The 56,296-nt window shown below is 70.2% G+C and carries 54 protein-coding genes (1 of these 54 cut by a window edge); 23 read left to right on the top strand and 31 right to left on the bottom strand.

Annotated features, from left to right (window positions below):
- Positions 1 to 664, bottom strand: the 5' portion of a protein-coding gene (locus ACN28F_RS07910; protein WP_289207399.1) for a lactonase family protein. 401 nt of this gene lie to the left of the window's left edge; only the first 664 of its 1,065 coding nucleotides appear in the window; the start codon lies at positions 662 to 664; its stop codon lies off the left edge, out of view.
- 109 nt (positions 665 to 773) lie between these two features.
- Here ACN28F_RS07910 and ACN28F_RS07915 point away from each other — a divergent pair, with 109 nt between their 5' ends.
- The gene (locus ACN28F_RS07915) at positions 774 to 1,487 is read left to right on the top strand and encodes a GntR family transcriptional regulator (RefSeq protein WP_421357351.1); all 714 of its coding nucleotides are present in this window, start codon (positions 774 to 776) and stop codon (positions 1,485 to 1,487) included.
- A 61-nt stretch (positions 1,488 to 1,548) separates the two neighbouring features.
- On the opposite strand, the gene ACN28F_RS07920 is transcribed toward ACN28F_RS07915, so the two are convergent.
- From ACN28F_RS07920 to ACN28F_RS07935, 4 genes are read right to left on the bottom strand one after another with little or no spacing between them, the layout of a single operon-like run.
- Positions 1,549 to 2,151 (bottom strand): GTP-binding protein, encoded by a 603-nt coding sequence (locus tag ACN28F_RS07920; protein ID WP_282225998.1) that lies wholly within the window; start codon positions 2,149 to 2,151, stop codon positions 1,549 to 1,551.
- Positions 2,132 to 2,518, bottom strand: a complete 387-nt coding sequence (locus tag ACN28F_RS07925; RefSeq protein ID WP_421357352.1) for a DUF742 domain-containing protein — start codon at positions 2,516 to 2,518, stop codon at positions 2,132 to 2,134. Before ACN28F_RS07925 ends, ACN28F_RS07920 begins: the two co-directional genes overlap by 20 nt.
- A complete protein-coding gene (locus ACN28F_RS07930) occupies positions 2,508 to 2,927 on the bottom strand; it encodes a roadblock/LC7 domain-containing protein (protein ID WP_421357353.1) in 420 nt (139 codons plus the stop codon). The genes ACN28F_RS07925 and ACN28F_RS07930 overlap by 11 nt, the downstream gene beginning before the upstream one ends.
- Positions 2,928 to 2,929: 2 nt before the next feature.
- Positions 2,930 to 5,572, bottom strand: a complete 2,643-nt coding sequence (locus ACN28F_RS07935) for a nitrate- and nitrite sensing domain-containing protein (protein WP_421357354.1) — start codon at positions 5,570 to 5,572, stop codon at positions 2,930 to 2,932.
- 323 nt (positions 5,573 to 5,895) lie between these two features.
- Here ACN28F_RS07935 and ACN28F_RS07940 point away from each other — a divergent pair, with 323 nt between their 5' ends.
- The 3 genes from ACN28F_RS07940 to ACN28F_RS07950 all read left to right on the top strand — a co-directional run bounded on the left by ACN28F_RS07940 (position 5,896) and on the right by ACN28F_RS07950 (position 7,635).
- Positions 5,896 to 6,465: a hypothetical protein gene (locus ACN28F_RS07940; protein WP_289207404.1), complete on the top strand. Its 570-nt coding sequence runs from the start codon at positions 5,896 to 5,898 to the stop codon at positions 6,463 to 6,465.
- An 11-nt stretch (positions 6,466 to 6,476) separates the two neighbouring features.
- Positions 6,477 to 7,184, top strand: a complete 708-nt coding sequence (locus ACN28F_RS07945; RefSeq protein ID WP_421357355.1) for a hypothetical protein — start codon at positions 6,477 to 6,479, stop codon at positions 7,182 to 7,184.
- Positions 7,185 to 7,323: 139 nt separating this feature from the next.
- Entirely contained in the window at positions 7,324 to 7,635 is a 312-nt protein-coding gene (locus tag ACN28F_RS07950; protein ID WP_289207406.1) for a hypothetical protein, read from the top strand.
- 82 nt (positions 7,636 to 7,717) lie between these two features.
- Here the strand turns inward: ACN28F_RS07950 and ACN28F_RS07955 are convergent, their stop codons facing one another.
- Complete coding sequence (locus ACN28F_RS07955) at positions 7,718 to 9,550, bottom strand: glycoside hydrolase family 6 protein (protein WP_289207407.1); 1,833 nt, start codon at positions 9,548 to 9,550, stop codon at positions 7,718 to 7,720.
- A 682-nt stretch (positions 9,551 to 10,232) separates the two neighbouring features.
- Here ACN28F_RS07955 and ACN28F_RS07960 point away from each other — a divergent pair.
- Genes ACN28F_RS07960 through ACN28F_RS07980 form a run of 5 tightly spaced genes read left to right on the top strand, consistent with a single transcriptional unit; the run spans position 10,233 to position 17,165 of the window.
- On the top strand, positions 10,233 to 11,084 hold the full coding sequence (locus ACN28F_RS07960) for a glycosyltransferase family 2 protein (RefSeq protein ID WP_289207408.1): 852 nt from the start codon (positions 10,233 to 10,235) through the stop codon (positions 11,082 to 11,084).
- A 3-nt stretch (positions 11,085 to 11,087) separates the two neighbouring features.
- Positions 11,088 to 12,050, top strand: a complete 963-nt coding sequence (locus ACN28F_RS07965) for a glycosyltransferase family 2 protein (RefSeq protein WP_289207409.1) — start codon at positions 11,088 to 11,090, stop codon at positions 12,048 to 12,050.
- Entirely contained in the window at positions 12,047 to 13,345 is a 1,299-nt protein-coding gene (locus ACN28F_RS07970) for a glycosyltransferase (RefSeq protein WP_289207410.1), read from the top strand. Before ACN28F_RS07965 ends, ACN28F_RS07970 begins: the two co-directional genes overlap by 4 nt.
- Positions 13,342 to 14,727, top strand: a complete 1,386-nt coding sequence (locus ACN28F_RS07975; protein ID WP_421357356.1) for a hypothetical protein — start codon at positions 13,342 to 13,344, stop codon at positions 14,725 to 14,727. Before ACN28F_RS07970 ends, ACN28F_RS07975 begins: the two co-directional genes overlap by 4 nt.
- Positions 14,724 to 17,165 (top strand): hypothetical protein, encoded by a 2,442-nt coding sequence (locus ACN28F_RS07980; RefSeq protein ID WP_289207412.1) that lies wholly within the window; start codon positions 14,724 to 14,726, stop codon positions 17,163 to 17,165. Before ACN28F_RS07975 ends, ACN28F_RS07980 begins: the two co-directional genes overlap by 4 nt.
- A 112-nt stretch (positions 17,166 to 17,277) precedes the next feature.
- Here ACN28F_RS07980 and ACN28F_RS07985 read toward each other — a convergent pair whose 3' ends face one another.
- From ACN28F_RS07985 to ACN28F_RS08015, 7 genes are all read right to left on the bottom strand, one after another.
- Positions 17,278 to 18,204, bottom strand: a complete 927-nt coding sequence (locus ACN28F_RS07985; RefSeq protein WP_289207413.1) for a glycoside hydrolase family 16 protein — start codon at positions 18,202 to 18,204, stop codon at positions 17,278 to 17,280.
- The gene (locus ACN28F_RS07990; protein ID WP_289207414.1) at positions 18,201 to 19,052 is read right to left on the bottom strand and encodes a polysaccharide deacetylase family protein; all 852 of its coding nucleotides are present in this window, start codon (positions 19,050 to 19,052) and stop codon (positions 18,201 to 18,203) included. The genes ACN28F_RS07985 and ACN28F_RS07990 overlap by 4 nt, the downstream gene beginning before the upstream one ends.
- A 233-nt stretch (positions 19,053 to 19,285) precedes the next feature.
- Positions 19,286 to 20,410 (bottom strand): endo-1,4-beta-xylanase, encoded by a 1,125-nt coding sequence (locus tag ACN28F_RS07995; RefSeq protein WP_421357357.1) that lies wholly within the window; start codon positions 20,408 to 20,410, stop codon positions 19,286 to 19,288.
- 192 nt (positions 20,411 to 20,602) lie between these two features.
- Positions 20,603 to 21,019 (bottom strand): cold-shock protein, encoded by a 417-nt coding sequence (locus ACN28F_RS08000; RefSeq protein ID WP_289207416.1) that lies wholly within the window; start codon positions 21,017 to 21,019, stop codon positions 20,603 to 20,605.
- Positions 21,020 to 21,133: 114 nt separating this feature from the next.
- On the bottom strand, positions 21,134 to 23,050 hold the full coding sequence (locus ACN28F_RS08005; RefSeq protein WP_421357358.1) for a CotH kinase family protein: 1,917 nt from the start codon (positions 23,048 to 23,050) through the stop codon (positions 21,134 to 21,136).
- Between the two features lie 247 nt (positions 23,051 to 23,297).
- Positions 23,298 to 24,146: a polyphosphate polymerase domain-containing protein gene (locus ACN28F_RS08010; protein WP_421357359.1), complete on the bottom strand. Its 849-nt coding sequence runs from the start codon at positions 24,144 to 24,146 to the stop codon at positions 23,298 to 23,300.
- Positions 24,143 to 24,748 (bottom strand): DUF4956 domain-containing protein, encoded by a 606-nt coding sequence (locus ACN28F_RS08015; protein WP_289207419.1) that lies wholly within the window; start codon positions 24,746 to 24,748, stop codon positions 24,143 to 24,145. The genes ACN28F_RS08010 and ACN28F_RS08015 overlap by 4 nt, the downstream gene beginning before the upstream one ends.
- A 224-nt stretch (positions 24,749 to 24,972) precedes the next feature.
- On the opposite strand from ACN28F_RS08015, the gene ACN28F_RS08020 reads away from it, so the two are divergent.
- The 3 genes from ACN28F_RS08020 to ACN28F_RS08030 are packed head-to-tail and all read left to right on the top strand — an operon-like array spanning position 24,973 to position 25,765.
- Positions 24,973 to 25,158, top strand: coding sequence for a hypothetical protein (locus tag ACN28F_RS08020; protein ID WP_421357360.1), 186 nt, complete (start codon positions 24,973 to 24,975; stop codon positions 25,156 to 25,158).
- Positions 25,155 to 25,655: a hypothetical protein gene (locus ACN28F_RS08025; protein WP_289207422.1), complete on the top strand. Its 501-nt coding sequence runs from the start codon at positions 25,155 to 25,157 to the stop codon at positions 25,653 to 25,655. Before ACN28F_RS08020 ends, ACN28F_RS08025 begins: the two co-directional genes overlap by 4 nt.
- On the top strand, positions 25,637 to 25,765 hold the full coding sequence (locus ACN28F_RS08030) for a hypothetical protein (RefSeq protein WP_289207423.1): 129 nt from the start codon (positions 25,637 to 25,639) through the stop codon (positions 25,763 to 25,765). Before ACN28F_RS08025 ends, ACN28F_RS08030 begins: the two co-directional genes overlap by 19 nt.
- 53 nt (positions 25,766 to 25,818) lie before the next feature.
- Here the strand turns inward: ACN28F_RS08030 and ACN28F_RS08035 are convergent, their stop codons facing one another.
- From ACN28F_RS08035 to ACN28F_RS08045, 3 genes are all read right to left on the bottom strand, one after another.
- Positions 25,819 to 26,844 (bottom strand): ParA family protein, encoded by a 1,026-nt coding sequence (locus tag ACN28F_RS08035; RefSeq protein ID WP_278117885.1) that lies wholly within the window; start codon positions 26,842 to 26,844, stop codon positions 25,819 to 25,821.
- A complete protein-coding gene (locus ACN28F_RS08040) occupies positions 26,841 to 28,043 on the bottom strand; it encodes an RNA-binding domain-containing protein (protein ID WP_278117887.1) in 1,203 nt (400 codons plus the stop codon). The genes ACN28F_RS08035 and ACN28F_RS08040 overlap by 4 nt, the downstream gene beginning before the upstream one ends.
- A 275-nt stretch (positions 28,044 to 28,318) precedes the next feature.
- Entirely contained in the window at positions 28,319 to 28,516 is a 198-nt protein-coding gene (locus ACN28F_RS08045) for a helix-turn-helix transcriptional regulator (protein ID WP_278117888.1), read from the bottom strand.
- A gap of 169 nt (positions 28,517 to 28,685) precedes the next feature.
- Here ACN28F_RS08045 and ACN28F_RS08050 point away from each other — a divergent pair, with 169 nt between their 5' ends.
- The 3 genes from ACN28F_RS08050 to ACN28F_RS08060 are packed head-to-tail and all read left to right on the top strand — an operon-like array spanning position 28,686 to position 30,752.
- Positions 28,686 to 29,918, top strand: a complete 1,233-nt coding sequence (locus ACN28F_RS08050) for a DivIVA domain-containing protein (protein ID WP_421361308.1) — start codon at positions 28,686 to 28,688, stop codon at positions 29,916 to 29,918.
- A 10-nt stretch (positions 29,919 to 29,928) separates the two neighbouring features.
- Positions 29,929 to 30,402, top strand: coding sequence for a hypothetical protein (locus tag ACN28F_RS08055; RefSeq protein WP_289207425.1), 474 nt, complete (start codon positions 29,929 to 29,931; stop codon positions 30,400 to 30,402).
- Positions 30,399 to 30,752, top strand: coding sequence for a hypothetical protein (locus ACN28F_RS08060; protein ID WP_289207426.1), 354 nt, complete (start codon positions 30,399 to 30,401; stop codon positions 30,750 to 30,752). The genes ACN28F_RS08055 and ACN28F_RS08060 overlap by 4 nt, the downstream gene beginning before the upstream one ends.
- Here ACN28F_RS08060 and ACN28F_RS08065 read toward each other — a convergent pair.
- Positions 30,716 to 31,411, bottom strand: a complete 696-nt coding sequence (locus tag ACN28F_RS08065; RefSeq protein ID WP_421357361.1) for an AAA family ATPase — start codon at positions 31,409 to 31,411, stop codon at positions 30,716 to 30,718. The two genes, ACN28F_RS08060 and ACN28F_RS08065, sit on opposite strands and share 37 nt — an antisense overlap.
- Positions 31,412 to 31,530: 119 nt before the next feature.
- On the opposite strand from ACN28F_RS08065, the gene ACN28F_RS08070 reads away from it, so the two are divergent.
- Entirely contained in the window at positions 31,531 to 32,292 is a 762-nt protein-coding gene (locus tag ACN28F_RS08070) for a transposase family protein (RefSeq protein WP_289205445.1), read from the top strand.
- Between the two features lie 3 nt (positions 32,293 to 32,295).
- On the opposite strand, the gene ACN28F_RS08075 is transcribed toward ACN28F_RS08070, so the two are convergent.
- Complete coding sequence (locus tag ACN28F_RS08075) at positions 32,296 to 32,808, bottom strand: AAA family ATPase (RefSeq protein ID WP_421357362.1); 513 nt, start codon at positions 32,806 to 32,808, stop codon at positions 32,296 to 32,298.
- Positions 32,809 to 33,033: 225 nt separating this feature from the next.
- Between ACN28F_RS08075 and ACN28F_RS08080 the strand changes: the two genes are divergently transcribed.
- Together ACN28F_RS08080 and ACN28F_RS08085 are read left to right on the top strand one after the other, a co-directional pair.
- Positions 33,034 to 35,583 carry a GmrSD restriction endonuclease domain-containing protein gene (locus ACN28F_RS08080; protein WP_421357363.1) on the top strand — a complete coding sequence of 850 codons (2,550 nt, stop codon included), beginning with the start codon at positions 33,034 to 33,036 and terminating at the stop codon, positions 35,581 to 35,583.
- 10 nt (positions 35,584 to 35,593) lie between these two features.
- Positions 35,594 to 36,412, top strand: coding sequence for a UvrD-helicase domain-containing protein (locus ACN28F_RS08085; protein WP_421357364.1), 819 nt, complete (start codon positions 35,594 to 35,596; stop codon positions 36,410 to 36,412).
- Here ACN28F_RS08085 and ACN28F_RS08090 read toward each other — a convergent pair.
- Genes ACN28F_RS08090 through ACN28F_RS08100 form a run of 3 tightly spaced genes read right to left on the bottom strand, consistent with a single transcriptional unit; the run spans position 36,307 to position 38,676 of the window.
- Positions 36,307 to 37,569 carry a glycosyltransferase gene (locus tag ACN28F_RS08090; protein ID WP_421357365.1) on the bottom strand — a complete coding sequence of 421 codons (1,263 nt, stop codon included), beginning with the start codon at positions 37,567 to 37,569 and terminating at the stop codon, positions 36,307 to 36,309. The two genes, ACN28F_RS08085 and ACN28F_RS08090, sit on opposite strands and share 106 nt — an antisense overlap.
- Before the next feature lie 12 nt (positions 37,570 to 37,581).
- Positions 37,582 to 38,172, bottom strand: coding sequence for a tetratricopeptide repeat protein (locus ACN28F_RS08095; RefSeq protein WP_421357366.1), 591 nt, complete (start codon positions 38,170 to 38,172; stop codon positions 37,582 to 37,584).
- A 12-nt stretch (positions 38,173 to 38,184) separates the two neighbouring features.
- Complete coding sequence (locus ACN28F_RS08100) at positions 38,185 to 38,676, bottom strand: hypothetical protein (RefSeq protein WP_421357367.1); 492 nt, start codon at positions 38,674 to 38,676, stop codon at positions 38,185 to 38,187.
- On the opposite strand from ACN28F_RS08100, the gene ACN28F_RS08105 reads away from it, so the two are divergent.
- A complete protein-coding gene (locus ACN28F_RS08105; RefSeq protein WP_421357368.1) occupies positions 38,660 to 39,775 on the top strand; it encodes a hypothetical protein in 1,116 nt (371 codons plus the stop codon). The two genes, ACN28F_RS08100 and ACN28F_RS08105, sit on opposite strands and share 17 nt — an antisense overlap.
- Before the next feature lie 502 nt (positions 39,776 to 40,277).
- Here the strand turns inward: ACN28F_RS08105 and ACN28F_RS08110 are convergent.
- The 3 genes from ACN28F_RS08110 to ACN28F_RS08120 all read right to left on the bottom strand — a co-directional run bounded on the left by ACN28F_RS08110 (position 40,278) and on the right by ACN28F_RS08120 (position 43,938).
- The gene (locus ACN28F_RS08110; protein ID WP_421357369.1) at positions 40,278 to 41,366 is read right to left on the bottom strand and encodes a Gfo/Idh/MocA family protein; all 1,089 of its coding nucleotides are present in this window, start codon (positions 41,364 to 41,366) and stop codon (positions 40,278 to 40,280) included.
- A gap of 12 nt (positions 41,367 to 41,378) precedes the next feature.
- Complete coding sequence (locus ACN28F_RS08115; protein WP_421357370.1) at positions 41,379 to 42,545, bottom strand: Gfo/Idh/MocA family protein; 1,167 nt, start codon at positions 42,543 to 42,545, stop codon at positions 41,379 to 41,381.
- Positions 42,546 to 42,615: 70 nt separating this feature from the next.
- Positions 42,616 to 43,938 (bottom strand): PHB depolymerase family esterase, encoded by a 1,323-nt coding sequence (locus tag ACN28F_RS08120; protein ID WP_421357371.1) that lies wholly within the window; start codon positions 43,936 to 43,938, stop codon positions 42,616 to 42,618.
- A gap of 217 nt (positions 43,939 to 44,155) precedes the next feature.
- On the opposite strand from ACN28F_RS08120, the gene ACN28F_RS08125 reads away from it, so the two are divergent.
- Both ACN28F_RS08125 and ACN28F_RS08130 read left to right on the top strand, forming a co-directional pair.
- Complete coding sequence (locus ACN28F_RS08125) at positions 44,156 to 45,238, top strand: LacI family DNA-binding transcriptional regulator (RefSeq protein WP_289207440.1); 1,083 nt, start codon at positions 44,156 to 44,158, stop codon at positions 45,236 to 45,238.
- A gap of 3 nt (positions 45,239 to 45,241) precedes the next feature.
- Positions 45,242 to 45,649, top strand: a complete 408-nt coding sequence (locus ACN28F_RS08130) for a VOC family protein (protein WP_289207441.1) — start codon at positions 45,242 to 45,244, stop codon at positions 45,647 to 45,649.
- A gap of 32 nt (positions 45,650 to 45,681) precedes the next feature.
- On the opposite strand, the gene ACN28F_RS08135 is transcribed toward ACN28F_RS08130, so the two are convergent.
- Positions 45,682 to 46,302 carry a hypothetical protein gene (locus tag ACN28F_RS08135; RefSeq protein ID WP_289207442.1) on the bottom strand — a complete coding sequence of 207 codons (621 nt, stop codon included), beginning with the start codon at positions 46,300 to 46,302 and terminating at the stop codon, positions 45,682 to 45,684.
- A 142-nt stretch (positions 46,303 to 46,444) separates the two neighbouring features.
- Between ACN28F_RS08135 and ACN28F_RS08140 the strand changes: the two genes are divergently transcribed.
- A complete protein-coding gene (locus ACN28F_RS08140; RefSeq protein WP_421357372.1) occupies positions 46,445 to 48,466 on the top strand; it encodes an ABC transporter ATP-binding protein in 2,022 nt (673 codons plus the stop codon).
- A 27-nt stretch (positions 48,467 to 48,493) separates the two neighbouring features.
- On the opposite strand, the gene ACN28F_RS08145 is transcribed toward ACN28F_RS08140, so the two are convergent.
- The 5 genes from ACN28F_RS08145 to ACN28F_RS08165 form a co-directional block, all read right to left on the bottom strand.
- Positions 48,494 to 49,369: a sugar phosphate isomerase/epimerase family protein gene (locus tag ACN28F_RS08145; RefSeq protein ID WP_421357373.1), complete on the bottom strand. Its 876-nt coding sequence runs from the start codon at positions 49,367 to 49,369 to the stop codon at positions 48,494 to 48,496.
- A gap of 20 nt (positions 49,370 to 49,389) precedes the next feature.
- The gene (locus ACN28F_RS08150) at positions 49,390 to 50,571 is read right to left on the bottom strand and encodes a substrate-binding domain-containing protein (RefSeq protein WP_421357374.1); all 1,182 of its coding nucleotides are present in this window, start codon (positions 50,569 to 50,571) and stop codon (positions 49,390 to 49,392) included.
- A gap of 10 nt (positions 50,572 to 50,581) precedes the next feature.
- Positions 50,582 to 51,565, bottom strand: coding sequence for an ABC transporter permease (locus ACN28F_RS08155; protein WP_421361309.1), 984 nt, complete (start codon positions 51,563 to 51,565; stop codon positions 50,582 to 50,584).
- A gap of 73 nt (positions 51,566 to 51,638) precedes the next feature.
- Positions 51,639 to 52,526 (bottom strand): ABC transporter permease, encoded by an 888-nt coding sequence (locus tag ACN28F_RS08160; protein WP_421357375.1) that lies wholly within the window; start codon positions 52,524 to 52,526, stop codon positions 51,639 to 51,641.
- A complete protein-coding gene (locus tag ACN28F_RS08165) occupies positions 52,523 to 53,218 on the bottom strand; it encodes an ATP-binding cassette domain-containing protein (RefSeq protein ID WP_421361311.1) in 696 nt (231 codons plus the stop codon). Before ACN28F_RS08165 ends, ACN28F_RS08160 begins: the two co-directional genes overlap by 4 nt.
- On the opposite strand from ACN28F_RS08165, the gene ACN28F_RS08170 reads away from it, so the two are divergent.
- Positions 53,210 to 55,753: an RICIN domain-containing protein gene (locus ACN28F_RS08170; RefSeq protein WP_421361313.1), complete on the top strand. Its 2,544-nt coding sequence runs from the start codon at positions 53,210 to 53,212 to the stop codon at positions 55,751 to 55,753. The two genes, ACN28F_RS08165 and ACN28F_RS08170, sit on opposite strands and share 9 nt — an antisense overlap.
- A gap of 140 nt (positions 55,754 to 55,893) precedes the next feature.
- Here the strand turns inward: ACN28F_RS08170 and ACN28F_RS08175 are convergent, their stop codons facing one another.
- Positions 55,894 to 56,223, bottom strand: a complete 330-nt coding sequence (locus ACN28F_RS08175) for a carboxypeptidase-like regulatory domain-containing protein (RefSeq protein WP_421357376.1) — start codon at positions 56,221 to 56,223, stop codon at positions 55,894 to 55,896.
- Positions 56,224 to 56,296 lie beyond the last annotated feature (73 nt).

Here is a 56,296-nt window from a genome sequence, read left to right on the forward strand (position 1 = left end):
CGACCAGGTAGAGGTGACCGGTGCCGGGGTGCCGGGCCAGGTGCCGGGGGCCGCTGCCCGGCGTCGCCGCCAGCGCCGGGTCCGGTTCGTCGAGCCGACCGGTCGCCGGGTCGAGCAGGTAGCGGTGCACCGCGTCGGTGCCCAGGTCGACGACGAACATCCCGGTGCCGGCCGGATCCGGACTGACCATGTGCGCGTGCGGGCCGTCCTGGCGGTCGGTGCGCGGGCCGGCCCCGACATGGGTCTGCAGATCGGTACGGGCCAGCAGCTCGCCCTTGTCGGTCACCGGGTGCGCCGCCACGCTGCCGCTGACGTAGTTGACGCTGACCAGGTGCGTCCCGGTGGCGACGAACGCCAGGTGGCACGGGCTCGCCCCGCCAGTGGACTCGCTGCCCAACGCCCGCAGCCCGCCGTCATCGTCGGCCGCCCAGGCCGACACCGTGCCGTCGTCGACCTCGCTGACCGCGTAGAGCACCGGCAGCTGCGGGTGCCGGGTCAGGAAGGACGGCGACGGACACTCGGCGACCAGCACCGGTTCGTCGAGCCGACCGGAGGCCGGGTCGCGGCGCGCCAGCATCACCCCGGCCCCGTTGCCGCCGCCGTCGGCCGTGTAACAGCCGAGATAGATCTTGTCCGCCGCCGGATTCGACTGCGCTGCGCTCACCGGGCACCCTCTCCGATCTGTCAAATGTCCCGAAAATCCTATAGGATCTTTGATCAATTCTGCTGGTGCGGTCCCACCGTCCAGCGGCCCCACGACCAAGGGAGCGCCCGTGCGGCCGGCCCGCCGTCTCACTCTCACCGACGACGTGTACGGCACGATCCGGGCCCAGGTGATGGACCACGTCGTCGCCCCGGGCGCCCGGATCAACATCGACGCCCTCGCCCGCGAGCTGCAGGTCTCCCCCACTCCGGTCCGCGAGGCACTGGCCCGGCTGGAAGCCGACGGGCTGGTGCGCAAGCGACCCCTGGTCGGTTACACCGCCGCTCCCCTGCTTACCCGCGACGAGTTCGACGAACTCGTCGACATGCGGCTGATCCTGGAAACCGCCGCCGCGCGGCGGGCCGCCACCCGCGCCACCCGCACCGAGGAGTCCGCCGTGCCTGCGGGCGACCCGGCCGTACCCGCAGGCGACCCGGCCGCGACCGACCAGCTCCGCGCGGCCGCGACCCTGCCCGGACCGGTGCCCGACGCCCAGGGGTACGCGAGCATCGCAGCCTTCACCACCGCCGACGCCCGCTTCCATCAGCTGCTCGCCGAGCGCTCCGGCAACCGGATGCTGCACGACGCGATCGTGCGCCTGCGCCCCCACCTGCACCTGTTCCGTCTGCACTTCCCGCCGACGCACTACCGCACCAGCGGCGCCGAGCACCACCGCATCGTCGACGCGATCGACGCCGGCGACCCCGACCGGGCCGAGGCCGCCGTCCGCGACCACCTACTGGCCGCCCGCGAACGCCACCTGCCCTACTTCGGGCAGGGCTGACCGGTGCCGGCGCAGGGTCCGCGCCGGCTCACCCTCGTGCTGGTCCAGCCCTCGGGTGAGGTCAGCCGGTCGGGACCGGCTGGCCGCGCCGGTACGCCACGTGTTCGACCAACGCGATCAGCACCGTCTTGCCGGAGCTGCGGTTGCGCGCGTCGCAGAGCACGATCGGCACGTCCGGGTCGAGGTCCAGGGCGCGGCGCACCGAGTCGGGGCTGAACTGCTGCGCCCCTTCGAAGCAGTTGACCCCGACGACGAACGGGGTACCCCGCTGCTCGAAGTAGTCGACCGACGGGAAGCAGTCGGCCAACCGGCGGGTGTCGGCCAGCACCACGGCACCGAGCGCACCGAACGCCAACTCGTCCCAGAGGAACCAGAACCGGTCCTGGCCGGGCGTTCCGAACAGGTAGACCTGCAGGTCGTCGTTGATGGTGATCCGGCCGAAGTCCATCGCGACGGTGGTGGTGCGTTTGGCCTCGACCCCGGAGGTGTCGTCGGTGCCCACGCTGGCGCTGGTCAGCACCTCCTCGGTCTGCAACGGCCGGATCTCGCTGACCGCGCCGACCAGGGTCGTCTTGCCGACGCCGAAGCCCCCCGCGATGAGGATCTTCAGCGCGAGCGGGATGCGCCGAGCGGGCTGTTTCCGGTCAGAGCGCACGGAGTCCATTGACCACCGCCTTGAGGATGTCGTCGTGGGGGTGAGTGGCCGAAGCCGGGGGTTCGTAGAGCGCGATCAGTCGGGCGGAGTGCAGGTCGTCGAGAAGGATGCGGACCACCCCGAGCGCGAGGTCGAGGTCGGCGGCCAGGTCGGCCACGGACACCGGCTGCTGGGCGAGCCCGAGGATGCGCCGGTGCTCCGGCTGCAGCACACCGAACGTCTCCGTGCCCTCCGGCGCCGCCGCGACGACGAAGGCCAGCAGGTCGAAGGCCGGGCCGATGGGCCGCGCCCGGCCGCCGGTCACCGTGTACGGGCGGACCACCGGGCCGGCGTCGGCGTCCAGCCAGTCGTGCGGTCCCCTCGCCTCACCCCGCATCGGATTGCGCCGCAGGGGGACGCGCCGAAGCGCTGAGGTTCTGCCCGACCCGGGCGACGAGCATCGCCATCTCGTACGCGATGAGGCCGATGTCCGCGTCGGAGGCGCAGAGAACCGCCAGGCAGGCACCGTGCCCGGCGGCCGTGACGAACAGGTACGCCGACTCCATCTCGATCACCGTCTGGCGGACCGGGCCGGCGGCGAAGTGCCGGCTGGCGCCCTTGGCGAGGCTCTGGAAGCCGGCGGCCATCGCGGCCATGTGCTCGGCGTCCTCGCGGGTCAGCCCGCGCGACGCGCCCATCAGCAGCCCGTCGGCGGACAGCACCACCGCCTGCTGGGCGCTGGGCACCCGCGCCACGAGATCGTCGAGTAACCAGTCGAGGTTCAGCGCATGCCGCGTGGTGTGCACTCCTACAGCTCCCTCTCGGACGTGTCCGCCACGGCCGATGGCGGCTGCAGCACCGCTCCGGGAGGTGGCGTCGCGGTGCCCCGCGCCGGGCCGGCCGTCGCGGTCGGGGACGGGTCACCGGCCACGCTGCCGGTCACGTCGGTGTCGGCCACCAGGCCGGCGGCGCGGCGGCCCCGGGCGGTTCCGGCCTGCAGCGCCGACATCAGCGCCCGGACCTCGCCCGGCGACCGTTGCGGCGCGTCCCGGTGCGGCGGGCCGTCGGCGTCGGGCGCCTGACGGAGCTGGGGGGCGAGGCTGGACTGGCGGACCCGACGGGGCAGCCCGTCCTCGGTGGTCGACGCGGCCCCCTCGCCACGACGGGTGGGCAGGCTGACGGGCCGCCGCCGGGGGGTCAGCTCGGGTTGCGCCGTCGGCATCCCGGGCACTGCCGGGACCGTCGGTGGCGCTGCCGGCGTGGCCGGGGAGTCCGAGCTCGTCGACGGGTCCGACCCGGTCGGGGAGTCCGGCCCGGCCGGAAGGTCGGACCGGGCCGGGGCGTCGGGCAGCGCCGACAGCAGCGCGCCGAGGGTGGCCGGCGGCGCGGGTTGGTCCGCCCCGTCCGGGCCGGGCCGGACGGTGGTCAGCGCGGTCGGCGGCCGGCCGGAGGGCAGCGCCAGGACCTCCGTCTCCGGCACCACCAGCTCGGCCGGGATCAACGCCACGGCGGTGATCCCGCCGAACGGTGACGGCCGCAGCCGCACCCCGACGCCGTGCTTGGCGGCGAGCTGCGCCACGACGAACAGGCCGAGCCTGGCGCTGTTGTGCGGGTCGAAGTCCGGCGGTTGGGCCAGCCGCTGGTTCGCCTCGGTGATCGCGTCGGGTGTCATGCCCAGCCCGCGGTCCTCGACCTCGACGGCGTAGCCGTTGGGCAGGTTCTGCCCGACCACCGTCACCAGGGTCTGCGGCGGTGAGAAGGAGGTCGCGTTCTCGATCAGCTCGGCCAGCAGGTGGATGACGTCACCGACGGCCCGGCCGACCACCGCGGCCGGCTCGACGGTGGTGACGTGCACCCGGGCGTACTCCTCGACCTCGGAGACCGCACCACGGATCACGTCGATCATCGGAACCGGATTGCGCCAGCCCCGGCCGGGCGTGGCACCGGCGAGGATCACCAGATCCTCCGCGTGCCGGCGCATCCGGGTGGCCATGTGGTCGACCCGGAACAGGTCCTCGAGCTCCTCCGGGTCGGTGCTGCGCCGCTCCATCCGGTCCAGCAGGGCCAACTGCCGGTGCAGCAGCGTCTGGCTGCGGCGGGCGATGTTGAGGAACGTCTCGTTGAGACCCCGGCGCAGCGCCGCTTCCTCGACGGCGGACCGTACGGCGGTCCGCTGCACCTCGCTGAAGGCGTGACCGACCTGGCCGATCTCGTCGGTGCCGTACTCCAACGGTGGCGCCTCGGCGGCCACGTCGACGTCCTCCCCGCGACGCAGCCGGGCCACCACCGCGGGCAGCCGGTCGCCGGCCAGCTCCAGCGCGGTGGCCCGCAGCCCGGTGAGCCGGTGGATCAGGGAGCGGCCGACCCGCAGCGAGATGACCACTGCCGCGATCACCGCCGCGAGGCCGACCAGGCCGGCGGCGGCCAGCCGGGCCAGGATGGTGATGGCGGTGGGCATACTGCGTTCGGCGAGCGCATCGGCTGCCAGCAGCTCGAACTCGCGCAACTGCTGCTGGACGGATTCGTAGCTGTCGCTCCAGCGGGCCTCGTCGACCACTGTCGGGGTCGGCGCGGCACCGTCGTCCGGGGCTTCGCCCTCCGGGGTGCCGACGGGTGCGCCCTCGTCGGCGTCGTCACCCTCCGGCCCGGGCCGGTCGTTGATCAGTACGTCCTGCAGCTGGCGCAGCGCGGTGAAGTCTTCGCCGGCGGCCATCCGATGGTAGGTGGCACTGTCCGGTTCGGGCAGTTCGGCGACCGCGCGATCAAGCAGGAAACGATGGGTGGCGATGATCTGCACCAGTCGACGGTGGTCGTCGTCGCTGAGCCGCCCGGCCGCGAAGGCGCCGGCGAGAACCGCGTCCGCCCGGCCGAGAATCTCCCGGGCCTGGCCGATGTCGGTCAATGCCCGGGCCTGTCGGTTGATTTCGTTGTCCGGCAGGGAGGCCAGCGCACCGAACATCTGAAACGCGGTGTCCACGACGCCGTTGTAGAGGCCGAGGGCACCGGCCGCGTCCATTTCCCGGCGTTGCACGAAACCTCGACCGGTCGCCAGGATCTCCAGTTCAGCGAGTGTCTGCTCGATCCGGACCCGCAGGACGGACTGGTCGTCGGATGGTCCACCGTCGGTGGCGCGTCGCCGGAGGTCGGCGACCGCCGCGTCGGTGGCCTGCCATTGGGACCGCAGCGCTTCGAGGTCGCCGGCGCGCCGAGCGGTCTGCTCCTGCGCACGGGACAGGTACACCACGGAGAGCCGCCGTTCCCGCTGCAACTCGGCCACCAGGGTCTCCCCGGGCACTCCCACGTCGTCGAGGAGCGACTGGGCACCTAGCAGGCTCAGTGCCGGGCCGACGGCCAGCGAGGTCGCGAAGATCCAGAGGACGAGCAACGCCGAGATCGGGACAGCGACCAGCGCAACGATCTTGGAGCGGATCGACCAGTTGCGGGTGTTCATCAGACCTCGCCGACGCGGTGTGTGGCAGAGCTGGCGGGCGGCTGCCCGCCGATCGTTGCCGGTGAGTCGGCGATCAGTGGACGTCCGTGCCTCCGGAAGGATACGTAATTAACGGCTCAGGCACTACCAGAGGCACCGTGAGGTCGATTGTGGGCACGGAGCGTGTCGAAAGCGGCCAGGTCCGAGCGATGGCACCCTCCCGCGACCCGGCGGTACGTCGTACCTCGGGCGACGTCGGTACGCGGGTGCCGGACAAAAGTGTGACGAACCTGGATTGAGGATCCGGGTCGGGCGGGAATACCAGGGCGAGAAGGAGGAACGCCATGTCGCCCATCGAGATCATCATCACCATTGTCGTCGTCCTCGCGGTGATCGCCGCAGCTGTCGCGGTCTGGGCCCTCCTGCGCCGGCGCAACCTGCGCAGCACCTTCGGCCCGGAGTACGACCGGGCCGTCGCGGAGCAGGACAGCCGCAGCGCGGCGGAACGGGAGCTGCGGGAACGTGAACGCCGGCATGCCGAGCTGACCCTGACCCCGCTGGACCCGGCGTCCCGGGACCGGTACGCGGCCGCCTGGGAAGAGGTCCAGGCACAGTTCGTCGATGCCCCGGGGGCCGCGGTCGGCGACGCCGACGAGTTGCTCACCCGGCTTGTCGCCGAACTCGGCTACCCCACCGGCGACTACACCGAGCAGCTGGCCCACCTCTCCGTCGAACACGCCCGTACCCTCGGCCGGTACCGCGAGGCCCACGAGATCAACCTGGCCAACGAGCGGGGCGAGGCGAGCACCGAGCAGCTGCGCCAGGCCCTGGTGCACTACCGGTCGCTCTTCGCCGAACTGCTCGGCGAGCACCCTGTTCGTACCCTGACCCCCACCGAGGCAGCGACTCACTGAGGAGAACCAGCATGGCCCGCACCGACCAGTGGCACGACGAGCGTACCGAGGTCATCACCACGCCGAACAGCCCGGAGCAGGGGTCCGACGGCTACGTGGACCCCGACCGTACCCAGGTGGTGTCCGGGATCGAGGCGCCGGACCGGGACGAACCGGCCCACCACGAGCCGGTGGAACAGCCGACCGCGTTCGGCGCGGCCACCGTCGGCGGCGCGGTCGCCGCGTCGGCGATGGCCGGACCCGAGCGGTTGCACGAGCCGCGCGACCCGCGCGCCGACGACACCGTACGGATGGGTGACGGGCCGGTGGCGGACGAGACCGCGATCGGCTGGGCCGAGCCGGGCGACGCCGAGCCGGCCGACACCACGGGGCCGACCGACACCACCGAGTCCGTTGGCACCGGATCCGTCGACGCCACCGAGGCCACGGCCACCACGGGTACCGCCCCGGTGGCTGCGACCAGCTTCCTCGGAGCCGAGCAGGCGGAGGCGTTCCGGGACCGGTGGCGGGACGTGCAGCTGCGGTTCGTCGACGACCCGCAGGGTGCCGCCGGTCAGGCACGCGAGCTGGTCACCGAGGCGGTGGAGGTGCTCACCGCCGCGCTCACCGCGCAGCGCGACGGCCTCGGCGGCGACGGCACCGACGCGGACGACACCGAGCAGCTGCGGATGACCGTACGCCGCTACCGCGACCTGCTCGACCGTCTGCTGACGATCTGACCTGGGCTCACCCGCACCGAGCTGGGCTCATCCGTCGACCCGTCTGCCCGGCACCGCCCACCCGGTGGTGCCGGGCAGGCGCATATCCCCGCACCCGGCGGGTACTGCCCTCGGTGACGGCACCGACGGGAGGTGGACCATGACGGACCGCGACGACGCACTCGGCCGGGCACCGCTGGAGGAGCAGCCAGAGGTGGCCGCCGCGATCGAGGACGACACGACCGTACCGTCGCTGGTCACCGCACCCGACGACGACCAGTCCGGCCCGGATTTCCAGTCGCCGGGCGGTCCCGGCGGGCCGCCACGGGTGCGTACCGGTGCCGACCAGCCGTGGGATCCGGAGGATCTCGCGATGGCCAAGGGCGGCGACGGCACCCCCGAACAGGTGGACCTGGCCCGGCAGGAACTCGAACGCGACGGTGCGGCGGCGATCGAACGTACCGTGCCGTGAGCGCGCGCTCCGCCGGGCAGCACGGGGCGGGGCCCGGTGCCCAAGATCGGCACCGGGCCCCGCTCAGCGGGCGTGACCAGCCTTACGACAGCGGCGGGTACGCGTTCTGCATCAGCTGACGGATCTGGGCGGAGAACCAGTGCCCGGAGACCGGGGCGTTGGGCAGCGCACCGGTCGCGCTGTTGCCGTTACGTGCGTTGCCGCCGTAGGTCGGGTCGCACATCCGGTCGAAGCCCTTGCCCTCGTCGTTCGGGATCAGGGTGCTGGAGCCGTCCGACTCGCCCGGGGGCTTGATCCACACATAGGCGTCGATGCCGCTGGCCGGCGCGGCGGTGGGCCGCTCACCCAGACCGGCACCGGACTGGTTGCACCAGTTGCCCTTGTGGATCCGCCGGTCGATGCGCGACTGGTTGATCCGGGTGTTCAGATCGCTGGCATTGCTCGGGCCAGTCGGCCGGGCCGCGCCGCCCCACCCGTTGCGGGAGGTGTCGATCAGCATACCGACGCTGGAGGAGAAGCCGGCCTGCACCAGCCGCTGCCGGAACGCCTGCGCGAACGACAGTTCGTCGTTGTAAAGGTTCCAGTCGATCCAGGACGACGGGCGGGTCGTGCTGTCCACCGTGATGTACGGCTCCCGCAGCGCGGAATAGTTGGCGGTGTTCGTGATGAAGCCGTGCACGTTGGCGAAGGTCGAGCCGGAGGCCTGCGCGGCCTGAGCGATGATCTGCGCGGACGGCCCGAAGTTGTCCTCCCAGCCGATCCAGCCGTGGTGGCCGGCGTCGATGTAGTTGTAGACGTTCGGCACCGAGCCGAGCTGCGCCAGCGCGTAGCCGACACCGTTGACGTAGTTGCCGTTGGCCAGCATCACGTCGCACTCAGGGGTGGCGGTGGGGCGGCTACCCACGTTGGTCACCAGGTTCGGCAGCGAGTCGATCTCGATGACCGAGACGATCCGCAGGTTGCGGTACTCCGCCCGGTTGAGGATCGACCGGATCACGTCGATGTACTCGGTACGGTAGCGGCCGATCGCGTCCGGCGGGAGCTCGCCGTTGGAGGCCAGCGCGGCGCAGTCGCGACCGGGCAGGTTGTAGATGACGACCTGGAAGACCAACGGACGGCTGCCGTTGGCGGCGTCCTGCCGGAGCGCCTCGTTGAGGTGGTCGGCCAGGCCCATGTCACCGGTGGTCGGGCTGTTGTTGCCGTGGATCGCGCTGGTGCGGTCCAGCCACACACCGGTCGGCTGGTTCGCGATACGGCTACCGCCCGGCTCGGCCGCGACGTTGGCGCTCCAGATCGGGTTGACGTAGACGTCGGCACCGACGTACGGGTTGTCCACTCGCACGCCCGGGTTCGGCGGCGGCGAGGTGGGCGGCGCGGTGGTCGGCGGGGCCGTCGTCGGCGGCCGGGTCGTCGGCGGCGCCGTGGTCGGCGGGGCCGTCGTGGGCGGCGCGGTGGTCGGTGCGCCCGTGGTCGGGCTGGTGGTGCCGGTGCAGGCGACGCCGTTGAGCCGGAAAACGGTCGGCGCGGTGTTGGTGCCCGAGTAGCTCGCGTTGAAGCCGGGGTTCACGGTGGCGTTGGTGCCGAGGGAGCCGTTCCACGCCGCGTTGCGAAGGGTCACCCGGGTCCCGCTCTGGGTGAACTCGCTGTTCCAGGCCTGGGTGACCCGCTGGTTACCCGAGTAGTCGAACTCAAGGTTCCAGCTGCTGAGCGGGTCACCGAGGTTGGTGACGGCCAGGTTGGCGGTGAATCCGGTGTTCCACTGGTTGACCGTGTAGGTGACACGGCACCCGGCTGCGGCACTGGCCTGCGTGGCCGCGACGACGAGCACACCGGAGCCGAGCACGACCGCAGCCGCAGCGGACAGTCCGCGACGCAGCCGCGAACGCCCAGCGCCGCGTAGTGGGTTGAAGTTCATGCGGAGTTGTCTCCTCGCGACGTAACTGGTCACCGACACTGCTGGTCGGGACCGTGGTGAGGTCGGGTGCACCACCTGTCGTCACCCGGACGACTCGGCGGGCGCGATCGCCGACCGGAAATCCCGGTTGCCCTCGGCGACCCACTGTGCTTGGCTGGCTCCGCTGCGCCAATCGATCATCATCATGTCATGGGAACGCTCCCACCGCAACCGTCCGGAAACCCGATGGTGATGACCCCGCCATCTGGCATCGATCCCGACAGCAGCCGACGAACCCGGCGGAACCGATCGGGTGGTCAGCCGTCGCGGCGCGGGGCGGTGCGGCCGACAGGGGGCCACCAGCGCAGCCAGCGGTCGACCCAGCCACGACGGCGGAACCGGACGCACCGGCCCGCCGGGCACCGCGCACAGTCGGTCCCCCGCCGGTAGTGCTCGTGGGCGGCGCGCGGATGACCGCACCGGCACTCGTCAGTCCGCATCCGTGGGGGCCTCCCGTCCCATCGACCTCGGCGGTCCGGCAGTGGCGTGACCCGGGTCACTGCCCCGCCCCATGACCGAAATATCCGCCATATCAGGTTGTTGACTCCCGGTGATGGACCGCTAGTCAGTCCGGGCGGCTCGCGAACGGCCCCGCGTCGCCTGGTGTCCCGCACACCCTCCCCACCCCCCGGAGGACACCAGCATGTCCGTCTTCACCGACACCCGCCAGTCGCCACCCGACGTCGCCACCGGCGGCAGTGGCCGCCCCCCGACGGTCGGCGTGGTCGTCCCCACGCTCAACGAGGAACGCAACCTGCCGCACGTCTTCGCCCGGCTCCCCCGCGACCTGGCCGAGGTCATCGTCGTCGACGGCGGGTCGGTGGACCGCACCGTCGAGGTGGCCCGGCGACTCTGGCCGTCCGTACGCGTCGTCCAGCAGACCCGTACCGGCAAGGGCAACGCGTTGGCCTGCGGCTTCGCGGCCGCGACCACCGACATCGTGGTGATGATCGACGCCGACGGGTCGACCGACCCCGCCGAGATCCCCGCCTTCGTCGACGCGCTGCTCGCCGGCGCGGACTTCGCCAAGGGTTCCCGGTTCCGCTCCGGCGGCGGCAGCCACGACATCACCCCGCTGCGCCGGCTCGGCAACGAGGGCCTCAACGGCATCGTCAACCTGCTGTTCGGCACCCGCTTCACCGACCTGTGCTACGGCTACAACGCCTTCTGGCGCCGGGTGCTGCCGGCCCTGGAGCTGCCCGACCCGGGCACCCCGGCCCCGAGCGACGGGGCCAAGCTGTGGGGCGACGGGTTCGAGATCGAGACCCTGATCAACGTACGGGTCGCCGCGCACGGACTGCGGATCGCCGAAGTGCCCAGCGTCGAGTACCTGCGCATCCACGGCGAGAGCAACCTCAACACGGTCCGCGACGGCACCCGGGTGCTGCGCACCATCCTCAGCGAGTTCCGGCGCGAACGTCGTCGGCGGCGTACCGCGCCTGTCCCGAACGCGACCACCGCACCGGCCGTCGCCTCGATGACGGAGGAGGGCTGAGCCATGCGCACACCGACCGTCAGCGTCGTCGTACCCACCCACCACCCCGACCGGCTCGCCGGCCTGCACGCCGCCGTCGACTCGGTCCGCCGGCAGGACCCGGCCCCGAACGAGATCATCGTCGTGGTCGACCACCACCCGGCGCTCGCCGACCGGATCACCCGGGAACTGCCCGACGTCACCGTGCTCGCCAACGCCTACCAACGCGGTGTCTCCGGCAACCGCAACACCGGCGCCGAACACGCCCACGGCGAACTGGTCGTCTTCTGCGACGACGACGTCGTCGCCCACCCCGGCTGGCTCGCCGGGCTGGTCGCCGCCTTCGCCGACCCGTCGGTGATCGGCGCCGGCGGCGGCATCGCACCCGCCTGGCAGCAGCGGCAACCCGACTGGCTTCCCGACGAGTTCCGCTGGGCCGTCGGCGGCTCGTACGCCGGCCAGCCCGACCGCCCCGGCCCGGTGCGCAACGTCTGGTCCGCCAGCATGGCCGTACGCCGGACGGCGTTTCGCCAGGCCGGCGGCTTCCGCACCGGGTTCGGCAAGGTCGGCGACCGGGCCCGCCCCGAGGACACCGAACTCTGCCTGCGGATGAGCGCCGTCACCGGTGGCCGGTGGTGGTACGTACCGCAGGCGGTGATCTCCCACGGCGTACCCGCCAGCCACAGCACCTTCCGGTACTTCCTGCGGCGGTGCTTCGCCGAAGGACGCGGCAAGATCGCGATGGCCGCGCTGCTCGACGGCGCGCCGAGCCTCGGCGCCGAACAGGACTACCTGCGCCGCACCCTGCCCCGGGCGCTGCGCCGCGAAGCCGGCGCGGCAGTTCGTGGTGCCGCTCGCCGGCACGCCGCCGCCCGCCGGCACGCCGCCCGGGCCGGCGCCATCCTGGCCGGTACGGCCGCCGCCGCAGCCGGCGCACTGACCGAGACCGCCGCGACCACCCGACCCATGATCGGAGCCCAGCGATGAACCCACGCATCCTGCCGCCGACCCCGGTCGCCACCCCCGGACGCATCCCGGCCACCGTCGTCGACCTGGACCTCGCCAGCCGGCTGCCCGACATCCTCGGCGTCGACGAACACGGCCGCCGGGTGGAACGCGCCTGGCTGCTCGTCCGCCAGTTCACCCAACCGATCGGCGCACTGCTGCTCGACGTACCGCCGCAGGGGCTGACCGGGACGGACCTCGCCGCCGCCATCGACCGGGAGATCCCGCCCGCGACCCGACCCGAACCCGGCTACCTGGCCCGGCGTGCCGAGGTCCTCGCCGACGCGCCGTCAATCACCGTCGTCGTCTGCACCCGGGAACGCCCCGACGGCCTGACCCGCACCCTGGACAGCGTCCTCGCCCAGCAGTACCCCCGGTTCCGGGTGCTGGTCGTGGACAACGCCCCGGTCAGCGACGGCACCACCCGGGTCACCGCCGAGGCCGCCACCCGGGCCGCCGTCGACGGGCGCGCCGAGGTCGACTACGTACGGGAGCCCCGCCCCGGGCTGTCGCACGCCCGCAACCGGGCGCTGCGCGCCGCCGGTGGCGAGATCCTCGCCTGGATCGACGACGACGAGATCGCCGACCCGCACTGGCTCGCCGAGGTCGCCCGCGCCCTCGCCGACCACCCGCAGGCCGACGTCGTCACCGGCGTGATCGTGCCGGCGCAGCTGGCCACCGACGCCCAACTGTGGTTCGAGCAGTACGGCGGCCACAGCAAGGGCCGTGGCTTCACCCCCGACGTCTTCTCCCCGGCCACCGCGCACCGGCAGAGCCCGCTCTACCCGCTGCCCCCGTTCGGCGCCGGCGGCAACATGGTCTTCCGGCCCGGCGTGCTCGAACGCATCGGCGGCTTCGACACCGCACTCGGTGCCGGCACCCCGGCGATGGGTTCGGAGGACACCCTGGCGCTGATGCAGGTGCTGCTCGCCGGCGGCACCGTCGCCTACCAGCCGAGTGCCCTGGTCTGGCACTACCACCGACCCGACCTGGCCAGCCTGCGCAATCAACTGGTCGGCTACGGCACCGGCCTCACCGCCGCCTACACCAGCCTGCTGCTGCGCGACCCGGGGCTGATCCGGCCGCTGCTGCGGCTCGCCCCGACCGCGCTGCGGGACACCTTCGGCGGTGGCGACCGGCTGGCCGGGCTGCAGGCCGACTTCCCCCGGGAACTCGTCGGCGCCAACCGGCGTGGGCTGGCCCGCGGCCCGTTCGCCTACCTGCGCAGCCGGTTGGCCGACCGGCGGCTGCGCCGCCGCCACCGGGGCATGCCGTGACCGCCGCCGTCGCGCCGACCACCGCCGTCGCGCCGACCGCCGGCACCACCGCGACGGCGGTCCGGCGGCCGGCGCTGATCCGCAGCGCCGCCGCGTTGATGACCTCCACGGTCGCCAGCGCCGGCCTCGGCTTCCTGTTCTGGGTGGTCGCCGCTCGCTGGTTCGCGCCGGAAGCGGTCGGCCGGGCGTCCGCGGCGGTGTCGGCGATGGCCCTGCTGGCCGGGCTCGCCCAACTCAACCTGATCAACCTGTACGCGCGGTTCCTACCCGGTGCAGGGCGGCACACCCGGCGACTGGTCCTCGGTGGGTACGCCGCCTCGACGGCGATGGCGGTGCTGCTCGGCACCGGTTTCCTGGCGCTCGGGCTGGGCAGCGGCATCATCGGGCCGGCACCGGCGCAGCGGCTGGTGTTCGTCGCCGCCGTCCTCGCCTCGGCGATCTTCTTCATCTCCGACGGGGTGCTCACCGCGCTGCGCCGGGCCGGCAGCGTACCGGTCAAGAACGTGATCGCCTCCAGCGCCAAACTGGCGCTGCTGCCGTTGCTCGCCGGCACCGCCGCCGGTGACGGCATGCTGCTGGCCTGGACGGCACCGATGCTGGTCACCATGCTCGGGGTCAACTGGTGGGTGCTGCGCCGGCTGGTCCCGGCCCACGCCCGGACCGCGCCGGCGGCCCCCGCCCCCGCCCGCCGGGAACTGCTCGGCTTCGCCTCCGCCGAGTACGTCAACGGGCTGCTCACCAACGCCGTCGCGTTCCTTCCGCCGGTCCTGGTGGCCGGCGCGCTGGGGGCGACCGCGAGCGCCTACTTCTACATTCCGTGGACCATCGGGGTGGCCGGCAGCACCCTGCTGTGGAACGTCGTCACCTCGTTCGTGGTGACCGCCGCCAGCGATGCATCGGCCGCCCGCGCCCATGTCAACCGGGCGTTCCTGCTGGTGGCCGCAGTGGTGGTGCCCGGCGCGGCGGTGCTGGGCACGGCCGCCGGCCCGCTGCTGGGGCTGCTCGGTGGCGAGTACGCCGCCGAGGGTGCCGCCACGCTGCGCCTGGTCGGGCTGTCCCTGCCGTTCACCGGAGTCATCCTGCTGGCCTGCGCGTTCGCGATGATGGAGAAACGGATGTGGCCGGTGGTGGGCGTGCAGTCCGCCGGCATCGCCGCATTCCTGCTGCTGAGCTGGTTCGGTTTGCCCATGGTCGGAATCATCGCGCCAGCGGCGGCGCTGTGTATGGCGCAGGCCGCAGTAGCTGTCGTGCTCCTCCCCGGCCTGGTACGCCGCTACCGGGCGACCACCGACGTAGCCGACGCCGGCACCGTCGCACCGAACTGGGCGGCACGTCCCGCCCGCACCGAGACCGCTACCACCGTCACCGGAGGTGCCGGATGACCGATCTCGCCCTGCGTCCCGTCCACCCGCCGACCGACTCGGCCGCAACCGCAACCGGCCCGGCCGGCCCTGCTGCGGCTGGCACCATCACGGGCGGCACCGCTGCAGGCGGCGTCAGCACGGCCGGCACCGCTGTGGGCGGCACCGCTGCGGGCGGCGCGGTCGGCCCGCGTACCGCCGACGACGCCGCCGCCGCACCGACCGCCGCGATGGCCGGGCAGGCGTACACCGGGCTGGCGGTCGCGGCGCTGGCACTGCTCGGACTGGCGGTCGGCGGGCCGCTGCAGGCCCCGGCGGCCGTCGCGTTCGCCGTCCTCGGGCCGGGTGCGGCCCTGCTCAGCCACCTCACCGTACGGCCGACAGCGACCCGCTGGGCGCTGACCGTACTGGCCAGCCTCGCCGGGTACGCCGCCGTGGCCACCGGGTCGGTCTGGGTCGGCTGGTGGCAGCCGCAGGCGACGGTCGCGGCGCTGGCCGCGGCGGTCGCGGTCGCCTGCGTGACGGCGCTGGCCCGGATCCGCCGACAGCGGGCGGCCGGCCGCCTCACCTCGCGCGTGGCCCGATTGGCGGCCGGCGGCCCCGTGCCTCGGTCGGCAGCCGCCGTACGGCCGTTGCCGGCGCACGCACGGCCGTTGCTGGCGCACGTGGCGGTGCTCGGCATCGCCGTCGCCCTGTGGTTGATCGCCCTGACCCGTACCGACCTGGGCGAGGTGGGCGGTTTCGGGCTACTCGGCACCATCAGCCCGGTGTGGGTCGCTGCGCTGGCGGTGACCGTCGGCGGGTTCGTCACCGCCCTCGCCGGCCTGCGCCGCGACACCGGCCTGCGCCGCCAAACCGAGCTGCGTGGCGACACCGGGCGGGGCGTGGCGGCGGCCGGCTACCTGGTGGCGCTGGTCGCGCTGCTGCACGGCACGACTCCGCTGCTGCTCGACGAGCCGCAGTACGCCTGGACGTACAAGCACCTCGGGGTGATCGAGTACCTCGCCGCCGGCAACCCGGTCGGCGCCGCCCAGGACATCTACCAGCAGTGGCCGGCCCTGTTCGCCGGTGCCGCCCAGCTCGGCGCGGTCGGCGGGATCGCGCCGGCGACGCTGGCCGACTGGTCGCCGGTCTTCTTCAACCTGGCCGCCGCCCCGGTGCTGTACGCCATCGCCCGGACCCTCTCCGGTGACCGGCGGGTGGCGTACCTGACCGTCTTCGGTTTCGTCGCCGTCAACTGGATCGAGGAGGACTACCTCTCCCCGCAGGCCCTCGGTTTCCTGCTCAGCCTCGGTGTCCTGCTGGTCGTGCTGACCTGGCTGCGCACGCCGGGCGACGGGACAGGGCGTCAGGGCGGTGGGACAGGGCGGCCGGGTCAGGGCCGTCGGGTGCCGGTCGTACCCGTGCTCGGGGTGCTCGCGCTGCTCGCGGTGCTCACCGCCGCCCACCAGCTGTCGCCGTACCTGGTGGTGGCGCAGGTCGCCGTACTCGCCGTGCTGCGGCTGATCCGGCCCCGGTGGCTGCCGCTGGCGATGGGCGTGATCGTGGTCGGCTACCTGCTGCCCCGGTTCGGGTTCGTGTCGGAGTCGTTCGGGGTCTTCGACGGGTTCGACATCTTCTCCAACGCGGCCGGCAACGCCGACGGCTGGGGCTCCACCGGGCAGGCGTTCTCGGCGATCGTGGTCCGCACGTTGGCGCTGTCGGTGTGGGCGCTGACCGCGCTCGCGGTGCTGTCGTACCGGCGGCGGCTACGGACCGTGCTGGTGCCGGCGTTGCTGGCGGCCACACCGTTCGTCCTGATCGCCGGGCAGAGCTACGGCGGCGAGGCGATCTACCGGGTGTTCCTGTTCTCGGCACCGTGGTGCGCGTACCTGATCGCCAAGGCACTGGTGGACCGGGCCGACCAGTGCGCCCACCGCCTGGCTGGTCGCGCCGGGGCGGCGCCGGGCCGACGGTGGCTGGGCCCGGTCGCGGCGGTGACGTTGGCGGTGGCCCTCACCGGTTTCGCGCTGGCCACCGTGCAGGGCCGGCACGGTCAGCTCGTGGTGGACCGGCAGACCTCCGACGAGGTCGCCGCCGCCCGCCAGCTGTACGCCACCGCCGAGCCGGGTGCCACGATCGCCGTCGCGACGTCGAACTTCCCGAGCCGGCTGACGGCGGCGTACCCCGAATTCAACACCGACGTGCCGGCCGGCGAGCCGGACCTGGTGGTCGGTGCGCAGCTCCGTGGCGCCGCACTGGACGGCGAGCACCTGCCGACGATCGAGGAGTTCCTCCGGTCGTTCGACGGTGCACCGGCGTACCTGGTGGTCAGTGACGGGATGCGGCGCCAGGCGGACTACTTCGGGTACTTCCCGCCCGGGTCGCTGGACCGCCTCGAGCAGCTGCTCGACGGCAGGGACGGCTGGTCGGTGTTCCAGCGCAGCGCCGACGTCACCGTCTACCGCTACACCGGCTGACGCACCGCCCCGCCACCCTCACCTCACCCCCAAGATCCCGGCGATCTTGCAGAAATCGCGAGCATATGTCCATGATGTCCATCGATAAGTGCAAGATCGCGGGGATCTTGGGTCAGGCGGGGGCGTAGATGGCGACCCAGTCGACCTGCAGGTTCACCACGTCCGGGGTGGTCTCATCGGGGCAGGCCTCCCAGGTGTGGCCGCAGTACCAGGCCTGGGACTGCAACGCCAGCGCCATCGGCTCACTTGGCACCACGTCGCCGGTGAGCGTCGCCCACGGCGCACCGTCAAGGGTGTAGACCAGCTTGCCCGGGGTCCACTCCAGCCCGACGGTGTGCCAGCGGGTGAAGTCCCCGGGGACGCTGCGTTCGACCGGCGCACCGGTGACCGGGTGCAGGACGCCGTACATCCGGTCCCGGCCCTTGCCGTTGTCCTCGGCGATGTCGATCTCCGGCGGGTAGACGTTGTCGCCCGGCCAGAGCAGCAGGGCGTACGCGATCCCGGTGCCCTGGTCCATCCGGAACCGGATGTCGTAGCGGCCGTAGGTGCGGGTCAGCGCCCACCGGTTGGAGATGCCGCCGGTGACGTAGAGGTTGTCCCGGTCGGCCTCCCGCCAGCCGCCGATGGTCAGCATCCCACCGCCGACCGAGACGTGGCCAGGGTCGAACCAGCCGCCCGGGTCACCGTCAGGTTGGCCGGAGTAGGCGAACCAGTCGTCGCTCAACGCACTGCCGGTGAAGTCGTCGACGAAGATCTGCCGCCAGCCGGGCAGGTCGCCACGGGGCAGGGCCACTCCGGACGGGTTCATCGTGCCGGCTCCTTGCGACGCGGTGGGCGGTGGACCGGCCGGCGGCACGCCCGTACCGTCGGTCCGGGGGTCGTCGGCGGGCCCGGTGCCGTGCCGCAGCAGCGGCACCGCGACGCCGAGAGTCAGCACCACGGCGGCGAGCAGCACGGCGACGGCCAGCGGGGCCGCGCGCCGCGGCCATGGTCGCCGCCGCCAGCCCGGTCGCCGCCAGCCCGGTCGGTCGCCGGTCACGTCAACTGCCGGCCGGCCCGCCGGGCGACCCGCCGGGTGAGCCGCCACGCCGGCTGCGCCAGCCGCTTGGCCTGCGGCACCATCCGGGGACCGCCGGTGCGGACCAGGTCGAGCAACGCGGCGGCGTCATGGTCGTCGGTGGGCAGCAACCGGGGTACGGCGAGCCGCCGGTCGCCGCGCCGGTAACGGCGTCGGCCGACCTCGCAGGCGTTGTCGTGCCCCGCGCGGCGGACCGCTGCCCGGACCCGCCAGTCGTGGTAGCCGTGCGGGTAGCAGAACGACCGGACCGGCCGGCCGATGTGCTGTTCGAGCCGGTCCCTGGCCATGGTGATCTCGGCGGCGGCCCGCTGCGGGGGCAGTACGTCGAGCGGGTGGTGCCACCACCCGTGCGAGCCGATCTCCACCCGCCCGGAATCGGCCACCTCGGTCAGTTGCGCCCAGTCCAACAGTGGCCCGAAGTCGGCGGCCCACCGTCCCAGCCAGTCGGCGGACTCCCCCAGGTGCCCCACCGACGGGTACAGCGTGGCGCTGGCGCCGGCGGCGTCGAGCAACGGCAACGCGCGGGTGAGAAAGTCGGCGTACCCGTCGTCGAAGGTGAGGGCGACCAGCGGCGGACCCGGCGGGTCGCGGTCGCGGTCGCGGTCCGCGGCGGCGTCGGCGTCGAGCTGATCGAGCGCGGCGCTGAGGCCGACCATCCGGTACCCGGCGTCGGCGAGCGCGGCGAGCTGTTCGGCGAACCGGGTCGGCCCGACGGCGAGCGACCGCAGCGGGCCGGAGTCGATCACCGAGATCGAGTGGTACATCAGCACCGGCAGGGCGGTGACCGTCGGCGCGCCGGAGGCCGTCATCCCAGGGGTCTACCCGCTGTGCGGGGGACAAACACGGTACGGAAGGAAGCGCCGGCTGCGGATGCCCTGGTGGGGGTCGGAGTTCGCCAGGGCACCCGCAGCCGGTGGTAGCCACCGAGAATTCCGGGATCTGAGCCGGTACTTTCGGCTACTTGTCGCAAAGATTACGGCTCCAGGATGGAGCGGTCAACCAGTACGGGTGTGCCGGCACGACCGGTACGGGTGTGCCGGCGTCACCGGCCGGGCGGGACCGCCATCGCCAACGTCGCGCGTACCGCGTCGTACGCCGGTTTCGGCTGGTACTGCTCGTCGTAGATGTTGGCCGCGCCTTCGCCTTCGAACCAGTCGGGCACCCAGGAGTACTTGTCGGTGACGCCCCAGAAGGTGAACGAGTGGCACCGGGTGGCCAGCAGGCAGCCCTGCAGCAGGGTGTTGAAGCCCTGCGCCTGGGCCTGCAACTTGAACACGTCGGTCGGCATCGGCATCCGCACGTCGGCCTCGGTGACGGCGGTCTCCAACCCGAGCGCCTCGAAACGGCGCAGGTTCTCGGCGACGGCGGTCGCCGGCCAGAAGCCGTACTGGGCGCCGAGGCGGCCCTGGATCCCCATGCCGTGCACCGGAACCTTCTGCCGACGCAGCTCGCGGACCAGGTCGTAGTAGGCGGTGCTCTTGGCGCTGATCCCCTCCACGTTGTAGTCGTTGAGGAACAGCTTGGCGGCCGGGTCGGCCCGGTGCGCCCAACGGAACGCGTCGGCGATGTACGACGGGCCCAGTTCGCGCAGCCAGATGGTGTCGCGCAGGTCGGCGTTGTCGTCGAAGATCTCGTTGGCCACGTCCCACTGGTGGATACGGCCCTTGAAGTGGCGGACGGTGTCGGTGATGTGGTCACGCAGGATCTGCCGCAGTTCGGTCGGGCCGATCTCACCCGACTCGACGCCCTCGGTGAGCCAGGCCGGGTTCTGGTTGTGCCAGACCAGGACGTGGCCGCGGACCACCTGCTTGTTGCGGGCGGCGAAGTCGACCAGTTCGTCGGCGGGTCCGTAGTCGCGCTCGCCGCGGACCGGCTCCAGGGTCTCCCACTTCATGACGTTCTCGGCGGTGACACTGGAGAACTGGGCGGCGATCGTGTCGCGGTAGGTGTCGTCCTCGGCGAGCGCGGTCATGTCGACCGCCGCACCGACCTGCAGCTTGTTCCATTTCGCCAGGTCACGCAGGGTCTGCTTGCCGACAGGCGTACCGCCGGTCGGCGGGCCGGCGCCGGGCCGACCAGGGTGGGCGAGAGCAGCGGCACCAGCACCGATCGTGGCCATCATCGCCACGGAGAGTGCACTGGCGGCGAATACACGGGTCGCCTTCATGGCATCCTTCCGGTGGACTGCATGGCGGAAGCGCCGGGGCACACGGGAGCATCAACCCGGGACGAGCGACCGAAACACTCCCGCAAGGATCACGAGTATTTCCGGAACACTTCCGTAAGTTGATGGAAACCTATGGCCAGGCGATGCCATAGTCAACCCTCGATGCCAAGGGGTCAGGGGGGTGGCCCTGCGTCAGTCGACCCAGCCGCACTTGCGGGAGAACCGCAGCAGATGGGCCCGCAGCTCGACGATCTGCCCGCCGGTCAGGTACGGAGCATCCGACAGCAACAGCTCGGTGATCCGCTGCAGGTACTCCGGCTCCGAAAAGATCTCGCACAGCTCGTCGTCGCCGCCCTCGGCGGACGACGCCGATGTCCGGGCCACGGTCGGCGTCACCGACCCGCCGTCCTCGACGATCTCCACGTCGTACGCCTTCGGACCCCGACCACCGTCGATCACCTTGAACGACACCCGGGTGCCGGTCGCGACCCGGATGCCCCGCTGGGTCAACTCACCAGCGTGCACGAAGACGTCGTCTCCGCCGTCGTCCGGAGCGATGAAACCGTAGCCCCGGCCTTCGTCGAACCGCACCACCCTGCCGACACCCATGAGGAACCCCTCCTACCGACCCATCCGCACCACGACCGCTACCACACGTACCTGGCACCATACCAGCGAGGGGTACGGTGCCAGGCACATGCGGTCACATCGACGGATGCCCGGTCAGGTCGGTGTGCACCGCGGGGTGGGCGTGCTGTTGGTGCCGGTGAACGAGGCCAGGAAGCCGAAGCTGGTGTTCGCACCGGCGGCGAGAGCGCCGTTGTAGGACACGTTGCGGGCGGTCACCGACGATCCCTGACTGGTGACCGTCGCGTTCCACGCCTGGCTGACCGTCTGCCCGTTGGCGAACGTCCAGGTCACCGTCCAGCCGCTGATCGCCGCCGCGCCGGCGGTGACCCGTACCTCACCCTGGAAACCGCCCGGCCACTGGCTGGTCACCGTGTAGGTCGCCGTACAGCCGGTGTTGCCCGGCGGCGGTGTCGTCGGCGGCGCCGTGGTCGGTGGCGGCGTGGTCGGTGGCGGTGTGGTCGGCGGCGGCGTGGTCGGTGGCGGTGTGGTCGGCGGCGGTGTGGTCGGCGGCGGTGTGGTCGTCGGGCCGCCCCAGCCGGAGGTGGTGTCGAGCCAGGCGGCGCGGCGCAGCATCCAGTCCCGCAGGTACTGGATCTGACCCTGCCAGGTCGGCGAGGTCGGCGTGATGAAAGGGCCGATCATCCGGGTGGATAGGTTCGGCCACCGCTGGAAGTTGCGTTGCGCCCCGTTCGTCAGCGGTGCGGCGAGGGAGTCGATCCGGGCCTGCAGCGAGGCGTCCGACAGCAGTCCGCGGCGCAGTGACTGCCAGCGCAGCCGGACGTCGTTGACGAAGGCGGGGTCGCGCATCAACTGGTTGAACCAGTCGTTCGCCACCGGCTGACGGATCTGCTGGTACTGCCAGCCGGCAGTCTGGTCGTTCTGGAAGTAGCCGCCGACACCGAATGTCAGGTCGTAGTCCCACAGCGGTCCGGCAAAGATCGGCGTGTCCCGGTCCTTGTAGAAATAGGCGCTGCGGATGTAGGCGTCCATCTCCCGACTCAGCTCGTTGAGGATCATCTGGTCGACGAACGACGGAACGTCGATGTACGCCCGGTAGCCGGTGACCGGATCGGCGAAGTTCGGCGCTCGCAGGACGTTGTGGAACTCCTGGATATGGTTGCGCAGCCAGTCGCGCTGTTCCGGCTGCAGCGGATCCGGATCGGCGACCTCAAGGTAGTTCCAGCAGGTGTTGGTCGGCCCGGTGCAGGGCAGGATCGGTTCCTCGGCGGCCATCCACTCGAACTTCCAGATGTAGCCGCCGGTGATCTTCGGCAGCGTCCGGTCGTCCTCGTCCAACTGCTTCAGATCGAGCCGCTCCTTCGCGTTCTTGATCGTCTCGACGAGCATGTAGACGCCCATGTAGTCGTCGTTGCCGACCGGGGTCGCGTCGGTGTTGCGATAGAACTCGACGAACCGGTAGCGCTGGGCGTGGATCCCCGTCTCCCGACCGAGGTCGTAGACGAGCGCCTCACGGATCAGCGACTTGTCGGGGAACGGTCCGCGCAGCACCCAGTCCGACTGGGCGGGCATGCCGAGCACCGGGTAGTCGGCATCGTCGTCGTTGTCCCAGAACTCGACCCGGTACGAGGTCTTCTCGAACGTCGAGGACGACTGCCCGCGCAGCCGGAACCCGGCCCGGATGGCGACCGTCGGGGTGCCGGTCAACGAGGTGGTTCCGCCGGCCGGGTCGAAGATCATCAGAGCGGAGTCGAAGTACTCCCGGTCGGGCCGGCCGGCACCGTACGAATCGATCACGACCACCGGCAGGTCATGGCTGATGGTGACAGTCCGGGCGACGTACATGGCGGTGCCCGGCGCTCCGGCGGCCGCGCCGCCCGCGAACGCCTGGGCACGCAGCTGGGTGGTACGGGTGAACCGCAACGGCGTACCGGAGTAGAGGCTGGACTGTACGGTCGGCAGTTGACCGTTGGTGGTGTAGCGGATCTGCGCACCGGCGACCGTGGTGCTCAGCGCGACGGAGATCTCGTTCTGGAAGGTGCCGCTGGGCACCGAGAAGACGATGTCGCCGACCAGTTCGTCGGCGGCCTCGGCGGCGGCCAGCTCATCGGCGGCGGTGCGCGCGGTGGCGACCAGTTCGTCGGCCGCGCTGGCCTCGGCGGCGGAGCGGTCGGAGCCGGCGACCGGTTCCGCGCCGCCGGTGGTGAGTGGGAGACGAGCAGCCCGGCGACGAGGGTGGCCGCGGCGGCGGCTCCCACCGCGCGGACGGCCGCCGTCGCTGTCCCGGTGTTACGGGCGGTCAGACGCACGATGCCTCCTGTTCGATTCGACGTACCAGGGTCGGCACCGGGTGCGGCGACGGACCCGACGGCCGGTCGGACGCCGCAGCGGTGTCGCAGAAGTGCCGGCGCAGGGTGCGCCGCCACGGGCCGTCCGGCAGGTCCGGCCGCAGCGCGGCGAGGCCGGTGGCGTACTTGGAGATGCGGATCGGGCGGATGCCCCGGTGCCACAGCAGCCGGTCCACGGCGGCGGCCGCCGCGCTCGACTTGGTCTCCACGACGGCGACCTCGGGCAGCGCCAGGCTGGTCGGCCCGCACTGCCAGCGCAGCTCGGTGTCGATGGTGACCCGGCTGACGGTGGCCGGCAGCAGCAGCGTGCTGCGCCGGTAGGTGGTGACCAGGGTCGGGGTGAGGTCGCCCTCGGCGGTGATCGTCTCGCGGGTGAGCACCTCGTCGACGAAGGCGCGACCGGGTTGGACCGAGCCACGGTCCGACGACCGGTACGGCAGCCGGTGCTTGGTGATGCTGTCCCGGGCACCGTTGATCTTGACTTCCAGCCAGCAGTCGTCGGAGTCCAGGTAGGTCCGGGTGCGCACCTTGAAGCGCCGCCGGCGCCGGTACGCGGCACAGTGGTAGCTGGCCAGCCTCGGGGTGTCGAAGTAGACCGACTCGTAGCGGAACGACCGGTCACCGTCGATGTCCAGCACCCTGGTGTCGGCGTCCAGCTGGCTCAGCAGCGCCGGCAGGGTGGCCAGCGGGACGACGTACATGCGGTCCACTCTGGCCTGCAGGGCGGCGCACTCGACGAGTTCGGGCAGGCCGATCGGGGTCAGTTCGCCGAGCACGGCGACGATCGCCAGGTTGGTCATCGGGTCGCTCCCGCCGGTGCCGGGCTGCCGGTCGCGGTCGGCGCGGTCCGCCGGCCGGCGAGCGAGTACCGCACGTCCACGATCGTGGTCTCGTTGACCAGGTCGAGCCGCTGGATCGTGGCGGCGTGCACCCGGGCGCCGAGCAGTTGCTCCAGATGGGCGACGAGGGCCACCTGATCGGTGACGGCCGAGTCGAGCACCATGATCTGGTGCCGGTAGTGCCTGAGCAGCCGGGGATGGTCGCCGAGGAACATGACGGTGACGATGAGCGCCATCAGGCCGGCGCTGAGCCAGATCGAGGTGGTGCTCAGCGCGCCGAGGATGCCCAGCGCCAGGGCGGAGAAGTAGTAGGCCACCTCGTGCTGGTCCAGCTCCGTCGAGCGCAGCCGGATGATCGACAGTACGCCGAACAGCGCCAGCCCCAGGCCGAGTCCGGCACCGACGTTGCTGGCGCTCAGGGCGCTGGCGACGGCGAGTACGCCGACGTTGACGCCGAGGTAGGCCACGACGAGGTCCCGTCGACGGTGGCGCGGGAAGTACAGCCCGAAGACGAGCAGCGCCACCGCGCCGATGTCGATCGCGAACAGGACGAGCTGCGTCATCTCGTTCGTTCCTCCTGGGGTCACCGTCGAGGGGGCGGCGGCGGATCGGCGCATGCGGCAGCGCATTTGCGCGTACGGCAGCCGAACACCCTCAAAACTTCCGGTAAACTTTCGGGAACTCTTCCGAAACGGTAGGCATGACATTGATTTACGTCAACGCCTTAGGTCAGGTGTGACCCGATCCGCGCCTGCCCCGCTGCGGTCACCAGCTCGACCACCGTCAGGTGCACACCGCCGTCGCCGCCGGCCCCGGCCGGCAGACCGGTGGGCGGATCATCCCGCCCACCCCGCCGACGTTACTGGTGGACGTACCCTGCGGGTGCCGGCACACCCACCCCGACGCCCCGGACGACACCCTCGGCTGCGGCGTCAGCTTCCGGATCGAGATCATCCTGGGATCCGCGTCGTGACCACCGACCCGGCACCGGCCGAGCCGGAAGCGTCGGCGGCGGTCGGGCCGGAGGGGTCGGATGTGGCGCGGTTCCGGCTGCCGGCGGCCGCGCCCGAGCCGGTCAGCGACGCCGAACGCGCGGCGTTCGCGCAGCTCGCCCGCGAATCACTACCGGCGGTACGGGCCAGCGCCCAGTCCTGGCGCAACGGGCTGACCGCCCTGGTCAGCCTGGCCGCCGCCGGAGTCTTCGTACAGGGCCGCTCTGCCACCGCCGACCTGACGACGACCTGGCGTGGGGTGGTCACCGTACTGATCGGCGGCGGTCTGGTCGCCGCCGGTGTCGGCCTCTGGTACGCCCTCGCCGCCGAGGCCGGTGGCCGGGCGGCCCCGCTGACGCTGACCGACATCCACGCCCGGCACGCCTCGGTCGAGGCGTACCAGGTGGCACTGGCCAACCGGGCGGCCGGCCGGCTGCACCGGGCCCGGATCGCCCTCGGGTGTCGCTGGCGGTGCTGATCGCCGGCGCCCTGGTCACCTGGTGGGCCCCGGCCACCCCGGCGTCGACCCCGCCCGCAACGCCCGCCGCCGGGCAGGTCAGCGATCAGGCGCCGCAGACCGCCGGGTAGTTGTCAGCACCCGCTGTCCCACGTGACTTGTCTACTCCGCGTAGCAGGGCGACTCATGCGGCGGCTCCTTTGGGTGTTCCGTACGGTCCGCCGACTTCAGTGAGGATGCGTTCGGCCAGCGCCGCGAAATCGTTAGCCGCGGCTCTGACTGCCGCTTGATGCCCACCGAATGCGCCATCGGCTGGTTTAAGCGCGAAAACCGGTTTGTGAGCCTCGTACGACAACGGCATCAGACTGCGATAGTGCTTGAGCTGGGCAAGACAGTACGGATCCCCGTCCACCGAGGGGGCAGGTTCGCTTATGTCGAGAACGGATGTCCGGTACACCTCTGGGATCCGGGCCATCCACCGCTGATAAGCCTGAACCGGCTGGCCGAGCCGTACGCCGTGGCCCAGCACTACGTAGCCGGCCGGGGTCATCTGACCAGCTGGCAACTTCAGTTCGGCATCCGGGTTGCGCGGGAGACGTGCCCGCCATTCGGCGCGCCAGTTCCGCAGTGCCGGGCCGAGGTTCTGCAGGCCCTGCACGCTGAACAGGTCGGGTGCCAACGGGATCACGACATGATCGGCCGAGATCAACGCAGCTCGGTTGATCGCACCAAGGTTGGGGCCGACGTCGACGAGCACCACATCGGCTTCGGTCCGTCGGCTGGCCCGATCGAGCAGCCGCCAGAAGGCGGAGATGACCCGAAAGGCCCGCTCCTTGCCGTCCAGGCAGTCCGGCCACTGGTTGGACAGCTCGTCCTCGAACTTGGACAAGGTCAGATCGCCGGGGAGCAGGTGCAGCCGGTCATCGACGGCTACGAGGGACGGATCAGCGATGTCACCCAGGCCACGAATCAGCGGAGAAAGGCTGCCGTACACGGTATGGCCGCGTTCGGTGAGTGCCTTGCCGGCGGGCCACAGCTCGACCAACTGTTCCTCGTCCAGGAAGTTGGCCGTCAGGTTCGCCTGCGGGTCCAAGTCGGCGGCGACCACCCGCAAGCCCTTTCCCGCCATCATCCACGCCAGGTGGTAGACCAGCGACGTCTTACCGACGCCACCCTTGTTGTTGAAAAAGGCAATCACCGGTGCGGTCATCGCGCCTCCCTGATGATGACGCCAACGTACGAGGGGTCCGGGGTGAACTCAGGTCGGGGGTTTCCGTTGTCCGACAGTGTGCGCCGGGCGATCTCCAGGCCCGCTCCGAACTTCTGTACGTACCCGAGGCCGGCCGCCGCTTCGGCGAGGATGGGATTACGGTAGTCAGTGACGCCCGGCCGGCCGAAGTTCTCCACGGTGACAGCGCCATAGGGGCCGCCCGGCGAGTAGACCTCGACCCGGTCGTCGTACCAGGTGATCCGCACCGGCGAATTGGTGCCCTCGTAGTTGCGGTGCAGCACCGCATTTCGGGTGAGCTGCTGCAACGCCGCCAAGGGGTAGTCCGCCCGGCGGGCATCGCGCAGGGTCTCGCCGATCTGCACAGATATATGAATGTTCAACTTGATCAGCTCGTCGAGTTCGCGCAGCAGGTCCGGCAGTGCGCCGCTGAGCCGGCGTTCGCTGCTGATCGGAGCGCTCAGGTCGCCGCCCTGCACTCGGAGGAACTGGATGTACGCCCCCGGTAAAAGACGGGTCGGCTCCACGCCAAGGATCAGCAGACCGGCGTTGGTTGGCACGCCCTCTACAGTCGCCAGCCGCAGTGACGCCAGCCGCTGCTCGATGGTCCGGCCATTGGCCGCAAGCACGTCCTGCGGCAGGACGCTTGGCAGGTATTCGCGCTCGAATAGCGTCAGATCAAGGTCATCCAGGGCGGCACCGACTGCGGGGCGACTATCGAATGGCAGGTCGGCAGCGCGCTTACGCTCGGCAAGCCGGCGCTCCTCGTCCGCGGTGGCGATCGCCCGACGCGGTCCCACCCTGATCCACACCTGGCCATTGAACCGCACCGGCGGGCTGGGGCTAGGTTCCACCTCGACCACGGCCACCGCCTGACCGTCGACCTCCAGCCTCCGAACGCTCATGATCGGTGGTGGCAGGATTCGGCCCTGTCCCCGCAGGTCTGCGAGCTCCTGCAGCAGCCGGTCGGTGACGCTCAACCCGGCGGGCCGGCCGGCATCGGTCGCGCCGATGAAAAGCACACCGGAACCACGGTGGTCGGGCAGATCGTTGGCGAACGCACAGATGGCCTGGCAGGCCCGGTCCTTGGTTTCGGCCGTCCTCAGCGACTCCTTACGCTCGACCTGGTCGCTCTCCAGATCGGCGAGCAGCCGCAAAAGTTCGTCCGTGCTTCGCGCCATGTCGGTGAGCCTGCCTTACCTAGCGGCCCGGCTGCCACGCCGGACGGGTTGCGGGTGGGCTGGCCCGGCAAGCCACACGCCAGGCCTCCCCGCTTGGTTGCAGTGCTTCATCTTGCCAAACATCGGCGCAGGTAGTGGTAACGACTCAGCCGGTGCTAACAGCAGGTGACTCTGCTCGAAGAACGGGTGCCCGCAGGGCATACCTGCGCGGGTCTACCTAGCGACGCGGGCACGGTCAGCGGCGTACAGCTCGGTTGAGCCGCTGACCTGACCGATCACTCGGTGTCATGCAACTCTGGTCGGTGCTGCTTGATCCACCGCTCGACGTCCTCGGTGCGCCAGATCCGGCCCACTGACAGCACCACCACCGGGTCCGGGAACGACTTCGAGTTGGTGATCTGGTAGGCGCGGGTACGCGAGACGCCGAGCATCTCCTGCACCTCCTGGCTCGCCATCAGACGAAGCTCTCCCATACCGCCACGGTAAGAGCATGCGAACTGAACATATGTTCTCTGATCAGATGCACTCTTCAGATGCTCCGGGCATGTAAACTCATCATCCGAGTAGCACTCGACGTTCGGGGAGGAAGTCGTGGAGCAGCGGAGCAGGCGAGGGCGGGTGGTGCCTCGGCAGGGCCCACTCGTGGAGCCGTGGCAGGTCAGGGCGATGCAGTTCGACACCCGGTGGCGTGGGCTGGACCCGGCGGCGGTGTACGCGTACCTGCGGCAGGTCGCCGACGAGCTGGACCGACTCACCCGCCAGGCCGCCGTCGACCGGGCCGAAGCCGACCGGTGCCGCGAAGGACTGCGGCAGTGGCGGCAACGGCACATCGGCTGCCGGTTCAACGACCCGCCCGCCAGCGCTACCGCTCGGAGCACCAGCGCCAGACCGGCGGCGACGGAGGCCACTGGTGAGCAACGAACCGCGCTGGACCATCCACCTGCCGACCCGGCTCACCAGCATCGAAGCCGCCGCCGGGTGAGGCGGCCCGGCCGCACGCCCAGCGGAAAGAAGGTGGTCGACGTGGTCCAGGCTGCGATGGTGCGGCGGGCGGCCGCCGCTCGTGCCACGACCAACGCGGGTGCCTGGGGCCCGGCGATGGCGGCGGCCGGCACCCTGGCCGCTGTGCTAGTCCTGGCCCGCCAGGCCCGTCCCGTCGTCGAGGCCGCCGCCTGGTCGTGGCGCTTCGCCGAGCAGGCCCCGACCACCATCATCGGCCCCATCGGCACCGCCCGGCTGGCCGGCTGGGCGCTGCTGGTCGCGGCACTGGTCGCCGGCTGGCGTACGGCCGCCGCGATCGGGGCGGGCGCCGCCGTACTGGCCGAGCTGGCGGTGCTGGCCACCGGGGTACGCGACCATGCAGCACCCGGTTGGCACCTCCTGCTCGCCGTGGTCGTCGCCGTCCCGCTGTGCGGGTCACTGCTGCTTGCCGCCCGTGATGGCTGCGAGCAGCGACCGCTTCCGGGACGGTTCTGGGCCGCAGCGGCCGCGATGGGGCTGTGTGCATCGCTCAGCGCCGCTGGCGCGCCGCTGGTGGCGGATCGTTTCGGCAACACCGTGGCGATCAGCACCATTCCAGTGGCGCGCATCGGGTTTGGCGCTCTGGCCGTGGTGGCGCTGTTCAGTCTCGTCGCGGTACTGGCGCTGCCGGTTGCCGTACGCCGCCGGGCGGTGGTGCTGCTGGCAGCCGTGGCTGCGTTGCTGGCCACGACGCAGCTCGGCTATGACGAGGCGTTCATGTCAATGCTCGACTACCCGGTCCTGCGCGACCAGCCAGCCATGGCGTTGGCGCTGGCCGCCGTGGCAGCGACCGTGGCGCTGACGCTCGGCACGCTCGCGGTGCTCTTTCTTCCACGCCTCCGACTTCCACGGTAGTGTGGATGTCATGGTGGCGGTACATGAGGAAGTGCCGTTCAGCGAATTCCTGCATCGGCCTGGCGCCGCCGCGGAACGGCTGAACGAGGTTCGTACGTTGCGGCTGCGTCGTCGCGACGCGGACGACTTGGCCCTTGTCCGCGCCGACCAGGTCGAACGAGAGGCCATCGTCGTCGACTTCACCGCCCGTCTGCTGGCGGGCCTGGTTCGTTCCGGGTCGGTCGAGGCTGTCCGGCGGGTCCTTCAGGAGGCGCTGCCCTGGGTGACGTTCCTCCCGGAGGGCGACGTCGACGAACTGCTCTCGGAACTGATCACCGTGGCCCAAGGCGCGGCCTCGCTGGAGAATCTGTCCCCGATCGCCACCCTGCTCGGGCAGTGGCGGCACACGGCGGAGATCTACAGCGACCCGGCCCTGCTGGAGATCATCAACCGAGAACCGGACGGCGACCTGGGTATGGTCGACCCGCCCGAAGAGCGACAATGAGTCCCAAGCGAGGCGACCGGGCAGCACCTCCAGCTGTCGGGACCGAGTACGAGTTGCGCTTCGCCACCTCCTCGGCCGCCGACGGCTGGGAGACGCTCGCCCGGCAAGCTGCGGCGAACCTTCGGCGGGCCTACGACACCATCCGGGCGCAGCCGCGTGCCCGGCAGTCGACCGAACGGCATCACCGGCTGAAGGGCTCCCTGGCCACAGGCAGTTGGAAGGGACAGGTCTACGAGCGGTGGCAGTACGAGGTCACCGGCGGCGGCCGGATCTGGTACCTCGTGGACGATGACCGACGTACCGCTTGGTTAACCTACGCCGGCACCGGGCATCCCCGGGAAACTGACTGACGCCGAACTCCTTCGCCGTGCAACTCACGCTTCATGGCCCGCACCGTGTCCGGGTCGATCGCGGGAATACGCGACGCGGCGTCCTCGCCACGTTCACAGACGATCAGCTCGTCGGGGGTCAGCCGGTTGACCAGCGGCGGCGAATGGGTAGCTATCAGGAACTGGGTGCGCTCGGACGCCTCGCGCAGCAACTCGACCAACCGGTCGAGGATGTGGGAATGCAGACCGTGGTCGATCTCCTCGATACAAGTGAGACGCGGCGGCGCCGGGTCGTAGAGCAGAGCGAGCAGCGCAAGAGCCCGGATCGAACCGTACGACGCCTCCTGCAAGGTCGTCGCACCCGGCAGCCCACGCTCCACCAGGGTGAGTACGGTCCCCTCACCAGCACCACCGATCGGCCGGAACTGCAGTGCCTCCAGGCCCGGGATGAAGGCTCGCGCGTCGCGCTGCAGCGCGGCGAACTGGTCGCTGTGCTCATCGGCCAGGTAAGCAAGGAACGACGCCAGGTTGCTGGCGTCGTTGGCCAGCTGCCGGCTGCGCTGCTCCGTCGATGGCAGGCGGGCCGCAGCCACGTCGATGTCGAACACCCGGAAACTGGCGAACATGTCAGCGAGCGCTTCGACCTGCTCGCCGCCCTCCTCGGCACTGAGTTTGGGCAACGAGGCTTATTCAGCAGGGCCTCGATAGCCCACAGTGGACCCCCTGATAAATGAGACGGCCCGCCCTCCCATAGGATGGAGTTACCACACAACAACCAAAGAAAAGCGGACCGCCGAACATGTATCATACCACCGGCTTCACGACCGATCAGATCCGCGACCTCTGCGTGCTGGTCCGCGCCGAATGCCGGAACCTGGGCATGGAACCGTGGCCACCGATCCTCGGCCTCTACCGCGCCCTCGTGGTCACGTTGACCTACATGCGGCGCAACCGCGTCCAAGCGGAGATCGCCGAGGCGCACGGCGTCTCCCAGTCGACGATCTCACGGGCGGTCACCGCCATCACCCCGGTCCTCGACCGCGTGCTGGCGGGGTTCGTGCCGACCGCCGACGAGCTCGACCCGACCGTCCAGTACATCGTCGACGGCACCCTGTTCCCCTGCTGGTCATGGCGCACGGACCGCTGTCTGTACTCCGGCAAGCACAAGACCACGGGCATGAGCGTCCAGGTCGCCTGCACCCTCGACGGCGCGCTCGTCTGGGTCTCCGATCCCGTCACCGGCAACCACCACGACTCGTACGCGATCAACGACACCGGTGTTCTCGTCAGCCTGAATCCTGCAGGCTGGATCGGCGACAAGGGATACGTCGGCAACGGCATGATCACCCCGTACAAGAAGCCCAAGGGCGGCGAGCTCACAGAGTGGCAGAAGGAATACAACAGGCAGGTCAACAAGATCCGCTGGGTCGTCGAACAGGTCATCGCGAATCTGAAGACCTGGAGAATCCTGCACACCGACTACCGCAGACCGCTCGCGACCTTCACAGAAACGATCTCCTGTGCCATCGGGCTGCACTTCTACAGGATCGCCTGTGAATAGACCTCAACGTCGACAATCCCAGCGAACCCTCGCGCAGACTGGCTTTCCGCTCCCCACCCTCGGGGCCATGGAAGGTGACCTGGTTGCCGGAGACCGCGATACGCCGGCCCGGGCCGGCGGTCCGCTTGAACGCGAATGCTCAGAGCGCTGCAGGAAGTAGCGCTCCGTCTGGTCGCGTAGCTTTCCCCGGGACACACCGAGCTGGTAGTTGTCGGTGGCCCGCAAATTGCTGTTCCTGGTGACAGCGGCCTCCACCTCGATGGTGATGCTGGGCCGCTGGTCGCCACCGCCCCGGAACAGCACCCGGTCGAATCCACCGCGTCGCTCCAGCGCGGGCCCGAGGTCCTCCCGGGTGGCGTCGCCGAGGAAGGCGATCACGTCGAGGAGGTTGGACTTACCGGCGCCGTTGGGTCCGACGAGTACGTTGAGCGCGGCGAGCCGCACCTCCACCGCCCGAAGGCTGCGAAAGTTGCTCACCTTGAGCCTGAGCAGGTACGGGGGATGTCGGACGGCCACGGCAGCAGGCTACCCGCTCGGCGCAGCGCCGCCAGCCAGGCGCAGCAAGTTGCCCGCTTCGAATTGCCAAGGACACAGTCAGTCGCCCTCCGAGGTGTCCGATAACCGCCTCCGGCGGCCCGAACGAACACCCGGCAACTCGTACGCCTGGCCGTTGTCCATTGACGCGCACTCTGGTTGCATTGCCCGGGTTCGAGGAGTGTGCACACTAGACGGGAGTCGCCGATGGTCGCGGCGCAGGAGACGACGCTGCAGAAGTTGCTCGAAGGCACCAAGCAGTACCGGGTGCCGTTGTACCAGCGGACGTACTCATGGTCCGAGCATCAGTGCAAGCGGCTCTGGGAGGACATCAAGAAGCTCGCCGACGACCGCCGCGCGGACCCCGCCGCCACTCACTTCATCGGCTCGGTGGTGCTGGCACCCAGCCCGGAGATCGGCCCGGTCGGGGTGCAGGAGTTCCTGGTCGTCGATGGGCAGCAGCGCCTCACCACCCTGTCGATCCTGCTCTGCGCGATCCGGGACCACCGGGCGAAGACCGAGGATCCGAAGCACCGGGGGCGGATCGAACAGCTGTACCTGATCAACCAGTTCGAGTCCGATCCGCACCGGCTCAAACTCGTGCCCACCCAGGCTGACCGGGACGCGTACCTGGCCTGCGTGGAGTCGACTCCGCAGGTCGGCGGCAGCGACCACGTCGGTTCGGCGTACCGCTTCTTCGCCAGCCGGCTGATGGAATACGACGACGTCGAGGACCCGTTCGACATCGCGCGGATCGAGAACGCCGTCATCACCGGGTTGGCGCTGGTGGCGGTCACCGCGCAGGCCGGCGACAACGTCTACCGGATCTTCGAGTCGCTGAACAATACCGGCCTGCAGTTGACCCAGGCCGACCTGCTGCGCAACTACCTTTTCATGCGGCTGCCGACCCGGGGCGAGACCGTCTACAAGTCGCTATGGTTCCCGCTGCAGGATACCCTCAACCGGGAGGACCTCGAGCTGCTCTTCTGGCTCGACCTGGTGCAGCGCAACGGCCGTGCCAAGCAGACCGACATCTACGCCGCGCACCAGCTGCGGCTCAACGCGATGCGCGGCGAAGCGGAGATCGAAGCGGAGGTACGCCGGTTCAGCCACCTCGGCGCGCTGCTGAAGATCATCCTGCACCCGGAGAGCGAGCCAGACCCCGAGGTCCGGCGGCGGCTGACCCGGCTGCATGCCTGGGGCGCCACCACCGTCTACCCGCTGCTGCTGCACCTGCTGGACCGCCGTGCGCAGGGCACCGCCACCGCCGCGCAGGTCATCGCGGCCATGCGGTACGTGGAGAGCTTCTTCGTCCGCCGCCTGGTGATCGGTCGGGCGACCGCCAACGTCAACCGGATCCTGATGTCGATCGTCACCGAGATGGACGCGAAGCTCCCGGTCGACGAAGCGGTCCGGGCGTACTTGTCGACTGGCCGTAAGCACTACGCAACCGACGCGCAGATCCGCTCGTCGACCAGGACCATCCCCTTCTATCTCAACGGACGCGCGCATCAGCGCAACCTCGTACTTCAGTGGTTGGAGGAGGCGCACCGCAGCAAGGAGCCGGTGGCAGCCGACACGCTCACCATCGAGCATGTGCTGCCGCAGACGCCGACCGCGCAGTGGCGGCAGATGCTCAACGACGACCTCGGGCCCGACGAGAACTTCACCGACGTGCACGAGTCGCTGGTGCACACGATCGGCAACCTGACCCTCACCGGATACAACTCCGAGCTGGGCAACAAACCGTTCGACGCCAAGAAGGCCGCGTTGGCGAAGAGCCCGATCGTGCTCAACCGGGACATCGCCCAGCAGGAGCGGTGGGGGCGGCCGGAAATCCAGGCCCGCAGCGAGGCGCTCGCCGAGCAGATCATCTCGCTCTGGCCGGGTCCAGTCGAGGCCTCCCGCGACAACGACTCCGACGTGCCGTGGGACGTGATGAACCGGGCGCTGGCCGAGCTGCCCGCCGGTTCGTGGACCACGTACGGCGACGTGGCCGCGCTGATCGGCAGCCACCCGGTGCCGGTCGGGACGCGGCTGGCGAACCATCCGGTGCCGAACGCACACCGGGTGCTGCAGACCGGCGGCACCGTCTCACCGGGCTTCCGCTGGCCCGATCCGGCCCGTACCGACGACCCGCTCGACCTGTTGCGGGCCGAAGGGGTCGAGTTCGATGGCAGTGGGCGCGCCGCCCCGGAGCAGCGGATCCCGCTGGACGAGCTGGCCCAGCTCGCCGGGCTCAGCACCGATGATCTGCCGCGCCCCCGGTCACCGCGATCCAGCGCGGCGCACGCCGAACGCTTCAACACTCAGCTGGCCCAGCTGCAGGACCCGCCGGTGGTCGCCGCCGTGCAGGCTGTTCGCGACGGCTGGACCGCGCTCGGCGGCCGCCTGCTCTACGGCACCGGCGACGAAACGTCGTGCTTTCTCATCGCACGCGGCAAGGACCATCGGCTCGGCAGCATCTGGCCGGCGACGATCTACCCGAGTGGCAAGTTCGAGATCGTCTTCCAGCATCTCAAGAACCGGATGCCGTTCGACGACATGGCGCTGCGTGAGGAGTTCCGGCAGCGGCTCAACAAGATCCCCGGGGTGTCCATCGCGGCGGCCCGGATCGGGCTACGGCCGGGTTTGCGGCTGTCGGTACTCGCCGACCCGGCGGCCCGTGAGCTGCTGATCGAGCAGCTCGACTGGTTCTACCAGCAGGCGCAACCGCCGGCCGAGGACGACGCCGACGAGGGTGAACAGTTGAGCTGACCGCCAGGCTGTGGAGGCGCTGCGCGCCGAGTTGGCCGCCGCTGGTGCCACCACCCACCTGCAGTTGTGCGCCGACGCGGCGCGGCTGCTCGCCGATGGCGACACCGGCGCCGCCGAGGACGCGTCTCTGCGGTTCGACCACGTGGTGGTTGACGAGGCGCAGGATCTGCACCCGGCGCAGTGGCGGGTGCTGCGGGCAGCGGTTCCGGCCGGTCCGGACGACACCTTCCTCACCGGCGATCCGCATCAGCGGATCAACGACGCGAAAGTGTCGCTGGCCGCGCTCGGGATCCGTACCGCCGGGCGCAGCTTCCGGCTGCGAATCAACTACCGCAGTACGGCGGAGATCCTCACCTGGTCGACCGGGCTGCTCGACGGGGACGGCCGCGACAACCTGACCGGCTACCGGTCGCTGCTGCGAGGTCGGCGGCCGACGGTAGCCGGGTTTCCGGACGAGCCGGCCGAGGCGGCGGCGCTGGTGCAGCGGGCCCGCGAGTGGCTCGACCGGGGCGTACGGCCGGCAGAGGTCGCCGGCTGCACCCGGTTCAAGGCCAGGCTGGACCCGGTGCAGGCGGCGTTGGCCGAGGCCGGCATGCACCCGCGCCCGCGGAGCGCTGCATGTGTCGTGGACGGGCCAACCGAGTCAACTCCTCCCGCGATAGCTTGTGTCCGGGGTTCGCGCGGCCGCCTTGGGCAGGGCCGGCTTCTCCGGCAACCGCCACGTCAGACCGCCAACAGCCCCCCGTTTCGCACCTCGTCCTTGATCGCGATCAGGTTGGCCGCCACGTACGGAATGTGGTGCGCGCGGTGCCAGTCCGTCGGGAAGTAGGTAACCAACCTGGACACCTGGAAACGGCAGGTAATCTCCGGTACGTACTTGGCGTACTGCTGGTCCGTGAAATACCAGAACGAGTTCTCGTTGTAGAAGGCAACATGCGTCGGGTCCTGGAACGCGCCCCTGCCGTCGCTGCTCGGCGTCAACGACAACAGCATCCCGCCAGGCGCCAACAAGCGGTACAGCTCGTTGAACAACGCGATCTTGTCCGGGATGTGCTCCAGAAAGTCACTCGCCCGGATCACTCCAACGCTGCTGTCCGGCAGATCCAGGCCCTTGGTGATGTCACATACCATGTCAACCTCAGGTCCGGCATGAACATCGACACCTTGGTAACCTTCGACCTTGTTGTGTGCCGCACCCAGGTCGAGCGCAAGCAGACCCTGCCGCTTGGCCCACGCCAACGCGTTCAGCTGCACATTCCGGTCATAGACCTCCACAGTACGCTGCTGAATCTTGGCGTTCATCTCCGGCACACGCTGCGTATTTCCTGCATGCATCCGTTGCAGGTAGAGACACTCTGGGATGTGATGAAAATCCGCTAGCTGATACATGCGACACATGAGGTCGGCATCGTCGGCGACGTCAAGTACCTCGTCGTACCCGCCGGACTTTTCGTAGATGTTGCGGCGAAATGCTCGCACGTGATTCGGCGCGTACCAGATGTAGCTCACATTGTGCGGCGTCGGCGGCAGCGCCATGCAGGCCAGCACTTCGCAGCCATCAACCCGGACGTCCCGATATCGCCAACCATGATCAGCCGAAAAGCGACTGTCGTCGCGACTACCGTCCTCAGCAATCTGGGCGGTGTCGCTGTAGACCAGGCCGGCCTCCGGATTCTCGTCGAAGGCATCAACCACTTTTTCGAGGCAGTCGCTAGCAAGAAGATCGTCGTGGTCCAACTCGACGAGTATGTCGCCCGACGCCTCCGCACAGGCCCGCTTCTTGACCGCACCAACGCCCGACACCTCATCCTGCACCACCAGGCGAATTCGCTGATCCGGCACCTCGGGCCGCCAGCGGTTCCCTTGATTCAGAACGATGACCCACTCCCAGTCATCGAACGTCTGCGCTTGGAGCGACTGATGGCACTCATCCAAGAACTTGGTGCGGTTACTGCCTGTGAAAACTGTAACAGCTGGCTTTCTCATTCCACCACTCACTCACTGGCTCAGAACATCATCGACGTCGCCTCGATGTTCCTCAGGAACGCTTTCCAACAGCGCTCTATCGAGCCGCACCGCCTTCTCGAACGCCGTACGGGCTTCGGCCTCATCACCCTCGCTCACCAGCAAGAGACCCAGCCGCAGGTACGCGGTCGAAGCCTCATCATCAAGGTCGACGATCTGGCGATACAGACCGATCGCCGCCTCCTTGTCACGACTTTCGAGTGCGATGGCCTTGTTGAACAGAGCAGGCTTATAGGAGGGATCAGCCTCTAATGCCTGATCATAGCGTTCGATGGCCTGTGCGATCTGGTCCCGCGACTGCGCGATGTAGCCGAGGTTGTACCAGGCCAACACGTTATTCTCATCGACAGCCAGTACCTGCTCGAAGGTTTCTTTAGCCTTCTCGATATCTCCCGACTGGCCCTCCTCGACACCTTTCCGAACCAGAGCGACGAGGTCTTCGCTCACAGCTCCGGCATTCTTGGTTTCCGGACCCTGCGCTTCTCCGTCGGTGGTGCATGCCGGAACCCCGGCCAGTAGCACTGCACCACACGCCAGCGATCCAAACATCGTTCGCATTTTCATTTCTCGCCACCCCTAATAATTGATGTCCAACACCGAACGCTCTCGTTCGTCGACCTTCAGATCACGCAATGTCCGCACAGACGACATAGACTGTGCCGCCAGTTCCGCCAAACTCGGCTTGCCAACCAGTCGGCTCACCGGCGATGGGGATTGGCCGCGATGTGTCGGGGCTTCCCTGGGATTGGTGACCACCACCGGTAGCAACGTCCCCCGCATCGCACTGCACCTCAAGCAGCCCGGACCCCCCTGCGGAAGCCGAGTTGACGTAGAGATCCGGGAAGCCTGCACCTTGCGCGCCTTGTGGCCCCTGGGGACCTTGCACGCCCTGGAAACCTTGAGCACCCTGCGCACCTTGCGCACCCTGCGCCCCTTGAGCACCCTGCGCCCCTTGAACGCCTTGAACGCCTTGAGCGCCTTGAACGCCTTGAGCGCCTTGAGCGCCCTGCGCCCCTTGAGCACCTTGAGCTCCTTGAGCACCCTGCGCCCCTTGAGCACCGTCAGCACCCTGGAACCCCTGCGCACCTTGCGCACCCTGCGCACCCTGCACGCCCTGGAAGCCCTGCGCCCCTTGAGCACCCTGCACGCCCTGCACGCCCTGCGCCCCTTGAACGCCCTGCGCACCCTGCGCGCCCTGCACGCCCTGGAAGCCCTGCGCCCCTTGAACGCCCTGCGCACCCTGCGCGCCCTGCACGCCTTGAGCGCCCTGCGCACCTTGAGCTCCTTGCGCACCTTGAGCTCCCTGCGCACCTTGAGCTCCCTGCGCACCTTGAGCTCCCTGCGCACCCTGCGCACCCTGCACGCCTTGAGCCCCCTGCACACCCTGCGCACCTTGAGCTCCCTGCGCACCCTGCGCACCCTGCGCACCTTGAGCTCCCTGCGCACCTTGAGCTCCCTGCGCACCCTGCGCACCCTGCACGCCTTGAGCTCCCTGCGCACCCTGCGCACCCTGCACGCCTTGAGCTCCCTGCGCACCCTGCGCACCCTGCACGCCTTGAGCTCCCTGCGCACCCTGCGCACCCTGCACGCCTTGAGCCCCCTGCGCACCCTGCGCACCCTGCGCACCCTGCACGCCTTGAGCTCCCTGCGCACCCTGCGCACCTTGAGCTCCTTGAGCTCCTTGCACGCCCTGGAAGCCCTGCGCACCCTGCGCACCCTGGAAGCCCTGTGCCCCTTGAACGCCCTGCGCACCCTGCGCACCTTGAGCTCCCTGCACGCCTTGCGCACCTTGCGCACCTTGAGCTCCCTGCGCACCTTGAGCTCCCTGCGCACCTTGAGCGCCCTGCGCACCCTGCGCACCCTGCGCACCCTGGAAGCCCTGTGCCCCTTGAACGCCCTGAGCTCCCTGAGCTCCCTGAGCTCCCTGAGCTCCCTGCGCACCTTGAGCTCCCTGCGCACCTTGAGCTCCCTGCGCACCTTGAGCACCCTGCGCACCCTGGAAACCCTGCGCACCCTGGAAACCCTGCGCACCTTGAACGCCTTGCGCTCCCTGAGCTCCCTGCGCTCCTTGCGCTCCCTGAGCTCCCTGCGCTCCTTGCGCACCCTGAGCGCCCTGCGGTCCTTGAGGGCCACGGCTCGGCTTGTGTCGACGCCATTCGTCCTCTGAACGCTGCCAACCCTGCGGCCCAAGACCCGGCTGCCAGCGTTCGCGATCGCCAATCGCCGGGTCGTCGCGCAGTGGCGCTGCGGGGTACCAGACGGCACGGTGCCCATGCGGCCCAGGTGTGACGAGCGATGACTCTGCGCTGGGACGCACATCCCCCAACTGCCGGACCTCTGCCGCAGCGGCCGGCTGCACCACCGGCGTCAAGCTACCGGTCGTCGCGGCGAGCAGCAGGAGATAGCCCACCTTGGCCGGGGTTTGGGCTTGTTTGAGTCGTCGACGTAGGCGTCGCTCACTGGTCACAGCTACTCCCGCAGCGTCCCGAAAGGTCAGTAGAAGTTCCTCGACGGGCGTTGGGGGGGTCCCGCACTACTCAAGACCATAAGCGCGCAGAAGCCTATATGTACTCATTATTGAGAAATATCTGTTATGAGGCTTCCTCGCCTTGATGCATCGCTCGGGAACCGGTCAAGGGCTCCCAGAGCGATACACCGCGCCGAAGAAGTCAGCGGTCCACGGCGTGCCGGAGCACCCGTGCCTGCTGCTGGGCACGGATGCTGAGCTCCGCCGCTTTGAACGCGTGGGCCTGGGTCATGGCGTTCTCGGTCCGGTGCAGGCAGTCGAGGATCAGCTGGCCGAAGTACGGATAGCCGACCTGACCGGCGGCGACCAGGTGGTGCTCGCCCGTGCCGTCGACGAGGAAGACGTGACCGGGGCCGGCGTCGGTCGCCACGTTGACGTACTTGCGCAGTTCGATGTAGCCGTCGGTGCCGAGGATGAAGGTCCGCCCGTCACCCCAGGTACGCAGCCCGTCGGGCGTGAACCAGTCCACCCGGCAGTAGCCGGTCGCGGTGCTGTTCAGCACCAGGCTCAGCTCGCCGAAGTCGTCGAGCTCCGGGTACTGGGGGTGGTTGAAGTTACCGACGGTGGAATGGCTGATCTCGGCGTCGGTCGAGCCGGTGAAGTACAGCATCTGTTCGACGTTGTGGCTGCCGATGTCGCAGAGAATGCCGCCGTACTTCTCCTTGACGAAGAACCAGTCCGGGCGGCCGGCAGCGGACAGGCGGTGCGGCCCCAGGCCCATGACCTGCACCACCCGACCGATGGCACCCCGCTGCACGAGCTGACCCGCCAGCACCGCCGCCTCGACGTGGATCCGCTCCGAGTAGTAGACCGCGTACTTGCGCCCGGTGCGCGCGGTGGCCTTTCGTGCATCGGCCAGCTGCTCCAGGGTGGTGAGCGGGGCCTTGTCGGTGAAGTAGTCCTTGCCTGCATCGATGACCCGCAGGCCGAGAGCGCACCGCTCCGAGGTGACGGCGGCACCAGCCACCAGGTGGACCGCGTCGTCCTCGAGGATCTCCGCCTCGTCACCCGCCACCCGCGCCTGCGGGAACCGCTGACGGTACGCGTCGACCTTGGCCGGGTCGGGGTCGTACACCCATTTGAGGGTGGCGCCGGCACCGAGCAGACCGGAACTCATGCCGTAGATGTGCCCGTGGTTGAGGCCGACCGCGGCGAAGACGAACTCCCCCGGTGCCACCACCGGGGTCGGTAAGGGATCCGGGGCGAACGTCGCCCCACTGACCTTCGTCACGTGTCCGTCTCCTCAGTTGTCGTGGTCGGCGGTGCCGCCGACGGTGATGGCACCGGGCAGGTCCCGCACCGCAACAGTCTTCTCGAAGAAACGCGGCGCACGCCGTATCAGGGTGCCGCGCTGATAGTAGGGATCGTCCGGGGACAGCGGGAGGGCCACCGGCCGGCGTTCGATCCCCGATTCGTAGATCGCGGTGACCAGCTCGACCGCGTTGCGTCCGTCGGTGCCGCTCACCGCAGGTGCCACCCCGCCGCGGACCGCACGCAGGACGTCGCCGATCTGGCCGGTGTGCCCGACATGTGCCAACGGGCGGCGCGCCTGCGCAAGAGCATTGAGGTCGGCGAGCAGGTCCGGGTTGCCACCCGGGGTGGGGAACCCGTTCGGTGCACTGGTCTCGGCCGCTGCCCGCCATGGCTGGGAAACCCGAGCGTACGCGCCCTGAATGACGATCTCCTGTTCTTCGCCGTGGTGCACCACCGAGCTGGTGAGCTGGGCCAGCGCCCGGTCGTACTGCAGGATCGCGACGGACAGGTCCTCGACCTCGGCGTTGTCGTGCTGCGAGTTGACCAGCATCGCGGTGACCGCCGATGGCCGACCGAGCATCCACATGGTCAGGTCGATGTGGTGGATAGCGTGGTTGAGGGTGCATCCGCCGCCCTCGGACGCCCAGGTCCCCCGCCACCACAGGTCGTAGTACGGCCGCCCCCGCCACCACGACGAGTTGACCTGCACGTGTGACACAGGCCCGATGAGACCAGAGTCCAGCACCGCCTTCAAGGTGGCCATGTCGTCGCGGAACCGGTTCTGTGCGACGACCGACAGCAGCTTGCCCGATTCGGTGGCGGCGCGGAGCATCGCGTCGCACTCCTGCAACGACGGAGCCATCGGCTTCTCCACCAGGACGTTGACACCCGCGCGCAGGGCCGCGATGGTGATGTCGGCGTGCGTCGACGGCGGTGTCGCGATGCTGACCAGGTCCAACTCCTCGGCGGTGAGCAGGGCCCCGGCATCGTCGTAGACGCGGGCGTCGGTGAGATCGAAGGTCGTTCTGCGCTCCTGCGCCTTCGCCAGGGTCACGTCGCAGACGGCGGTGATCCGGCAGTCCTCCCCGAACTCCTGGTAACCGGCGATGTGCGTACCGGCTATGCCGCCCGCACCGATAATTCCCACCTTGAGCATGCTGTCCTCCATCGCGTACGGGTGGTGGGGCGTCCGTCCGGTCGGACCCCCCCCACCACCGTGGCGCACATCAGGCGACGGCGCAGGGGGTGCCGTCGAGGGTGAACGAGCTGGGCCTACCACTGTTGCCGGAGTGGGTAGCCTGGAAGCCGATGCTCTGCGAGCCGTTCGGCGGGATGGTGGCGTTGTAGGACATGTTGCGGGCGGTGACCGCGCCGCTGGTCGGCGAGTACGTCGCGTTCCAGCCGGAGATGATGGTCTGCCCGGCCGGCAGGGTGAACGCCAGGCTCCAGCCGTTGATCGCGCTGCTGCCGGTGTTGGCGATGGTCACCGAGGCGACCAGCCCGTTGTTCCACGCGTTCACCCCGTAGGTGACCCGGCAGGCCCCGGACGGCGGCGGCGTGGTAGGCGGAGCCGTCGTCGGCGGGGCCGTCGTCGGCGGAGCGGTCGTCGGCGGAGCGGTCGTGGGCGGAGCAGTGCCGTCGAGGCCGAAGAAGCGGATCACCTGGGCGGCGTCGACCGGAATGTTGTGGCTGACGCCCTGCATGCTGATCGCCTCGACCGGGGCCATCCCGCCGGAGGCGCCGTAGCGGGTGCGGGTGTAGTTGCCCTGCGGGTTGTCGGTGTAGGTCGGCGTCTGGCTGAGCCCGTGCGTGTTGGTCCACTGCTTCACCTGCTCGGCGAAGTTCGGGTAGCGCAGTGTTTCGTCGTTGGTGCCGTGCCAGATCTGCATGCGGGGCCAGGGGCCGCGGTAGCTGGGGTTGGTGTTGCGGACGGCGTCGCCCCACTGCTGGGCGGTACGGACGATCTGCCCGTTGGCGCACTGGCTGTTCCACTCGGAGCCGCCGGTGGTGGCGAAACAGGTGAACGGCACACCGGCGAAGGACGCGCCGGCGGCGAAGACGTCCGGGTAGACGCCGAGCATGACGTTGGTCATCATCGCGCCGGACGACGTCCCGGTGGCGAAGATCCGGCCCGGGTCGGCGTTGTAGCGCTGCTGCACGTAGCTGATCATGGAGCGGATGCCGACCGGGTCACTGCCGCCGCCCCGGGTCAGTGCCTGCTGCGAGTAGACGTCAAAGCACTGGCTGCTGCGGGTCACCGACGGGTAGATGACGATGTAGCCGTACCGGTCGGCCAGGGAGGCGTACTGGGTGCCGGAGTAGTAGGCGGGCCCGGTGCCGGTGCAGTAGTGCATGGCGACCAGGATCGCCGGGCGGGTCGCTACCCGGTCCGGCACGTACAGGTACATGCGCAGGTTGCTGGGGTTGGTGCCGAAGTTGGTGACTTCGGTGAGGGTGGCCGCCGAGGCGGGTGCCGCGAAGGTGAGGACGGCCGCCGCAGCCGTGACGGCGGCGGCGGTGACGGCCAGCATCTTGGCCATGAGTCTCATGTGCTTCCTCCGGAACGCACGCAGGGGAATCCGGTACGGGGCTGCCCAGGCTCCCGCTTTACTCCGGCTCGAAACAGTTACTAGTATCGATAGAAACAGTTCGAGACACAAGGTCGAACCTCAGATCGACATCGAGACAGCCCTATGGAAGCGCTTCGACACCTCGTAGCATGAGCCGGGCGAAGCCCCAGATCAAGCGGAAGGTTGGCGAACGGTCGTGGACCACGCCCCGACACACCCGGAACACCCGCCGACGGTCGGCACACCGTCGGGGGGCCAGCGCCGGGGCCGCCGCCGCGGCGAACTGTCCGTCGCGACCATCGCCGAGCTCGCCGGAGTCTCCAAACCCACGGTCTCCAAGGTTCTGAACGGACGAACCGGGGTGGCGCTGGAGACCCGCCGCCGGATCGAGGCACTGGTCCGCGAGCACGGCTACCAGCGGCCCGGCTCGGTCACCCCGACCGCCGGCGTCGAAGTGGTGTTCTACCAGCTGGAGAGCCACCTGGCGATCGAGATCCTGCGCGGGGTCGAGCAGGTCGCCCGGACCCACGAACTCTCCGTCGGCTTCACCGAGGTACAGGGCCGTACCGACCCGGGCCGGTCCTGGGCCGAGCAGTTGCTCGCCCGCCGGCCGGTCGGCGTGATCGCCGTCTACTCCGCCTTCACCCCCGAGCAGCACGCTCAACTCGCCGCCAGCGCCATTCCACTGGTGGCCCTCGATCCGGTCGGGGAGCCCGTGCACGCCACTCCGTCGGTCGGAGCCACCAACTGGAACGGCGGCATCACCGCGACCCGCCACCTGCTCGACCTCGGACACCGCCGGATCGCCGTCATCAGTGGGCCGATCGAGATGCTGGGGGCCCGCGCCCGGTTGGAGGGCTGCCGGGCGGCGATGGACGCCGTCGGCGTACGGCTCGACGACGACCTGGTCCGCAGCGGCCGGTTCTACTACGAGGACGGCGCAGCGCTGGGCCGTGACCTGCTCGACCGACCCGACCGCCCGACGGCGGTGATCTGCGGCAACGATTTGCAGGCCCTCGGCGTCTACGCCGCCGCTTGGCAGCTCGGCCTGCGCATACCGCAGGACCTGAGCGTGGTCGGCTTCGACGACATCGACAACGCCCGCTGGTGCTGCCCGCCGCTGACCACCGTACGGCAGCCGCTGGCCGAGATGGCCTCGACCGCCACCGGGATGGTGCTCACCATGGCGGCCGGCGGGTCGCCGCCGCAGAGCCGGGTGGAGATCGGCACCACCCTGGTCGTCCGGGGCAGCACGGCTGCGCCACCGATCGTAAGATGACGTATGAACTGGACACTGGAAGTGGTCGTGGTCCCGGTTTCGGACCTGGACCGGGCCAAGGACTTCTACGCCGGGCAGCTCGGCTTCGTCGTCGACCACGACACGAAGATCAACGACGAGGTACGGGTCATCCAGCTGACCCCGCCCGGCTCGGGCTGCTCCGTGGTGATCGGCAAAGGCGCGGTTCCGGAGATGCCGCCCGGTTCGCTACGTGGGCTGCAGCTCGTCGTCGCCGACATCAAGGCCGCGCACGCCGAGCTCAGCGGACGCGGCGTGGCGGTCAGTGACATCCAGGTCCTCGGCGAGAACCCGCGGCCGGTCCCCGATCCGCTGGACAACGTCGGTTTCTTTTTCTTCACCGACCCGGATGGCAACGGCTGGGCGGTGCAGCAGATCTCCAGCCGGGCCTGAGCTGCGCCCACGCAGGCACCGCCGGTGTCCGATCAGGCCGGGGCCTCGGCGAACAGCGCCTGCTCGGCCCGCATCCGCGACGCCAGGTCCGTCCGGGGCGGACGGTAGTCGGTGGTGCGGGCTGCGGCGAGCAACGGCGGGTACGGCGCGATCCCGTGCCGCCGGACGTGGTACGCCACCGCGTCGGGCCAGACGAACCGGCCGTCGGTGCGGTACGTCAGCGGCACGACGTCGCCATGCCCGGGGTCGACCACGTCGACCATCGTCGCCGTGGTCAGCAGCACCGCGTCGGAACCGTACAGGTAGCCGGCCACCGACTCGCGCTCGGCCGCGTCCAACGACGGCCGGTCGTCAGCGAAGATCGGCCGACCGGCGTCGTCGACGCCGTCGAAGACCGGGACCAGCTCCGGTTCCGGCGCGGACGCCGCCCACAGCAGGCTCGCGCCGACCAGCGCGGCCCGGTGGTAGGCCGGCAGCGCTGTGTCCGCGCCGAACACCTCCAATCGGGACGGCTCCTCCCCCGCCTCGCCCAACCGGGCCTGGGCGGTCGCGGTTACCGACACCGGGTCGGCCGTGCCGGCCACCTCGACCAGGAACACCCATTCGTACGCCGGTGGACACGTCTGCAGAGTGAAGACGCACGATGTCGACATCGGATCAACGGGACGTAGCCGCACCGTTGACCGGCCAGAGCACTGGGGAGTGCCCCAGCCACCCGGCAGTCACACCGTCACACGCTTTCCGTAACATTATCACCACCTAGAGTGTTTGCGCTGCTTCGATCGAGGGAGCATCTTGACACCGCCGACTACCAAGTCTGAGCCGGCCGACGCGGGTTCTCCGAGGAACCAGCCGGCAGGAGAACAACCGGAGGCCGGGCAACCGGAGTCGGTGCTGCCGGAGCTTCGGGCGATGTGGTGGGAGACCGGCGTGCGGGCACGGGCCGAGGCGGGACTGATGGCGGTCTTCGCCGAGCTGCCCCGCCTGGTCGCCGAGGCCGTGCGGATCAGCTGGCGGGCCGACCGGCTGCGGACCTGCGTGGTGGCGGTCGCCACGATCGGCGCCGGCACGATGGCCTCGTTCGGGCTGCTCGCCACGCAGCGGGTGCTCGTCGAGCTGTTCGCCGGCGGCCCGACCGCCGACAAGGTGGTCGCCGCCCTGCCCGCGTTGACGGCGCTGGCTGCGGTCACCGCGATCCGGGCCGGTCTGGGCATCGCGACCGGCTACGCCCAGAACGGCCTCACCCCCCGGGTGGACCGCGAGGTCGAGCGCGGCCTGTTCGAGGTCACCACGGCGGTACGGCTGGACGCGTTCGACGCCGACGCGTTCGCCGACGACATGGAGCGCGCCACCCGGGGCACCGACGCGACCGCGTCACTGGTGCAGTCGTCGATGAACCTGTTCGCCGGGCTGGTCAGCCTGCTCGCGGTGACGGTCGCCGTCATCGTGATCCACCCGCTGTTGCTGGTCGCCCTGCTCGTCGCGACGCTGCCCAACGCATGGGCGTCGCTGCGGGCCGGACACCTGCGCTACCACACCTGGACCGCCGGCTCGGTACGCCGGCGCCGTCTGTGGATCCTGCACCGGCTGATGGCCGAGCGGGTCTCCGCACCGGAGCTGCGCTCGTACGGCCTGCGGCGGTTCCTGCTGGACCAGTACGACCGGGTGATGGGTGTGGAGACCGACATCCAGCTTGCCCTTGCCCGCCGGGTCACCACCATGACCAGTGTCGGATCGCTGGCGGGTGGGCTGGCCACCGGTGTGGTGTACGTCCTGCTCGGGCTGCTGCTCGTCGGTGGACAGATCCCGTTGGCGGCGGCGGCCACCTGCGTGATCGCCGTACAGGCCGCCCAGCGGGCGTTGACCTCCGTCACTCTGCACATCGACGGGGTCTACACCGACGGCCAACACTTCAACGACTACACCGGATTCATGGCCCGGGCCGTCGCGTACCTGCCCGACGGCAGCGCCGAGGTCGGGGTGCGCCCGCCCGGGGCCGTCCCCGAGCCGCTACGGGACCTGACCGTGCGCGGCCTGAGCCTGTGGTACCCGGACCGGGACACCCCTGCCGTCGACGACGTCACACTGACCATCCAGGCGGGACAAACTGTGGCCTTCGTCGGGGAGAACGGCTCCGGCAAGTCGACCCTGGCCGCGATGATCGCCGCGATGCGGACCCCGAGCGGCGGCACCGTCGAATGGAACGGTCGACCGCTCGGGCACTGGGACCTCGACGAGCTGCGTCGGCGCATCGCCGTGGTCACCCAGGAGTACCACAAGTGGCCGTTCACCGCGGCGACCAACATCGCTCTCGGCGACGCCGAGACCGAGCCCGACCAGCAACGGATCGAGGCCGCGGCGCGGCGCGCGGTCGCCCACGACATGATCCGCGAGCTGCCGTACGGGTACGAGACGCTGCTCGACCGGACCTTCGCCAAGGGCCAGGATCTCTCCGGCGGGCAGTGGCAGCGCATCACCGCCGCCCGCGGGTTCCTGCGTGACGCCGAGCTGCTGATCATGGACGAGCCCTCCTCGGCCCTGGATCCCCGCGCCGAGGATGCGCTGTTCCAGGCGATCCGGGACCGACAGGGCACCGCGACGACGATCCTGATCACCCACCGGCTCGCCAACGTCCGGCACGCCGACCGGATCTTCGTCCTGCACGCCGGCGCCCTGGTGGAGGCCGGCAGCCACGACGAGCTGCTCGCCGCCGGCGGCCGGTACGCCGAACTGTTCACCCTGCAGGCCGCCGGCTACCAGGGCGGCCCCACCACCGGTACGGCGATCCCCCATCAACCCAGGTCCGCGACGACCTGACCACGGTGTCCCGGCGGGCGGTCGTCGTCAGCGGCCACCGCCCTGCGGCGTCGGCCGATCCGGCACGGACCGCAGTGCCTCCCGCAGGTACGCCAGGCCGTCGCAGGCGAGTCGGTCCGGTGACGGCGCGAGCGGACGCCAGATCGAGGCGGCGGTCGCGATCGTCGCGTTCTCCGGGGTGAACGACTCGATGCAGATCGCGCCCCGGTACCCGGTGGCGGTCAGGGCGGCGAGAAAGCGGGGCCAGTCCAGGTGGTCGGCGCCGGGCGCTCCCCGGTCGGTGCCGCTGACCTGCACGTGTTTGATGTGCGGGCCGGCGACCGCGACCGCGGCGTACGGATCGGCCTCCTCGATGTTCATGTGGTAGGTGTCGATCATGAGCCCGACGTTGGCTGGCAGACCGTCGATCAGTTCCACCGCCTGATCGATCGTGTTGACCACACTCGTCTCGTACCGGTTCAGCGCCTCCACGCCGATCGACACGCCGTGGGCGCCGGCGTGGTCCGCGACCGGCGCCAGCGCCCGGCGGAAGTCGGCGTAGCAGACGGCGCGGGCGGCCGAGTTCATCCGCCAGGTCCGGCCGACCGAGGCGTAGACCGGCCCGCCGACGCTCGGCGCGCCGACGGCAACCGCACTGTCGACGCAGCCCGTCAGGTAGGCCACTGTCGCCTCGACCACCCTCGGCGGGGCGTCGACCAACTCCCGGCCGGGCGGGGTGACCGCGCAGACACCGGCCGCGGTCAGTCCGAGCTCGGCGAGCAGGTCCCGGGTTCGGTGCGGGTCCCAGTCGCCGGGTTGCTCGATCGGCAGCTCGACGGTGTCGAAGCCGAACCCGGCGATCCGGGGCAGCAACTCGGCCAGGGCCGCGTCGTCGACCGGCGAGGCCCACACCCAGGGGTTCACCCCGATCTGGTACACCGGGCCTACTTCCACCGCTGCGGGTAACCCGGCAGCCCGGTGCAGCCGCACATCGCGTAGTGCAGCGGCGGCATGTCCGGGTCGAGGTAGCTGTCCAGGTTCTCCTGGGTGATCGTCGGCTGCGGCAGTTTCCACGGGTCGGACACCTGCTGGCCGGCGAGGATCCGTAGGGCGGCGATGATCGGGGTACGCCACTGGTAGGTCGGGTAGGTCGGCGCGATCGCGGTGAGGCCGGCGTCCTTCCAGATCCGCAGGAAGTCGAGCTGGTCCTCGCCGTTGATGGGTGGCACCGGCTTGCCGGCGTCCTGGAACGCCTCGACCGCAGCGACCGCGACCGCACCGGCGTCCATCCACACACCGTCGATCGTGCCGTACCGCTGGATGTAGTCGTCGACGATCTTCTTGGTCTTCGCCGGGTCCCCGTCGGTGAACTCGACCCCGACGACGTCGATCTGCGCCCGGTCGAAGACGACCTTCGCCGCCGACCAGCGGGTCTCCAGCACGTCGACGCCGGGCAGGATGCGCAGCGCGAGCAGCTTGCCACCCGGTGCCATCCGCTGGCTGACGAACTCGGCACCGACGTGGCCGAAGCCGTACCCGCCGATGGGGTTGAAGGTGACCGGGCAGTCGGTGTCCACGCCCCGGTCGAAGACGATGACCGGCAGACCCGTACGGCAGGCGGCCTCGACCGCCGGGGTGAGCGTGGCGGTGGTGTTCGGCGAGACGATGAGCGCGTCACAGTCCTTGCCGAGCAGGTCGTTGATGTCGGCGATCTGTTTCTGGTCCTTGCCTTCCGCGTCGATGTGGACGAACTCCTCGATCAGGTCCCCCTGTGCCGCCACCTCGGCCTGCATGGTCTTGAACCCGACCTGCCGCCACGGGTTGTTCAACGCGGCGTTGGAGAAGCAGATCCGGTACGGGCCGGCCTTCGCGAAGGTCGCGGTGTCCACCATCGTCGGGTCGAGCACCTGCTCCCACGGCTTGTCCGCCGGTCCGGTCGGGGTGGCGTCGAGCAACGCGAGTTCGTTGTCGTAGTCGGCCTGCACGAAGAACTTCGACTGGTCGCCGGTGCCCGTTCCCGCCGGTGCCGACGACGCGCCGGAGCTGGCTGCGGGCGGTTGGTCCGTGGCGCAACCGGCGACGGCGAGCAGCGTCACCGTGGCCAGCACGGTCAGGCGATGTTTCACCAGAATCCCCTTATCTCGACGAGGAACGCCGGGTGGCGACCGCCACGGCGATCAGGATGATGGCGCCCTGGACGGTCGGTCGCAGTGCGCCGGAGACGCCGTAGAAGTTCATGAGGGCGAAGAGCAGTTCGAGGGTCACCGCGCCGAGCATCGCGCCGACGACGGATCCTCGGCCGCCGCCCAGCGCGACCCCGCCGAGGACGACCGCGGTGATGGCGCCGAACTCCAGGCCGGCCCCGGCCTGGAAGGAGACCCCGCTGTACCCACCGATCAGGATGGCGGCGACGGCGGCCGCGAGGCCGCTGAGGACGAAGGCGATGGTGCGCACCCGCGGGACCCGTACCCCGCTGAGGTGCGCGGTGCGCGGGTTGTCCCCGACGGCGATCAGCACCCGGCCGAAGTCGGACCGGGTGAGCAGCACGGCCAGCGCCGCGAGGACCAGCAGGACCAGCAGCGCGTACGGGACCCGGCCCAGTGCCGGTACGTCCTCGACCGCGCGTCGGCCGAACTGGCGGAACTCCTCGGAGAACCCGCCCTTGGGCGCGCCGTTGGACCACAGGTAGACCGCGCCCACCAGGATCAGGAACATGCCGAGCGTGGCGATGAACGAGGGCACCCGCAGGCGCGTCACGATCAGGCCGTTGACCAGCCCGACGAGCGCGCCCCCGCCGAGCAGCACCAGCACCGCCGGCCAGGTCCGTGCAGGGTCACTGTCGATGATCCGGGCGGCGACCACCACCTGCGCGGTGACCAGGGCGCCGACGGACAGGTCGAACTCGCCGGAGACGATGACGAAGTACTGGCCGGCGGCGAGCAGGATGATCGGCGCCGAGCGGCCGAGGAACGACATCAGCGACGCCGGGGCCAGGAAGTCCGGTTGGTGGACGGTGACGAGGATCAGGAGCACCGCGAGGATCGCGAGGATCGGCAGGAGGCCACCGGCGCCGGCGCCCATCCGCCGTAGCGGTGCCGGACGACGTTGGGCGGTCTGCATGGTCAACTGGCCGCCTTCCGCATCGCCCGGCGGGCGTAGATGGCGACGGCGGCGATGATGACGGCGCCCCGGATCACCTGCTTGAAGAAGGCGTCGACCTCGAGCTGGTTGAAGATGGCGTCGATGCTGGCGAGCAGCAGTACGCCGCCGACGGTGCCGACGACACCACCGCGTCCGCCGGCGAGGGCGGTGCCGCCGATGACCACGGCCGCGATCGACTCCAGGTCGTAGAGGCCCTCGGTGCCGACCCGGGGCGCGCCCGAGCCCAGCCGGCTGGCCAGATAGATCCCGGCGAGCCCGGCGCACAGGCGGTGACCAGGACCCGGTCGGTGCGGACGCCGGAAAGTCTGGCGACCTGCGGGGCGCCGCCGACCGCGATCAGGTGGTGGCCGAACCGGGTCCGTGAGAGGACGAACCAGCACGCCCCGGTGGCCGCGATCAGCAGGAGGAAGGACAGCGGTACGGGACCGACGCGCTGGTAGCCGAGGGTCTGCACGAGGGTCGGTGCGGTGCTGCCGGCGGGGCCGTCGTAGCCGTTGTCGAGGTAGCCCTTGAGTAGCAGCCCGACGCCCAGGGTGGCGATGAACGAGTTGATCCGCAGCCTGGTGACGAGCAGCCCGTTGGCCAGCCCGACGGCGGCGCTGACGGTGAGCGCCAGGCCGATGCCGGGCAGCAGCCCGCTGTCGCGACCGTTCATCGTCTCCGCCGCGACCAGGGTGCTCAGGCTCACCACGTACGCCACGGACAGGTCGAGCGAGCCGCCGAGGACGACCAGGGTCTGGCCGACCGCGACCAGCCCCAGCCCGGCGGCGACGTGCAGCAGACTCACCGTCGTGGCCTGGTTGAACAGTTGACCTCCGTCGATCGTGACGATCAGCCAGCCGGTGGCCAGGGTGAGGGCCAGCGCCACGTACACACCGGGGACGCGACGCCGCGCGGACCGCAACGACGGGGCGGTCACGCCGCCGTCCTCCGCCCGGTTCCGACCGCGAGGGACGCGACGTCGGGCTCGGTCGCGCCGGCGGGTAGCTCACCGGCGACCCGCCCGTCACGCATGACGAGGATCCGGTCGCTCATGCCGATCAGCTCGGGCAGATCGGAGGAGATCATCAGCACGGCGGCGCCCTCGCGGGCGAGCCCGCGGACGAGATGGTGGATCGCCGACCTGGCACCGACGTCGATGCCGCGGGTCGGTTCGTCGAAGAGCAGCACCAGCGGGTCCGTAGCGAGCCATCGCGCCAGTACGACCTTCTGCTGGTTGCCGCCGGACAGGAAGCGGATTTCCTGGTCCTCGGCGGCGGCCCGCAGGTCGACGGCGGCGAGCAGCTGCCGGATCCGACCGGCCCGACGGCTGCGCGCGGTGCCGACGGCCCGCAGCGCGAGCAGCGCGTTGTCGAGCACCGACTGTCGGACGACGATGCCTTCGCCCTTGCGGTCCTCGGTGACGTAGGCGATGCCGGCGCGCACCGCCGCTCGCGGAGAGCGGATCCGCACCGGCGCGCCGTCGAGCGTGACCTCTCCGGTGGTGAAGGGGACCGCCCCGAACAGCGCCCGGGCCAGCGCCGACCGCCCGGAACCCTGCAGACCCCGACGCCGACGGGAATCGCGCTGGACCCGGACTTCGCCAGCAACGGGTACGTCTACCTGTACCACTCGCCGGCGAACAGCTCCACGGACATCAACCGGGTCTCCCGGTTCACCCTGACCGGTGACACGTTGAACATGGCCAGCCAGGTCACCGTCATCGACATCCCGGCGTACCGCGACAGGACGTTCCCCGAACCCGGCCACACCGGCGGATATCTGCAGTTCGGCCCGGACGGCAACCTCTACATCGGCACCGGCGACGACGTCGCGCCGAACCTCGATCCGGCCTGGCAGGGGTACGCGCCGTTGGACTGGCGGCCGGGCAGACACATGCTCGACGCGGCCCGGACCACCGGCAACACCAACGACCTACGCGGGAAGCTGCTGCGGATCCGACCGTCGGCCGGCGGCGGCTACACCATTCCGGCCGGCAATCTCTACCCGCAGGGAACGGCGTCCACCCGACCGGAATTCTACGCGATGGGCCTCCGCAACCCGTTCCGCTTCTCGATCGACCCGGCCACCGGCTGGGTCTACCTGGCCGACTACGGACCCGACCGCAACCCACCCACCACCAACCGCGGACCCGAGGGCCTGGTCGAACTCAACGTGATCAAGTCACCCGGCAACTACGGCTGGCCGTTCTGCCACGGCGACAACCAGCCGTACGCACCGCACAACCCGGACACCGGCGCCGTCGGCGCGAAGTTCAACTGCGCCGCCCCGGTCAACAACTCGCCCAACAACACCGGCCTGACCAGCCTCCGCCCGGTCGTCACGCCCAACATCTGGTACGGCTACGGCACCTCGCCGACCTTCCCGGAACTCGGCGCCGGCAGCTCCGGACCGATGGGCGGACCGGTCTACCGGTACGACCCGACGAACCCGTCCGACACGAAGTTCCCGCCCTACTACGACGGCGTGCACTTCTTCTACGAATGGTCCCGCAGCTACCTCAAGGAGGTGCACTTCGACTCCGCGACGGCGGTGACCCGCACCAACCCGTTCCTGCCCGGGGCGGAGTTCAAAAAGCCGATGGACCTGCAGTTCGGCCCGGACGGTTCGCTCTACCTGCTGGAGTGGGGCACCAACTTCGGCGGCGGCAACAACGACTCCGGTCTCTACCGGATCGACTACGTCCAGGGCGGCCGGTCACCGATCGCCACGGCGACCGGCACCCCGACCAACGGGTACGCGCCGCTGACGGTCCAGTTCAGCAGCGCCGGATCGACCGACCCCGACCCCGGCGACACACTCAGCTACCAGTGGACCTTCGGCGACGGCAGCACCTCGACCGCCGCCAACCCGTCACACGTCTACACCACCAACGGCAACTACACCGCGCAGTTGACGGTCACCGACAACACCGGTCGGACCGCCTTCGCCAACGTCAACATCACCGTCGGCAACACCGCGCCGGTGGTCACCATCACCACGCCGGCCAACGGCGGCATGCTCACCATCGGCGACCAGGTGTCGTACACGGTCACCGTCTCCGACCCGGGCGGTGCCCCGGTCGACTGCGCCAAGGTGTTCGTCAACCCGGCACTCGGTCACGACGACCACGAGCACGAGACCACCGACTACCCGGGCTGCTCGGGGACGATCCGGACCGAACTGCTCGGCGGGCACCCGGACGGGGCCAACCTGTTCTACGCGCTCAACGCCCGCTACACCGACGACGGCGGCAACGGCGGTGCCGCGCCCCTGACCGGGTACGCGAAGGTGATCCTCCAGCCGAAACACAAGCAGGCCGAGTACCACAGCAGCCAGTCCGGCACCCGGATCATCGACCAGGCCGGCGCGGAGAGCGGCAAACGCATCGGGGACATCTCCAACAACGACTGGGTGGCGTTCACCCCGATGAGCCTGTCCGGCATCTCCACCGTCAGCTACCGGCTGTCGTCGCCGTCCGGCGGCGGCACGATCGAACTACGCGCCGGCTCACCGGCCGGTACGCTGCTGGCCACCACACCCGTGCCGAGCACCGGCGGCTGGGACAACTACCAGTCGACGTCCCCGGTGAACGTCACCGCCCTGGCGGGCAGCCACACCCTGTACATGGTGTTCAAGGGCAGCGCGAACAACTGGTTCGACCTGGACTCGTTCACCTTCGGCGGGGCCGGAGTGGGCCAACCGGTCGATCCCGGCGATCCGCCGGGCGACGGGGTGGCCGGCAGGACATGGACCCTGACCGCGCAGCACAGCGGCAAGCTGATGGACGTCAACGGTGTCTCCACCGCCGACGGGGCCCAGATCCACCAGTGGGCGGCGACCGGCGGAAACAACCAGAAGTGGGCGGCCGTGGACGCCGGTGGCGGCGCGGTCCACCTCCGGGCGGTCCACAGCGGTAAGTGCGCGGAGGTCATCGGCGGCTCCACCAGCGCCGGCGCCTTCCTCCAGCAGGCCACCTGTAACAACAGCAACCAGCAGCGGTTCACCGTCAGCCCGACCGGCACCAGCGGGGTCTACACCGTACGCAGCGTACCGAGCGGGTTGTGCCTGGACGTCAACGGCGCCGCCACCAGCGACGGCGCGCGCCTCATCCAATGGACCTGCCACGCGGGCCCCAACCAGCAGTGGCGGTTCAACCCGGCCTGACGCACCGCGACCGCCGTAGTGGTCCGTGCGACGGTCACCTTGCCGGACGGCAGTCGCCACTTCCAGGTACCTGGAAGTGGCGACTGCCGTCCGGCTCCAGCTCTCGGCGGACGTCCCCGTCCACCGGGCCCGGAGGCTGATCAGCCGAGGGTGATCGGCACCCGGCTGGTCTCATCCGCCACCACCGTCACCCGCTGGGCTGCGACGACGTCCTCGCCCGGAACCCGTACGGTGAACTCGTACTCCCCCGGTGGCAGATCGGTCCAGGTGTACTCACCACGCGCGTCGGTCATCCGGGCGATGTCCTCGGCCAGTTCCGCAGGCATCGGCCAGTCGACCGTACGGACCTCCACCGGGATCACCGGGAGCGGCTCACCGGCCGGATCTCGTACCTCGATGATCGCCGTACCGCGGCCGGCGGCCGAACCCGGCGACGCCGAGGGCGCCTCCGGCTGTCGCGGGTCGGACACAGGGGTGTCCGGGCCGGTCGACGCCGACGGTCCGGGCGAACCCGATGATTCAGTGGCGCAGCCCGCCAGCAGC

Origin of the sequence: Solwaraspora sp. WMMA2101 (assembly GCF_049179175.1) — a bacterium.
GTDB lineage: Bacteria > Actinomycetota > Actinomycetes > Mycobacteriales > Micromonosporaceae > Micromonospora_E.

Excerpts from the sequence above, each read along its gene's own strand:
- ACN28F_RS07920 (WP_282225998.1), bottom strand. The coding sequence starts at position 2,151 with ATGGACTCCGTGCGCTCTGACCGGAAACAGCCCGCTCGGCGCATCCCG.
- ACN28F_RS07925 (WP_421357352.1), bottom strand. The coding sequence starts at position 2,518 with ATGCGGGGTGAGGCGAGGGGACCGCACGACTGGCTGGACGCCGACGCC.
- ACN28F_RS07935 (WP_421357354.1), bottom strand. The coding sequence starts at position 5,572 with ATGAACACCCGCAACTGGTCGATCCGCTCCAAGATCGTTGCGCTGGTC.
- ACN28F_RS07940 (WP_289207404.1), top strand. The coding sequence starts at position 5,896 with ATGTCGCCCATCGAGATCATCATCACCATTGTCGTCGTCCTCGCGGTG.
- ACN28F_RS07945 (WP_421357355.1), top strand. The coding sequence starts at position 6,477 with ATGGCCCGCACCGACCAGTGGCACGACGAGCGTACCGAGGTCATCACC.
- ACN28F_RS07950 (WP_289207406.1), top strand. The coding sequence starts at position 7,324 with ATGACGGACCGCGACGACGCACTCGGCCGGGCACCGCTGGAGGAGCAG.
- ACN28F_RS07955 (WP_289207407.1), bottom strand. The coding sequence starts at position 9,550 with ATGAACTTCAACCCACTACGCGGCGCTGGGCGTTCGCGGCTGCGTCGC.
- ACN28F_RS07960 (WP_289207408.1), top strand. The coding sequence starts at position 10,233 with ATGTCCGTCTTCACCGACACCCGCCAGTCGCCACCCGACGTCGCCACC.
- ACN28F_RS07965 (WP_289207409.1), top strand. The coding sequence starts at position 11,088 with ATGCGCACACCGACCGTCAGCGTCGTCGTACCCACCCACCACCCCGAC.
- ACN28F_RS07970 (WP_289207410.1), top strand. The coding sequence starts at position 12,047 with ATGAACCCACGCATCCTGCCGCCGACCCCGGTCGCCACCCCCGGACGC.
- ACN28F_RS07980 (WP_289207412.1), top strand. The coding sequence starts at position 14,724 with ATGACCGATCTCGCCCTGCGTCCCGTCCACCCGCCGACCGACTCGGCC.
- ACN28F_RS07990 (WP_289207414.1), bottom strand. The coding sequence starts at position 19,052 with ATGACGGCCTCCGGCGCGCCGACGGTCACCGCCCTGCCGGTGCTGATG.
- ACN28F_RS07995 (WP_421357357.1), bottom strand. The coding sequence starts at position 20,410 with ATGAAGGCGACCCGTGTATTCGCCGCCAGTGCACTCTCCGTGGCGATG.
- ACN28F_RS08000 (WP_289207416.1), bottom strand. The coding sequence starts at position 21,019 with ATGGGTGTCGGCAGGGTGGTGCGGTTCGACGAAGGCCGGGGCTACGGT.
- ACN28F_RS08010 (WP_421357359.1), bottom strand. The coding sequence starts at position 24,146 with ATGACCAACCTGGCGATCGTCGCCGTGCTCGGCGAACTGACCCCGATC.
- ACN28F_RS08015 (WP_289207419.1), bottom strand. The coding sequence starts at position 24,748 with ATGACGCAGCTCGTCCTGTTCGCGATCGACATCGGCGCGGTGGCGCTG.
- ACN28F_RS08035 (WP_278117885.1), bottom strand. The coding sequence starts at position 26,844 with ATGACCGCACCGGTGATTGCCTTTTTCAACAACAAGGGTGGCGTCGGT.
- ACN28F_RS08040 (WP_278117887.1), bottom strand. The coding sequence starts at position 28,043 with ATGGCGCGAAGCACGGACGAACTTTTGCGGCTGCTCGCCGATCTGGAG.
- ACN28F_RS08045 (WP_278117888.1), bottom strand. The coding sequence starts at position 28,516 with ATGGGAGAGCTTCGTCTGATGGCGAGCCAGGAGGTGCAGGAGATGCTC.
- ACN28F_RS08055 (WP_289207425.1), top strand. The coding sequence starts at position 29,929 with ATGGTGGCGGTACATGAGGAAGTGCCGTTCAGCGAATTCCTGCATCGG.
- ACN28F_RS08060 (WP_289207426.1), top strand. The coding sequence starts at position 30,399 with ATGAGTCCCAAGCGAGGCGACCGGGCAGCACCTCCAGCTGTCGGGACC.
- ACN28F_RS08070 (WP_289205445.1), top strand. The coding sequence starts at position 31,531 with ATGTATCATACCACCGGCTTCACGACCGATCAGATCCGCGACCTCTGC.
- ACN28F_RS08080 (WP_421357363.1), top strand. The coding sequence starts at position 33,034 with ATGGTCGCGGCGCAGGAGACGACGCTGCAGAAGTTGCTCGAAGGCACC.
- ACN28F_RS08090 (WP_421357365.1), bottom strand. The coding sequence starts at position 37,569 with ATGAGAAAGCCAGCTGTTACAGTTTTCACAGGCAGTAACCGCACCAAG.
- ACN28F_RS08095 (WP_421357366.1), bottom strand. The coding sequence starts at position 38,172 with ATGAAAATGCGAACGATGTTTGGATCGCTGGCGTGTGGTGCAGTGCTA.
- ACN28F_RS08115 (WP_421357370.1), bottom strand. The coding sequence starts at position 42,545 with ATGCTCAAGGTGGGAATTATCGGTGCGGGCGGCATAGCCGGTACGCAC.
- ACN28F_RS08120 (WP_421357371.1), bottom strand. The coding sequence starts at position 43,938 with ATGAGACTCATGGCCAAGATGCTGGCCGTCACCGCCGCCGCCGTCACG.
- ACN28F_RS08130 (WP_289207441.1), top strand. The coding sequence starts at position 45,242 with ATGAACTGGACACTGGAAGTGGTCGTGGTCCCGGTTTCGGACCTGGAC.
- ACN28F_RS08135 (WP_289207442.1), bottom strand. The coding sequence starts at position 46,302 with ATGTCGACATCGTGCGTCTTCACTCTGCAGACGTGTCCACCGGCGTAC.
- ACN28F_RS08155 (WP_421361309.1), bottom strand. The coding sequence starts at position 51,565 with ATGCAGACCGCCCAACGTCGTCCGGCACCGCTACGGCGGATGGGCGCC.